The sequence below is a fragment of the Halomonas sp. IOP_6 genome (genome assembly GCF_021151565.1).
Classification (GTDB): domain Bacteria; phylum Pseudomonadota; class Gammaproteobacteria; order Pseudomonadales; family Halomonadaceae; genus Vreelandella; species Vreelandella alkaliphila.
Genome location: NZ_JAIRBO010000013.1, coordinates 1 through 57,671 on the forward strand (window position 1 = coordinate 1; position 57,671 = coordinate 57,671).

The following is a 57,671-nucleotide window of genomic DNA, read 5'->3' on the forward strand; positions in this document are numbered from 1 at the left end:
TGGGCGACACCCTGGTGGTCACCGACGGCAAGGGCAACACGCTACTGGATCGTGAAGTGACGCAGGACGACCTGGACAACGGTGTCACCGTCACCATCACTGATCTGGACGGCACAGACACTGCGCTGAGCGTCACCGCCACGGTCACCGACCCGGCGGGCAACAGCGATAGCGACACCGACACCGGTACCATCGACGCCACTGCGCCGACGGTCAGCGTTGCGCTCTTAGGAGCGGGCGATGACGATGTCTACAACATTAATGAGATTGCTGCTGGCGAGCCTGATAGCGTAGAAGCCTTAGTTACTTTCCAAGCAGGTACTAAGGTTGGCGATACGTTGGTTGTTAAAGATGCGGGCGGTAACACGCTGACCACCGTAGTGCTGGATCAGGAAGACATTAATAACGGTGTTACTGTTTGGGTAGCTGTGAGCGAAGGTGCGACTAACGTAAGTGTGAGTGCCACGGTCACGGATCCTGCGGGCAATAGCGCCAGTGACGACGACAGTAAAGACGTTGCCAATGTAGCTCCAGAAGCCACGATTACCATTGATCCAGCCTTCGGGGGAGATGACTTCCTGAGCAATAGCGAGGCCGAGGAAGCACAGCCGATTACCGGTAGCGTAGACGGCGATGCCAAGGCTGGCGACGCGATCGAGGTTACTATTGGAGGCGAGGTCTATACCACCACCGTCGATGGTGATGGCAGCTCCTGGTCTGTGAGTGTACCAGCGGATAAAGTCGCTGGCCTGAGCTCAGGCGAGATTACGGCTAATGTCATAGGGGTGGATCAATACGGTAATGCCTATGAGGCAGAGACTGATCGGCCATTTGAAGTTCAGCCACCTGCGTTGCTCAATGTGGGAGGAAACGGCGATGACACAATTGAAAGTGGTGGTGGTGACGATGTCATCTTAGGTGACCGTGGCGGGAAGGTCACGATTGTGGACCCTGCCACTAACTACAACATTTCCTTGATCGTTGATACGTCCGGTAGTATGGATAATGCATCTGGCACTCCAGGATTAGATAGAATGGAGCTGACAAAGCAAGCATTGACTCAATTGGCTCATCAGTTGAAAGATCATGAAGGAACTATCAATGTTCAGCTAGTGCCCTTTGCCAGAGATGCAGATAGTGGCGTCACTATCGAAAACCTGAATGCCAGTAATGTGCAGAGCCTTATTGATGCTATTGATGATCTTGACGCCGGTGGTGGAACCAACTATATGGCTGGTTTCCAGAAAGCTGCTGATTGGTTTAATCAGCAGAATGCTAAACCTGATGCGGCTGACTTCGAGAATCTGAGCTACTTCTTAACCGATGGTGACCCGACCTACTACTATAACTCCTGGGGTGGCGTGAGTGGTTCAGGTAGTTCAACCAGTTACGACGTGTTCAAAGCTTCTGTAGATGCCTTTGCTGAACTTTCTGGTTTGAGTTCTGTGAATGCCATTGGTGTTGGCACCGGGATATCGGAAGATTATCTCAAATTCTTTGATAATACCGATTTCGCTGGAACCGCTACGGAATGGTTTGGTAACAACTGGAGTGGCTGGCGAGGTGTTACTGGTCCAATAGGTGAAGTCGATATTGTTAATACTGCTGCTGATTTAGCTGCGGCCCTTAAGGGAGGTTCCGAGTTCGATGAGCTTGAATCTCTGGGCGATGACGTCATTACTGGAGGTCAGGGAGATGACATTATCTTCGGTGATGCTATCAATACTGACCACCTCCAATGGACGAACCAAGACACAGGCACTTTATTTGCTGCAGGTAGTCACGACGGTTTGGGTTATCAAGGGCTACGAGAGTTCCTGAAGTGGGAGGTTCATAATGGAACAATGCCTAATGATGACCAGATTCTTGACTATGTTCGGGAAAACTGGGAATCCTTAATCGATACTGTGCGTACTGATGGTGGTGGTAATACTATCGATGGTGGTGCTGGTAGCGATATCTTAATCGGCGGCGCTGGTAGCGACACTATTATTGGTGGCGAAGGTAACGATCTGCTCTTCGGTGGCCTAGGCGCTGACACCTTCAAGTGGGAGTTAAACGACCAGGGCACTGCGGATAACCCTGCCATTGATACAGTGATGGACTTCAACGCGGGTGAAGGCGATAAACTGGATATTGGTGAGTTATTGGATTATGAAAACGGTGACTCGCTAGATGCCTATATTGTCGCCGAAGAAGACAGCGGTGATACAGTGCTGTATGTCAACTCTGAAGGAAGCTTGGCAGGCGATAAAGAGAATGCTGATCAAGTTATTCGTTTAGAGGGTAAGAGCTTCTCTGACTTTGGTGGTGGCGGATCACAGGATGTCATCCTCCATATGATCCAAAATGGCAAGCTAGATATCGAATAACCTTTATCTACCCCAACAGGCCGCCCACTGGGCGGCCTCGTAGTTTTTAATGACGTGTTACGTTTAGCGACACTTAAGCGCTTTTACTTACAGAGGAAGCCGCTATGCTTTACATCAAACGCAATGCCCAAGGGGAGATCGTGATGCTCAGTAAGGAGCCATCGCCTGAGTGTAATGACACTATTAATGATGATTCGTCAGAAGTGTTTGCTTTTCTAGCTGAGCAAACGGGGCAGTCAGCACAATTTATTGCATCTGACTTAGCGTTTGTACGGGTAGTGGAAGATATGCTGGAAGTGCTGCTAGAGAAGGGCGTGCTTAGTTTTACTGACTTGCCTTCGGCGGCGCAGAGTAAAATCATGGAACGTAAATCGTTGCGTGCGAAGAATGATGTCAATTTGATTAGTGATGATGGCGGTATTATCTAACAAGGCGTTACTCTGTAACGCCTTGTTGTTCATGGCTTCCTTATCGAAGATGCTTATGCGCGTACGCCTGGGCCGGTAGCTCCGTCAACGCCTACGCTGAAGAGGCTTTCCAATTCAGCTTGTTCAGTCACCCCTTCTGCGATCACCTGAATGCCAAGGGAGTGGCATAGCGTGGCCATACCTCGCACGATGGTTTGCTGTTCGTGAGAGGTATGAATCCCTCCAATCAAGCTGCTGTCTATTTTTAGATAGGCCAGCCCGATGTCGTGTAAATCGGCAAGTTTGGTGAATTCTGCCCCGACATGTTCAATTCCAAACTGACAACCTAATGGCCTTAGCGCGGCACATAAGCCGCGAAGGCTACCAATAGCGTGGCTGTTCAACATAGCGGGCACTTCGAAGCACAGCTGTTTGGCAAGTTGAGGTTGTTTTTCGAGCAACATTCTTAGCTCAATAACAAACTCAGCATTAGTGATTGAGGCAATTGAAAGATTAATGCCAATGGCGTGCGCTGGATTGTAAGCGAGTTGCTCAAGGGCTTTCTTAACCACGGCAATATCGAGCTCGGGCTCTAAGTTAAAGCGCGAGATCCAGGGAATAAACGTGCCAGCTGTTTGCCAGTGATTGGCAAGCTCTAGGCGAGCAGGACATTCGTAATGTAGTACGTCGTGGTGGGCATCAATAACTGGGAAATAAGCGAGCTGGGGGCCCAGCGCAATCGCGGCATTTAGCGCCGAACGCCATTCGGCATGATTGCCAAAGAGAGAGTTATGCTGATGCTCTCGTATAGCAACTGTGGTGTGGGCGCTCGCACTTTCGGCTTCAGCAAGGGCGTCGTCTAACGTAGCCAATAAACCACCTCGATCATCATGAGGTGTGTAGGCAACCACAGCGGTTGGTAAACGCATGCCGATATTGGGCGCCGTGAGCGCGATGCTATCAAGTGCTTGACGAAGACGCGGTATGAGTGCGCTAGCCTCTGCTTCTAAAGGCAGCATGAGGATAAAATCACTACCGTTTAATCGCCCAACCAGTGCTTCTTCTGGCGTGGGGGCCAACTGAGAGAGTTGTGTCACTAACTCACTGAGTAACTGATCAGTAGCTTGGTGGCCTAGCTGTTCATTGAGGATTTCAAGCGACTCCACTCTGGTCATTATCATCAGCCCCGTGGCACGGGCATCTTCACTCCCCAGTAACGATGATAAACGGCTCATAAACACATCGCGATTGAGCGCCCCTGTGACACGATCGTGTTGCAGGTGGCGACGTAGCTCATCCAGTTTTTGGCTTTCCTGGCTGAGCATTTGGTGCACACTAGCAGACAGAACGTTCATTGCTTGGGCCACTTCGCGTAGCTCTAACGTGCGGGGTTCTTTAATGGTGGTAAAGCGTCGGGCGCTGATATCTTTTGCCTGGGCGACAACCCGTACCAGAGGATGCTTGATACCGCGCACCACAACGGTGGCAATGGCGAGACTGATAGCGCCGGCCAGCAAGAACCAGCCTGCAAGCTCAAGCATAATGCGCCACAAAGAGGTATAGGCGAAACTGTGCTGGCTTTCGAGTTCAAGCGTGCCGAATTGCCGCCAGCCGTCTTGAATCGTTGCCGTGCCAATCGGCACATCAAAGCGAATAACGTTGCGGAACCAGGCGGGTACATCGCCACTATATTCGTTGGCCGAACGCTCAATGAGCACCTGGCCTTCGGTGTCTCGCAGGGTAATGCGGCGATAATAGCCAGTATCAAACTGTGCGGAGATTAACAGTTCTAGTGTTACCACGTCCTTATCGAGCTGGCTCATGGAAAGTGCCAATGCCGTTGCATTGTCTTCGTTTTTAATGCGCACTTCCTGCTCGATATAGTCACGGCTCGAAGTGATGCTGATCGCAAGGCTGCCGATAAACGAAAGCAACAGTAGCGCAATAATGGCCAGCCAGAGCTGTTTAATCAGCGACATAGTGCTTAATCCTCTTAAATAAAACCTTGTGATTGCATCCGTTCAACGACATTGCGCCAGCGTGATAGTCGCGCTAACGGGTCGGCACGTGATTGCGTTGTGCTACCAGCCCATAACCCATCGCTATTAAAACTGAATACTGGGTCTAGGTCGGTGCGCTGAGAAGCAGGGGTAATAGAAGGCGCAATATTATCAAGTACTAACGGCTCGGCACTGGGCGTTGAGTAGTAGCCAAGTACCATATGTGCCTGGGTGATCTGGCTGCGGCCAATGCGTGCCCGAACATAAATCATGCGCAGGCGTTCACCGGGAACACCTAGTTGCTTCAGGGTGACGTACTTGGCAATGGAGTAATCTTCGCAGTCGCCTTGTGCTTTACCCATGGCCTCTAATGGCGTCGCCCAGTAGTCCTCTTGTCCCCATACGTGGATATCATCAATCCAACGTACTCGGCGATTAAAGAAGTCGTTGACCTCGCGAAGTTGCATTTGCACCTCTTGCTCACGCAAACGCTCCACCATGGCAAACCACTCTTCTAAAACAGCAAGACCGCTTTGGCCATACTGTTGTTGCATGCTCTGCCGTAATCGTTGGGGGTTGAAGGCTGTTGCAGGCGAGGCGTGAAAACCTAATCCTGCGCTCAGCACAACAGCGCCGACAGTAGCTAAAAACTGTCGACGCGTAAGTTGTTTAAGTTGGGAGCGAGAGGAGGCAGGCATAAACGCCATGAGTAATAGTTAATAAGCGTTAAGCCTACAAGCTACTGCGTTAAAGTGCACTATCTCCTCAGTAATATCTTCTCATTAGAAAGTACTAGCTTTAAACGCGGAGGGAGGACTGTCGTCACCTCATTTGGCGGATGCTTGAAACACGCTGTCGAGCAGTGGTTCCAGTGCTGGCCAGACGTTGTCTAAAATAATTGGCTGAGCCTCGGCGGTAGGGTGAATGCCGTCGTCTTGCATCAGTTGTTCGTTAAGTGCTACGTCTTCCAACAAGAAAGGGACGAGAGACACGTCATACTCATCAGCTAACGAATGGAAAACGCCTGTGAAGGCATCACGGTAGGCTTGGCCATAGTTGGGCGGAATATCAATGCCGAGAAGCAGTACGTCAGCACCTGCCTGTTGGCTTTGTTCAATCATACTAGCTAGATTGGAACGCATTTGAGTAGGCGGAAGGCCACGTAATCCATCGTTGCCACCGAGCTCTAACAGAACGATATCAGGCTGTCGCTGTCCGATGATGTTAGCCAATCGTTGTGCACCGCCGGACGTCGTTTCACCGCTGATACTGGCATTTATAACCTGGGCTTCACCTTCTAGCCGCTCAGCCAATAACGTGACCCAGCCCCGTTCTTGCTCTATACCATAGGCGGCACTAAGACTATCGCCCATGACTAAAAGTGTTGGGCGTTGGTCGGCGTTGAGTGCCGGCGCGCTAAAGATGACTATCAGTGCCAGCAACCCTCCGGTTACCATGCGGTTCAGTCTTTGCCACGCTACAGGGATGCCATGCTTCATGTCTTACTCCTCTGATCCACAAGCCAACTTGAATCCAAAAGCCAACTTGAACCCAACAACTAATTTGCCAACCGATATTGCCTCTTCGCATCAGCCCACCACCGACACCATCACCGCCAGCAAGGTTCCTCACAAGCAAGCTCACCAGCCAGTACTTCATGCTGAAAAACTTTCTAAACAGGTGAAAAGCGGTGAACGTTCGCTAACTATCTTACACGACCTTGCGCTTAGCGTGGCAGCGGGAGAAAGTGTTGCCATTCTTGGTAAAAGCGGTGCTGGTAAGTCGACCTTGCTAGGGCTGTTGGCAGGGTTGGATACGCCCAGTGATGGTGAGCTCACGCTATTTGGCCAGCCGCTGAGCCAAATGGATGAAGATGGGCGTGCTGCGTTGCGGGCTGGAAGAGTCGGTTTTGTATTTCAAAACTTTCAGCTGCTACCGACGTTAAGTGCATTGGAAAATGTGCTGTTGCCGTTAGAGCTGTCTCCCCGAGCAGGAGAAACTCAGGCCGCGGCTCAATGGCTTGAGCGAGTCGGGCTTGGTGAGCGCACAGAACATCTGCCTAAGCAGCTTTCGGGAGGTGAGCAGCAGCGCGTTGCCATTGCACGCGCATTCGTTACCGACCCTGAGCTAGTCTTTGCCGACGAACCAACCGGTAACCTTGACCCTGATACGGGGGCACAGATTATTGACTTGCTCTTCACGCTAAACCGTGAAGCAGGCACGACGCTAATTTTAGTGACCCACGACCACGCACTTGCACGCCGCTGCGACCGATGTTTACGCCTGGCTAACGGGCAGTTAATGCCGTTTGAACCAACCGCTGCTGTAAACGGGGGTGGCGATGAGTGATATAAACTGGCGGCTTGCGGCACGTAGTTTGAAACGTGACTTACGTGCCGCTGATGTTCGCGCACTGTTTGTCGCGCTGGTGTTGGCCGTTGCCGCTTCTACCATGATCGCCTTTTTTTTAGATCGCCTGGAGCGTGGGTTAGAGCGCCAAGCAGGTCAGATGCTGGGTGGCGACTTAGTTCTTGAGCAGCGCGAGCCATTCTCTGAGGAGCTACGCACCACGCTAGAGCAAGCGGGGTTTACGCTGAGTGATCAGGTTGATCTAGTGTCAATGATTAGTCGTGGTGAGCGCTTCCAGCCAGCTAGCTTGAAAGCGGTGGATGATGTCTATCCTCACTATGGCGTTTCTCATGTGGATCGTGGTAACGGGGTTGAGCAGATTGCATCAGGCCCACCGCCTGGGGAAGCCTGGGCAGACCCACGGTTAGCGCAGCTGATTGACATTGCGATAGGCGACCGTGTTCAAGTAGGCCAAGCAGAACTGCTTATTAGTGGGATTATCGAGCGCGAGGCGGATCAGTCGGCTGGTTTTAGTAATTTTAATCCTCGTTTAATGCTTAATACCGCCGACTTGGAAGCAACAGGATTGGTGCAGTTAGGGTCACGGCTCGAGTTTGAACTGCTTGCTGCTGGGCCTCCTACAGCACTGGAGCAAGTACAGGGCTTGCTGGCCGAACTAAAACGTAATGGGGTAGACGTACGTGATGTACGTGTTGACCGTCCTCAGTTAGGCAACGCGCTTCAACGCGCTGAGAGTTATCTTGGGCTTGCCGGATTGGCGGCGGTATTATTAGCGGGCGTCGCGGTGGCTATGTCGACTCGTCGTTACGTTGAACGCCATCTGGACACCGCGGCGTTGCTGCGCTGCTTCGGCGCTAGTCAATATCAACTGGTGACTATTTTTACCCTGCAACTAATGGGACTCGCACTGATGGCCGCAATTATTGGCGCGCTGTTAGGGCTTATTGGTCAGGCTGTGCTGCTTTGGCTGTTAACAAGTTTTCTGCCTATGACTTTACCACCCCCCGGCATTATGCCGCTTTGGCTGGGCATTTTTACTGCGCTTGCGGTGCTGGTTGGTTTTGCTGGCCCCACACTGTTACGCATTAAGCGTGTTAGTGCGCTGAAAGTGTTGCGTCGTGAGCTTGACCCACTACCGCCGTCTGCTTGGTTAGTAGTGGGAGTGGCGAGTCTAGTGTTTGGTGGCCTGTTGTGGCTTTACTCAGGCAGTTTTTCGCTTGCACTGGCGCTACTCATTGGCGGTGCGGCCTTGTTAGGGCTTCTATGGATGGCTAGCACGCTGTTGCTAAACGGGCTGTTGAAAGCTGTTCAACGGCTTTCCGGTGGAAGTGAGTGGGGCCAAGCGTTTCGGTTGGGCGGCAGGCAGCTGGCCCGTCGAAAGCAAGCAGGGCTTGGACAACTGCTGGCGTTTTCGGTCACGTTTTTTGCGATGGCGATGATCGTACTAGTGCGGGGGGATTTATTGTCCACCTGGCAAGATCAGTTGCCGGCGAATACCCCTAATTACTTTGCTATCAATATTCAGCCCAGTGAGCGAGATGCTTTCGAAGATGCGGTTGCTCCGCGGGTGGAGACTCAAAGCACTCTATACCCAATGGTGCGCGGAAGAATCAGTGCTATTAACGGTCAGCCGCCGATAGAAGCCGTTCCGCCTGATGCCAGAGGTGATAACTCGCTGCGCCGTGAACTGAATCTTACCTGGCAATCAGAGTTGCCCGAAGGTAATCAGGTCGTCGCCGGAGAGTGGTTTTCACAACCGCGTGAGCCTCAGGGATGGATGAGTGAGGTGGAGGCCACGCCTCAGGAAGCTGCTAACGTTGTGCCCATCTCCGTGGAAGATGGACTAGCAGAGCGCCTTGGCCTTGGGTTAGGCGACGAGCTAACGTTCTCTGTAGGCGGTGATACGATCACTACCCGTATTGAGAGCCTACGCAGCCTTAACTGGGATAGCTTTAACCCAAATTTCTTCGTTATTTTTCCACCGGGCGTACTTGAATCATTTGGCCATAGCTTTATCACCGCGTTTCACTTGCCAGAACAAGAGCAGAGCTTAATCCGACAATTAGTTAATGATTTTCCAGGCGTATCACTGCTCAACGTGGATGCCATCTTAGGCCAAGTGCGCGAGGTGCTTACCCAGGTCACCCGAGCGGTAGAGCTAGTGCTTATTCTGGTTCTGATGGCTGGCGTTAGCGTGCTTTATGCAGCACTGACGGCTAGTCGGCCGGTACGCGCCCATGAGAGCGGCTTGCTGCGTGTATTTGGTGCAGGTAACCGAATGATTTCACGGGTACAAGGTGCTGAATATGCGCTGCTCGGTTTTGCCAGCGGTTTGATGGGGGCCTTCCTTGCAGAGTTTGCCACTGCCGCGCTTTATCTCTATTGGCTTGATTTAACACCGCGCCTGCATGTGAGCTTATGGCTAGTTCTGCCCTTAGGGGGCGCATTACTGATTGGCATTATCGGACATGCCCTTTCTTATAGCCTGCGGCGTCAAGCGCCTGCGGCGAGCTTGGGGTTGCTTGGTGAGGCTTAACAAAACTTTACCAAGTGCTATGCTTAGCGCTTCTCACAAGGAGGTCATGACATGTCTGTGTCTGTAGGTCATCGCCAGCTTACTGCTGGGGTTTCGTTGCTGCTACTTTCCGGTGCGGTGAATGCTTCACCTCAGCAGCTTGAAGCAGAGCTTCGTGAGCGGCTAGGTAGTGAGTCGAGCGCATTCACAGTTGCCCAAGTGTATGAGCAGCCTGACGCTGTTGTCGCTGAGGATATTGCTATCACTTATGCGAATGGCGATGTGTTTACTATCGAACGTTACCTCGTTGAGGGTGACTATCATCGTCCAGACAATGTAGTCATTGACGGTATGGCCATTAGCGAGGCAGGTAACTCATTGCCTTTTCTCAGCGTTGCCTCCATTGAATTGCCTAACGCTGCGCAAGCAGTGCCGTCGATTGATGAAATGAGTGCGCCAGGCATGGTATGGAAGGCGCTGAATGCGCGTGACATCACGCTAAACCTACAGGGTGAGGCAGCGGATGAGTTTTTTAGTGAGCTAGATTCTCCCCCGCTTGAGGGGCACCTGCACATTGAGACGCTCACGCTTGAAGAGGTCAGCAGTAGCGCCATTGGCTTGTTCGATATGCAGGGCGTCAGTGCCGATTTTAATGACTTGGAAAGTGGGATTAGTTCGGTTCTTTCGCTCGCTAATTTGCGCATTGAGCAGCTAACCGGAATTGATACGCCTGGGGAAGAGAGCGTGGAACATGCCGCGTTGAATGGCATGGATCTGTCCGGGGATGGTTGGCGCGTAGCGTTGGATAGCGCCTGGGTAGAAGGCAATTCCTATGTGGGTGATGCAGGCTTCGAAGGCGCATTTTTTGATATTGGAGGGCTGCTGCCTTTATTGCCACTTGAGCAACGACAAGAGTTCGAAACCTTTAACAAAATACTCACAGGGGGAAGTGGTCAGTTACAGGCTGACGGGCGCAGTCACTCCCGCTGGGCGGAAGAGGGGGAAACCGACCGCTTGATCGCTGATGGCTATGTGCGCTTGAGTAGTGCTGCGGGAATTGAATACAGACTTGATTTGCCGATCAGTTTGCCAAAAAGCGTTTCCATTGAGCAGGCAATGCAAAACCCTGCGTTGTTTGAATCCGCCACGTTGCATGGTGGTGAGGTCGTTGTGGCTTATACCGATGAAGGGTTGCTGCCGCGATTAACTACCGAGATCGCCGCGCACGAGAATATTACCGAAGCGCAAGCAGTCTCTATGGCGCTGAGGCAGGCTCGTCAGCTTGAGCCCTTGTTAGGCTCGCAAATAACCAAATTAATGACCGGGATGGTCGACATTATGGCTGGCCATTCCCAAGCCTTAACGGTCAATGTCGCATTGCCCAATCCGTTTACTTTTAACCAATTCATGATGAACCCGATGGCGAGTACTGAGCAGTTTACGTTCACCTATGAGCTAAAGTAGCGCGGTTGACCAGTTAGTCAGTTTTTTGATGACGACATCAACATGAAATACGCTCATGCACGACCTGACGCGGATGCGATGAAAGTCGCGTCAGGCTGCGTTATGATAGCGCCCTAGTTTCCCCATGATGATCCTTTTGTAACGAGGTTCCCGCCGATGTTCAGCCGCGATATGACAATTGCCGGATTCGATGATGTGCTTTTTGATGCGATGCAAAAAGAAGTTGCACGCCAGGAAGCTCACATTGAATTGATTGCTTCTGAAAACTACGCCAGCCCCCGCGTACTGGAAGCGCAAGGCAGCCAGCTGACCAATAAATACGCCGAAGGCTATCCAGGTAAGCGCTACTATGGTGGCTGTGAATTTGTTGATATCGCTGAAAATCTTGCGATCGACTATGCCAAGCAGCTGTTCGGCGCGACCTACGTGAATGTTCAGCCTCACTCTGGTTCTCAGGCCAATAGCGCGGTTTTCCAAGCGCTGGTAAAGCCGGGTGACACCATCTTGGGGATGAGCCTGGATGCCGGTGGTCACTTAACCCATGGTGCCAAGCCTAACTTCTCTGGCAAGCACTATAATGCTATTCAGTATGGGCTGAACGAGCAGGGCTTGATTGATTATGATCAGGTGGCTGAGCTTGCTCGTGAGCACAAGCCCAAAATGATCATTGCTGGCTTCTCTGCTTACTCGCAAATTGTCGATTGGGCTAAGTTCCGTGAGATCGCTGATGAAGTAGGTGCCTACTTGCTGGTTGATATGGCGCACGTGTCTGGCTTGGTTGCTGCAGGCGTTTACCCGAGCCCGCTGCCCCATGCTCACGTCGTGACATCTACCACACACAAAACCCTGCGTGGCCCACGCAGCGGCGTTATTCTCTCCGCTGAAAACGATGCGGATATCGAGAAAAAGCTGCAGTCTGCTGTCTTCCCTGGTGGCCAGGGCGGCCCGTTGATGCATGTTATTGCCGCCAAGGCAGTCTGCTTCAAAGAAGCCATGGCGCCTGAATTCAAAGCTTACCAGCAGCAGGTGGTTAAAAACGCCCAGGCGATGGCCAAGGTGTTTATCGACCGCGGTTACGATATCGTGTCTGGTGGTACTGAAGATCACCTGTTCCTGCTGTCTTTGATCAAGCAGGGCGTGACCGGTAAAGATGCAGACGCTGCCCTGGGCCGCGCTCACATCACTGTGAACAAAAACGCGGTGCCTAACGATCCGCAAAGCCCATTCGTGACCTCTGGTTTGCGTATTGGTACGCCTGCCGTTACTACCCGTGGCTTCGGTGAAGATGAGTGCAGCCAGCTGGCTAGTTGGATTTGTGACATCTTAGATGTACTTGCTAAAGGTGAGGACACCAGCTCAATCGAAGCCCAAGTGCTCGATAAAGTGGCCCAAGTATGTGGCCGCTTCCCTGTTTACAAGTAACATTGGCTCGCTTTGCCAGGCCGAACAGTAGTGGCATGGTAAAGCAAACAGGGATAAAGCAAAAACGATAAAAAAAGCGCTAACCTATATGGTTAGCGCTTTTTTATTGGCATCAAGTCGATCTGAAGATCAAGGCTCTTCTTGGCGAATGATGCTGACTTTTTTCTGCTCTCTGGTCCATTTGCCCGCTTTTTTATCAATGTATTGGAAGTGCTCGTTCGTGAAATTACCTTGATTGCAGGCGTGGCGATACGACACCGTGGGTACGGTGCGTTGATCTAATAGCTGAATAAATACGCCAGGACCAGTGAGCTCAAACACGTTGGTGAGAGTGTTCTCTTCAATGTTTTGCTGCACTTGATCAATCAGTCTGCGTAGGTTGGGGTTGCCTGGTTTGCTGGCGATAAAGTAATTGCTCAGCTCACCTTTGCGGGTCGTAACGTAGAGCTCGTCAATATCGGTAGGCACAACGCGGGCAAGCGGCCAGATGGCATGTGCGTCAATATCGAGATAAACGCCGCCGTATTTGTAAAGCACCATTAGGCGCCAAAAGTCAGCCTGCGCCGCACCAATTTGTAACTTTGAATAGCTGGTGAATAGAGCGTCGTCGAAATTTTCTTTAATAAAGTCACTCCGCGCCTCGGTAATCATGAAACGATATTCGAAACGAGGGGCCATGAGACGATTAAACAAATAGTTCAGGTAAACCGGAAGGGTCACTCTATTAGTGAAGTTGGTCTGCCAAATAATCCGTGGAATAGTCGAATCATTTTTAGGTGCCAGCCAAGGCGCGGCATAGGCTGGCAGCGTGAAGCGCTTGTTCGGCAGCACGGCATGAAAAATATAGCTAAGCAGCTTGGTAATGTTTGCGCATAGCTTTATCAAGCGACTAGTGGCCACGATAAGTGGTTTGCTTGTGCGGGTGGGCATGTTCATCCTTTTCATTCGTGTCGCGGCAAGAGGTGAATCGATTACCAGCCGCCTTGGCCTTCCAATAAGCTTCGGGTGTTATTATCCAGCGGCAGCTTAAAGTCAGCGCTGCCAAGCACCATCGCATCACCAGCGCGAACTACCCGTGCACTCACATAGAGATAGTCCTGGCCTTGTGCATAAGTACCCATCAGTATTGAGCGTGCATTGTGCTGGGCGCTAAGACGTTGGACTTGGCGGGATAAAATTAATTCGCCAACGGTTTCTTCAATAAACATACTGTCACGCATTTTGACTTCGCGTACCTGCATGCCTTGCCTTGCGAGGGCGGACGCCATAATTTCAGAGCTAATACGGCCAAACGTAGACGACTGGCTTAAGTTATCAATACTTACAAAGGTAGCCGCAATCATCGGGCTATGGCGTGTAAGATCTGGATTGCTGGCCACCATTTGTGCGGCGGCTTCATGGGCTAGTTCGGAAAGGTCTGGCTGAGGCTCGGCATTTCGCATGCTATTGTTATTGCCAAGTGCAGTGCAGCCAGCCAAAAACAGCATAAACAACGCAACGATAAGCAGGCGTGCACCAACTGCTAAGCCGCGCAGTGGAGACAGAGAGTGGGAGAGTGAAAGCATGTAATTACCAAGTATCGGTGATAGAAACAGTTGGGGTTGCAGGCGCTTGAGGAACGCGATGTGGCGCATAGTGACGTCGGTCACCAGCATTTATGTAATAAATATTAGAAGAGGAGTAGAGAATGCGTTCACTATCAACGATCTGGGTAGTGATGATAACCTCCTCTTTGCCCTCATAAGTCCAACTGCCGCTGGTCGTATCTGCCACCATCGCAGCGGGAATTAATGCAAGCGCAGGCTCGCTCCAGTTTCCTAGTGCCATGCTAGCCACGGTCACGCCACCGGCAAGGGCGGTGTATGCACCAAACGGTGGGCGTATATAGCCGCGATCACGATGCTCAACAACTTCTACGTCCACTTGAACGGTGGCACCGCCAGTGTTGGGTTGCGTCATCACGCTTCCCCCGCGTGACACCAGTTCGCTTGTTAATAGCGTGCGAAAGCCACGTTCAAATTCGCCACCGTAATAGGCGCTAACTGACGTATGCTCTTGTGCTGGGATATGGAGATCCCTAAAGCGAACCCGTTCATTGCGAAGAATGCCTGCTGCTTCGTGTTGGGCTAGCACTTCCCAGTGCTGGGCTGCTTGCATGCGCTGCTGCTCACTATAAGGATAGGTAGTCGCAATGGGAGCCTGCGATGTATTGGCATAAAAGCAGCCGCTTAGCATCAGGCTCGCCAGTCCAATGCCGACAGGGCGAAATAGTCGGCCAATGGACGATTGGGTCGATGATGGCTCAGTGCTTAATGAATGAGCTCTTGATGACATAGGTCGGGTGCGCACCTGATTGTTCCTTCTCGCTACGAAACGGCTTTTGATAGACTAGTTTGCCACGCTTACCCTAGATCGGCCACGAGGTTAAAAACTTGAATGAGTGAACCCCCCCATGCTTGAAGACCATCGCGCTGGTCCGCGTCATGATTCATTGCTAACCGCTTATCCAGAAGATGAAAGTAATAGCGGTTGGATGATTAGCTATATTGACATTATGACGCTACTGGTAGCCCTGTTCGTTATTATTATTGCTGCGGCTAATGTGACAAGCCCATCATTGTTTCAGCAAGAAACAGCCGATGAGTACGGCTATGAGTCGTCACCTGCTAGAGAAATACCCCTGCCGGATGCGCTTGCTGAAGCCCGTCAGCAGCGCACAGTACTCGGCGTATCACCTAGCAGTGATACGCTCAGCCCGTTTGCGATTAGCGCTGCGTTGGGTGTGGCAGGGTTGCCTAAAGCTCGCACTGCTGTTGTGGAGGTGCCTCCTTTATTGGCGCGGATTGAAGAAGTATCGATAGATACCCAGCCATCGACTGCCAATAGTAGGCTTCCGCAGTTGCTACTGCCCACCGATGAGCGTCAGTCTGTTTCGCCGTTGGCCGATTACATGGTAGTGCTCACCGACCGTCCACCTATCAATGTACAAAAAGTATCTGACGTGGCGATTAATAGCGCATTAGCACTTGATGAGAGATTGTCTGAGCGTGTGGAGGCTTCGACGTACCTACCTAACCTGGAAGGCGTTGAAGTTTCCCGAGTCGCTGAAGGTATCAGCCTGCGTGTACAAGATCGGTTGCTATTTCCCTCTGCCGATGCTCAGTTGACAGAAGGTGGCTCATCGTTAGTAGGATCATTGATGGATACCATCCAGCGCTTCGAGGGGGAAGTGTGGGTAGAGGGACACTCCGATAGCCAATCTATCAATACCCCAGAGTTTTCGTCCAACTGGGCGCTTTCAAGTGCGCGGGCGATTGCGATCGTTGAGGCACTTGAAGCCGCAGGGGTTGCTCCAGAGCGTTTGCGAGCCGTTGGACTAGCCGCAACTCAGCCGCTAGAAGATAACGATACTGTCGAAGGGCGAGCGCGAAATCGTCGCGTTGAGGTGGTTATTCATGTGGACTAGGGGGTAAGTCAAAAAAAACCCGCCGGGGGAGGCGGGCATGAAAGGGCTTGGCTCACTGCAGCCCACTGGCATCAGGTGAGGGGTGTACAAGGTTGCCAGTGGGTACAATTTCAGTATAGCTATTTATGAGCTTTTGCCAAGGGCTTGTCGAATTTTTTTCAATTTATTCGCGCACTATTTTAGTGCGCCGAAGTTGCGTTGTTTTGGGGCTCATAAGAAAGTGGCTGCTTTTTATGAGTTAAATTTTTGATTATTAAAAATAAAATTGTATTGGCATACAAACTGCTTTGTTGCTCATCTAAAAGTGGACGTGTGTAACGACTTTTAAGATTGCAAAAGGGTGGTGCTATGACCGAATACAAGCGTACTGCGTTGCCCAGTGATGCTCAGTCACCAAGCGACTTAGACCCAGCGCTTCAACCGCGTTTGGTAGTCACCGACTTGGACGGTTCATTACTAGATCACCACAGTTATGATTTCTCACCTGCCAAGCCCTGGCTTGCCCGCCTTAAACAGCTAGGGGTTCCGGTCATTCCGGTTACCAGTAAAACTCGCGCTGAACTCATTCCCCTACGAGAAGCCCTTGGGCTAACGGCGACCCCCTTTATTGCCGAGAATGGTGCTGTTATTGGTCTGCCGCCAGGTTGGTGTCATGCGCGTTTAGATCGCCCTGGTAATGGCCGAGATGGCGTCGTTATTAAACACACCGGAGTTGATAGTGGTTTCATTAAAGCGCGACTAAACGTTTGGCGTAAGCGTCTGGGGGTTCGGTTTACTCGAATGGGCGACTTAAGTCTTCAACAGGTAATGGCGTTAACTGGGCTTGATGAAACCCGTGCGAAAGCAGCGCGGCAGCGGGAGGGGAGTGAGCCACTTATTTGGGAAGATAATGCAGCCGCACTTGAAACGTTCCGCATTGCGCTTGAAGGCGATGGCCTTGAGCTCACGCAAGGGGGCCGCTTTTGGCATGTGATTGGGCGCTTGTCTGATAAAGGGGGTGCCGTAGAGTGGCTAATTAAACGATTTACTGCATTACGAGGCAGTTCGCCACTTTCATTGGGCTTGGGCGATGGCCCAAACGATATCACTATGCTGGAAACTGTCGATCAAGCTGTAGTGATTCGAGGTTGCCACGCTCTTAACGTTGAGCCGCACAACAGCGCGTTATATCGAACAAATGCAACTGGGCCAACTGGCTGGGCTGAGGGGGTAGCCCACTGGTGGGGGCGAGATGACGGGCGTCTAGAAATGGCGCCAGTGAATGACGCCGCTGCATCAGATTACAAGCCACGGGAGGCTAGCGTATGAGTGATTTCCATCAAAATGGTGTGATAACCGATTTTCACAACTTAACGCGCCGGCCAGTTGAAGCCCTTGAACAAGAGCTTTGCCAGTTTGCCAAACGTCGCCCAATGGGACTAATTTTACCCTCGCTTTTTTCTGAACTGGAAGGGCCTGCGCTGTCGGCAATTGTTGATGAGCTGGTGAAAGTGCCTTACCTCAATGAAATTGTCGTTGGTTTGGACAGAGCAGACCGCGATCAATTTTTATATGCACGGGAATTCTTTTCACGCTTGCCCCAGCACACTCGAATTCTATGGAATGACGGCCCGCGTTTACGTGCTATCGACCAAGAATTAGAAAGTCATGGTTTAGGGGCTTTAGAGCCAGGAAAAGGAAGAAACGTATGGTATTGCGCTGGCTATGTGCTTAGTTCAGGTCGCTCCACCACCGTTGGTCTTCACGATTGCGATATTCTTACCTACGACCGTGGCCTTCTAGCGCGCCTTATGTATCCTGTCGCGAATCCCCGTTTTAATTACAGTTTTTGTAAAGGCTATTACCCGCGTATCGCCGAAGGAAAGCTCAATGGGCGTGTTTCTCGGTTGATGGTGACGCCGCTGCTACGTGCCTTGAAAACTGTCTGTGGTCCGTTACCTTATTTGGATTATCTAGACAGCTTCCGTTACCCGTTATCTGGTGAATTTGCCATGCGCAGTGATGTGCTAGAGGGCATTCGAATTCCCGCTGATTGGGGGTTGGAAATCGGCGTACTGTCCGAGTTGCAGCGCAACTACTCACACCGTCAGCTATGTCAGGTCGATATTGCCGACGCCTATGACCATAAGCATCAGCCCGTTAGTGAAGAGGATGCGACCAGTGGCTTGAACCGAATGAGTCTGGATATCGCAAAAGCGCTTTATCGTAAGCTGGCTACCCAAGGGGTTAGCTTTAGCAGCGAAGATTTCCGGACGCTCAAAGCAACCTACTACCGTTTAGCCTTAGACCTCATTGAAGCCTATGATCACGACGCGACGATGAATGGACTAAGTTTAGATCGCCACTGTGAAGAACAGGCAGTTGAGCTATTTGCCAGCAATTTGCTAGAAGCTGGCAATCTGTTTTTAGATAACCCTCGTGAACGCCCCTTTATTCCCAGTTGGAACCGTGTACAAGCGGCGATGCCTGATGTGCTAGCCCGTATGCATGAAGCGGTAGAGCTTGATAATCAGGGTAAGGTTTAACGCTCAATGCTTGTTTGTTTCTATAAATTTTAAGTTTATCAGTGCTTTAAGTTTATAAGTGCTTTGAGTTTATCGGGCCTTTAAGCGTATCAAGTCTCAAAGTGTATAAGGCTTTAAGTCGATAGACGCTGATGAATTTCGCTTAACCGACCATGTCATTCTCTTCACAGCACCTCGTTGGCAGCGAGGTGCTTTTTTGTTTCGCGGCTATTGGCCGACGAGCAATATTGATCATGCTCAAGAAATCGTTTTAAATTCCAAATAAGTATAAACATATAACATTTTATGGTCTATGATGGTTGCATAGCAACATCATTACTTGCCATTAGCGGGAGGCACAGAATGCAACACCCGATTGTCACTCACTTCTTTGATGAGCCCACTAACACCTTTAGCTATGTGGTGCAGGACCCAGATAGTAATGCCTGCGCTATTCTAGATTCGGTACTGGATTTTGATTATGCCGCGGGGCATACGGATGTACGTTCTGCTGACGAGATCATTGAATTCATTCGCGATAACCGCCTTGAAGTAACGTGGATTTTAGAAACCCATGTACATGCTGATCACCTCTCTGCGGCGCCTTATTTACACCAAATGCTAGGTGGAAAAACCGGGATTGGCGCGCACATTGTCGACGTACAGGAAATTTTTGGTAAAGCATTCAATGCAGGGACTGAGTTTGCTCGGGACGGTAGCCAATTTGATGCTCTGTTTAATGAAGGCGATACGTTCACCATTGGCAGTCTTCAAGCGCGCGTGCTTCATACGCCAGGCCATACGCCTGCCTGCCTTACTTATGTGATAGGCGACGCGGCCTTCGTTGGCGACACACTGTTTATGCCAGATTACGGCACCGCACGCTGTGACTTCCCCGGTGGCGATGCACGTACGCTGTACCGCTCTATCCAAAAGGTGTTGGCACTGCCGACGCAAACGCGGCTGTTTTTGTGTCATGACTATAAAGCGCCAGGCCGAGACGTTTATCAGCACGAGACCAGTGTGGCAGAGCAGCGTGATGCGAACGTCCATGTGCATGAAGGCATTTCAGAAGATGAGTTCGTGAAAATGCGCACGGAGCGTGATGCCACGCTAGGCATGCCTAAGCTCATTATTCCCTCTGTACAGGTCAACATGCGCGCGGGCGAGATGCCGCCTGCCGACGACAATGGCGTTGTCTATCTAAAAGTCCCTATCAACCGTTTTTAACTGATATTGATTATCGAGGAGCAGAAAATGAAAGCAAACGTCGGCGGTATCGACAAAGTAGCACGAATCGTAGTTGGTCTTATTCTGATCATACTGGCGCTTACCGGCACCATTGGCGCATGGGGATGGATTGGCGTCGTACCACTCGCCACTGGGCTGTTTAATTTTTGCCCATTGTATCCTCTGCTGGGCATCTCAACCTGTAAAAACAAGCATTAACACAGCAAGGAGACACCTGTGGACTGGATAGCAAGCCTGCAAGGGCTCGTTGGTGGTGTATTGATAGGCTTATCCGCTGTGTGGTTGATGGGAGCCTTGGGGCGCATCGCCGGTATTAGCGGCATTATTGGGAACTTAATAACCCAGCGACCTAAAGGCGACAGTGCTTGGCGCATAGCCTTTTTGTTCGGGCTGGTGAGTGGCCCGTTATTGGTCATGGCAATGGGAGGCGGGCTAGGCAACGTTGCCGATGCTCCCGGTGCGGTGATCGGTGCGCCAGCTGGCGGTGTGCCGCTAATGTTGATAGCCGGTCTGTTAGTCGGGTTAGGCACTGGGCTTGGCAGCGGCTGTACCAGCGGCCATGGCGTTTGCGGTTTGGCACGCTTATCCCCCCGCTCTATGGCCGCCACTGGGGTGTTTCTACTCACAGCGGTGGCCACGGTCTATGTGATGCGTCATATGATTGGAGGTGGTGTATGAGGCGCGTGATATGAATAGTGCAACAGTAAAAACCGCTGCTGGCTATATCGCTGGTTTGCTATTCGGGCTTGGGTTAGCTATCTCGGGTATGACTGATCCTGCCCGTGTACTTGGCTTCCTTGATGTAGCCGGCGCTTGGGATCCAACGCTGATGTTCGTGCTAGGCAGTGCGGTAGGCACAACGTTTGTGGGCTATCGGTTGGTATTTGCACGTGGCGAGCCGCTGTTTAGCGCTAATTTTCAGCTTCCAACTAAGCAAGCGTTAGACGGTAAGCTGCTGGGGGGGGCAGCGCTATTTGGCATTGGATGGGGGCTTTCTGGCTACTGTCCTGGCCCTGCCATCGCCTCCATCGGTGGGATCTCATTGCCGTTATTGGCGTTGTTGGCCGCGATGGTGGCAGGCTGGTTTATCGCAAAACGTATTAGCCAGTAGCGTTAATGTATAAACCACTGTTATCGCCCTTGTCTCTTTAGGCAAGGGCGTTTTTGTAAATGAGCTTTTGTAAATAAGCTTTGGTAAATGAGCTTTGGTAAATGAGTTTATGGCACAGCCCGCTAGCTTAATGTTGGGTTAATGTGCGTTTGCCATGCTGGTAGCAATAAAAGGAAAACCGTCATGCACGTCTTGCTCATTGAAGATGATCCATTGGTCGCATCAGGAATACGCTCCGGTTTAATGATGTACGACTTTGTCGTCGATCATGTGTCCACGATTCAAGCAGCGGGACAAATCATGCAGTCAGTGGTAAGTGACGTTGTGATACTTGATCGCGGTCTTCCCGATGGCGACGGCTTGCAACTGCTGCAATCGTGGCGTGACCAAGGTAACGCTACCCCAGTGTTAATGCTAACAGCGCGGGATGCGGTACGAGACCGTGTTGACGGCCTGCAGTGCGGAGCCGACGACTATCTGGTGAAACCCTTTGACCTTGACGAGTTAGTGGCCCGTCTTCATGCACTGCTTCGGCGAGTATCGGGCCGTAGCCAGGGTATGACGGTACATGGGGCGCTAACGCTGGATCCTCATGCGCGTGAAGTGAGAGTCTCCGGTCAGTTGGTAACGCTATCGCGCCGAGAACTGGTGCTTTTAGAGGCCTTTCTGCATTCGCCGCGCAGCGTGCTTTCTGCCGACCAGCTAAAAGATAGCCTCTATGGTTTGAGTGACGATGTAGAGAGCAATGCACTGAATGTGCATATCCACCATCTACGTCGAAAACTAGGCAGTGGCATCATTGAGACGGTTCGTGGGTTGGGATATCGGTTAGGCAAGCCTGAGGCTGTCCACATTCCAGGCACGCCTCATAAGGGGCAGCAATGAGTTTACGAGCCCGCCTATTGCTTACCCTGGGGGTGACATTGGCATTGCTATGGGGTGTTGCTGCGGCTTGGTTGCTCAATGATTTAGAAAAAAAATTCGTAGAAACACTCGATCAGCGCCTTGCTCAGTCGGCACGCATGGTCGCCGGGCTCGTGCTTCAACTGCCTGAAGATGTCTGGGAACAGAGCCAAGCTCGCGCTTTGTCTATCCCGCCCATCGAGGGGTTGGCCTGCCAGGTGCACTCCCCGCGTGGCGATATCATTGCCCGTACTCATGCCAACATGGAAACCATACTGGCACCGGGTGAGCGTGGTCATGCTTACCGGCAGGAAGGCGATACTACCTGGCGTGTCTTTACCTATGAACGTGGCAATCTGGTCATTACTACCGCCGACCGGATGGATGAGCGGGACATATTGCTTAGCGATGTGTTTCGCGTCGCTGTCGTGCCGTTTGTGGTGGCATTAACGGGCAGTTTAATTGCGCTCTGGGTGGTTGTTTGGCTTGGTTTTGCGCCGCTAACCAGGCTGCGCGCGTCGCTTGCCAGTCGTCATCCGGAAGCGCTGGCACCCGTATCTACCTATGGGGTGCCGAAAGAGATTAAACCGTTGATTGAGACGCTCAATGGGTTACTCGTAAGAATCCAACAAACCATTGTCCGTGAACAGCGTTTTACCAACGATGCCGCTCATGAGTTACGCACTCCCTTAACGGCGATTAAAACCCATCTTCAAGTAGCGCAGCGAGCCGACGGCGAAACGGCGAAAGAATCACTCAGATACGCAGAGGCGGGGGTGGTTCGACTAGCGCATACGCTAGACCAGTTACTGACGTTAGCAAGAGTTGAAGGGCGCATGCGCTTTGATGATGGCGAGCTAAGTCAGGTAGGTGAGATTGTTGATGTTGCGATCGCCGATAGCATGGCAACTGCAGGGCAGTGCCAGCTTCCCTCTCAATTACCCCAAGTGTGCGTTGCCATGCCTAGAGAGCTGGCAATAACCGCACTACGTAATTTACTGGATAACGCATTGCATCATGGGGCGAGTGAGCAGCCTGTCGCGCTAAGCGTGCAGTGTACCCCTGATCAGCGTCACGTAACGTTCACAGTGCATGACCAGGGTAGCGGCGTCGATGACGCTACACTAAAGCAGTTAACTCAGCGTTTCTGGCGCGTGAGCAAGCAGCAAGGTAGCGGTTTGGGCTTAGCGATTGTGGCGGCAATTGTTGAGCGTTTTGGGGGCTGGGTAAATTTTGAAAATGTCCAGGCCGGCGGGTTTAGCGCCCATTTAACCATTCCTACGGTAGGGGATGAGCAACGAGAAAGACCTGAGGCTATTCGATAGCTCTCGCTGCATCATCGCAGTAAATGGGCTACGACTAGTAAATAACGGGCAGGTAAGTAAATAACGAACAGCAGTCAGGGGGATATATGAATAAAAAACAATGGAGCAAGTTCAGCTTGTTGATGGGCGCCAGCCTTATAGGGGCCAGCACGCTCGCAGGCACGGCCTTTGCCGAAACAGGCGATGCCGAGCGTGGCCAGGCCGCCGCGGCAACCTGTACAGCGTGTCATCAAGCTAACGGCAGTGGGATGAACATACCTGGAGGCGAATCGTGGCCGCGTTTGGCTGGGCTTAATGCCGATTATATCGTTAAGCAGCTACACGATTTTAAAGAGGGACGTCGCCAAAACGCCACCATGATGCCCTTTGCTAATATGCTTAATGACCAGCAAATAGTGGACGTTGCCGCCTATTATAGCGAAATGCCTATCACCCCTGGCCAAGGTGGCGATGACGTGGACGAGGCGCTATTAGCCCGTGGCGAACAGTTGGCTGAGCGCGGAGATTGGGATGCCTACATTGTGTCATGCAAGAGCTGTCATGGCCCGGGCGGCACTGGCGTTGGGGAGACGTTCCCTGGTATTGCAAGCCAGCACGCAGGTTATATAAGCAACCAGTTGCATGCTTGGCAAAATGATCAGCGCAGTAATGATCCCCAAAATTTGATGGGGGCTATTGCTAAGCGTATGAGCGATGAGGATATCCAGGCGGTGTCAGCATGGTATGCCGGCCAGGACGTTAGCGCCCAAACCGGCAGTGAAGAAGAGGAGGCAGCGCAATGATTATGCATAAAAAACGTCTCGTGCTAGCACTAACAGGCTGTTCATTAGCTACCGGACTAGCCGTCAGCGCTTTTGCTGACAATGCTGCTGATCCCTCTAACGAAGCGCCCTATCAGCAGTTAGTGGAACTTGGTTTTCCTGCACCGCAAGAGGGCGAGCTAGTTCATGTTCCACCGACCATGGCAGACCTGGAAGACGCTGATATCCATCCAGAGCTAAAAAAGGTCATTCGGTATGGCTACGACCTATTTACCAACACGCAGCAGCTACGTGGTGAAAACGTTTTCAATGACATGAACTGCTCAAGCTGCCACTTAGGCGAAGGGCGTCAACCGTTTAGTGCACCGGTCTGGGCAGCGGCGGTCACGCTTCCTGACTTCAGGGGTAAAAATCAGCACGTTAACAATCTTGAAGAGCGCATTGCTGGCTGCTTTGCTTACTCGATGAATGGAACGCCGCCTGCCTATGGCAGTGATGAGATGCTCGCACTCAGCGCTTACCACCAATGGCTGGCTACCGGTGCGCCAATGTACCCCAGTCAGCCTATTTATGGCCGCGGTTTTCCTGCGCCAGACGAGCCAGATGAATCCCCCGATTACGCCCGTGGTGAAGCGGCGTACCAAGAAAACTGCGCTATTTGTCATCAAGACAACGGCGCTGGGCACTATGAGAACGGCGAGTATGTGTTCCCCGCCCCTTGGGGGGATGGCTCTAATAACTGGGGCGCAGGCATTGTCAGAGTCGATACCGCCGCAGGGTTTATTTACAACAATATGCCGCTAGGACAGCCGCGCTCGTTAAGTGACCAGGATGCCTGGGACATTGCCTATTACATGAGTAGCCAAGAGCGACCGCAAGACCCTCGTTACACGGGTGACGTTGCTGAGACACTAGAGCGCTTTGGCCCTACTTTCCATAAACGTTCGCTTTATGGGCAGGTCCGTGAGCATGACGGCCATGTGCTTGGTGACCATGCGAACTTTGGCGAAAAAGGCGATATCGAACCATGGAACGTCGGCATGCCTCGTTTTGAAAATCTGACAGACGAGTAACTAGCTAAGGAGCAGCGATACAAGCATCGCAACCAACGTATCCGGAAAAAATAGTAGCCCGTGGTGGTATAACCCCACGGGCTACTGATTGGTTTGAGGATGCTGGATGGGCGCTTTAAAACTTGCTTATATTGTCTGCTTTAAGGCGCTTCACCGCCCATCATTTCAATTAAACGCTCCTCGCTCGGTAAGCCTTGAATCCGGTCGATACGTAAATTGCCACTGTCTGTCTCGCGCTGGAAGGCGCTGGTGGGCGTAGCGTACAGGCCTAGCTCCTCAAAAAGCTGATTGTTGGCATATACCTGTTCTTCAATATCTCTAGGCTGGGCGCTTGCTGAAAGCGAATCGCCGTTGCTGTGGTCATGTAGCGCGGCAGCAGGGTCGTCTGCTCCCAGCAGGGTGGCCGCCAGGGCGGGACTGTTCGGTGCCAAGATGCCCACCATAATATGGCGCAGCTGTACCTCTCCAGCCTCTACCCAAGGGCGACTTTGTTGCCACAGTTGGCGACAGTAGGGGCAGTTAGCATCGGTAAAGGTATAGATAACCCGCGGCGCGTTTTCATCGCCATCTTGAATCCAGTGGCTCTCTTCCAGTAACGCCCAGGTTTGCGCTTCAAGCGGAACCCGAACATGCTCCTCTATCTGTGCTTCGGTGAGGTCGTTGCCTTGATCATCCATTAGCGTGCCGATAATAGTGTGTTGGCCATCAGGAGTTAAATAAATCGCCAACTCTTGGCCCTGTACGCTAGCACCGTAACCACGCATGCCCCCTGGCGCCTCAAACTGACCGTGAATCGTTATCCCCTGGTTGGTGAGCGCTTGAACCGGTGCAGGCAGTTCTTCGGCATAACTCAACGACACGCTACTCATCGCTACAGTAAGCGCTAAGGTGCGCAATCCCGGCAAAAAAATGTGAGGCATAACACGTCCTTATACATGCGAAAAGTCGGCATCAACGCTATCGCCATTGATGATGATCGCGACAGTATCTCAGTCATCGATTATTTGGCGATTATATTGCCTAATTACTGAGACATTATGCCGCAATGCACCTTTCACGTGTCTGCCACCATCCATCTTATTGCATAGGGAGGAAGCGCGGTTTCCTCCAGGGCGTTTTGCAGATCTAAAGCACGCCAAGCATGTTGGCTAAGTGCCTGCTCAAGTGCTTCTCCTACATTATCTAATGGCAGTAGCGTATCGGTGACATTAAACAGGGCAAGCAGGCGGCGGCCGTCGCTTAGCGGGCCTCGCTCAATGGCTAACACGTCAGGCGGCGTGGTCAGTACGCGTTGTGTGGCGTTGGGGTGGAAGCAGGGCTCTGTGCGCCGAAGTTCCAGCAAGCGGCTAAGCGCATGAAACACATCGTGAGTCGGCGTTGAGGGGCTTTCGAGTAACAGTGCTAGCTCATCACGCTGCCAGCGGCGTCGATTAATTGAGCGCAATCGGCCGCTGCGCTCCACTCCTTCGACATCGTTAAGCGTGCCGGTCAATGTATGAATATAGAGGGCGGGAATGCCCTGGAGCGTCAGCATAATAGCTTGGCTGCACAGGAAGCGGGCAATTTGCCAGGGGTCTGGTCCTCTGCGCGTGCCGCGCATGGCCTCAAACCAAGTAATATTGATTTCGTAGGGCGAGTCACTGCCATCGGGATTGCTCCGCATGCTGACAAAGCCACCAAAGCGATGCATCAGTTCTAGCAGTGCATCTCGCTCATGATCGGGTAGCACCCCTTCTAAAGGGCGCACGCCAATACCATCATGGCTCGCGGTGAAGTTTAAATAGGTGCAGTGTCTGGGCAATATCGGCAGGCTGGAAAGCCATGTTTGAAGGGTAGTGGCTTCACCGCGGGTGAGCGTGTGCAATAACAAAGGGGGCAGGGCGAATTGATAGACCATATGAGCTTCGTCTGGTGCCCCGTTGGCTAACCGCTCTAGGCCAAAGTAACTGATATTTTCTGCGTGAGGGACATTGGTCTCGGTAATTATCAGCGTGCCCGGCGCTATTTCATCCACAATGGCGCGCAGTAAACGGACCACCGTATGGGTTTCGGGAAGGTGGATGCATGGCGTTCCCAGACGCTTCCATAAAAATGCCACTGCATCCAGGCGAATGATACGCACGCCCTGTTGGAGGTAAAACAGCAGGATGCCAACAAACTCGAGCAATACGTCAGGATTTTCAAAGTTTAAATCGATCTGATCTTCTGAGAAGGTTGCCCATACATGGCGCGTGCCCCGGCGCGTGGAAATGGGCACTAGCAATGGGCTGCTACGTGGTCGAACCACGTCAGAAACATCGGTTTCTGGGTCTATTTCTATAAAGTAATCACGACCCGGCAAACTTCCGGTTAAATAATCCACAAACCACAGGGATTCGCGAGACACGTGGTTTAGCACTAAATCGCCCATCACGTCATAGTGGCTTGCTAGCTCACGGATGTGCTGCCAATCACCTAGCTCTGGATTAACCTCGCGGTAATGAATGACTGAAAAGCCATCATCGCTACTCCAAGGAAAAAAAGGTAGCACATGCACGCCGCTAATACGCTCCCCCAAATAGCGTTGAAGAAACTCATTCAGCACAGCAAGAGGAGGCGTTTCCTCTGCCACAATGGAATCACCGTAGCTAATGACCCATTGATCTTTTTCGCTCCACGTTGGTGCATTATCGCCTTCAGCCGCGGTATTTTCTGTTATGGCTGGCGCCTGTGATGCACTGCGAAAGTGGTCAATGTGTTGTCCAAGACGGCGCTGTACCTCGCTGGCGCGGGGGCCGTAGAGGTGCGAAAGGAAATGGTGGACTGTCTGCTCAAATGGGGTCATAGGGGTTTCCTCTTAAACAACCTACGACAAACGCTGCAGCTTGTGTGCCAAATCGTTACAATGCTAGGTTAACGCCGCGTTTAAAGAAGCGACTATTTTTGCTTGCAAGCGCCCTTAAACTGCATGTCGTTGTAGCGCGTGGCTACTCCGCTGCTAATAAAAGTTCACAATATGCTTATATGTGCCGTTATCCGCACAAGCTGACACGCTGCACGTACTGACAACAGGTTGACTGCCATGCATTGCCCTTTTTGTGGTGCTAATGATACTCGAGTGACCGACTCGCGGCTGGTAGCCGACGGTGACCAGGTGCGCCGTCGTCGCCAATGCGCTAGCTGCCAAGAGCGCTTCACCACGTATGAAACCGCAGAACTGATTATGCCGAGGGTCGTAAAATCCGACGGCTCACGCGAAACCTTTAACGAGAGCAAGCTGCGTGCAGGCATGTTGCGAGCGCTGGAGAAGCGTCCGGTAAGTGCCGAGGCAATAGAAGCCGCCGTTGAGCGTATTCGCCAATCGCTTCGTGCCCGCGGGGACCGCGAAGTAAATGCGCGGGATATCGGTGAGGCCGTTATGAAGGCATTAAGCAACCTGGATCAGGTGGCGTATATTCGCTTTGCATCGGTATATCGTAAGTTTCAGGATTTAGACGAATTTCGCGCTGAGATAGACCGTCTTTCTCAAGATCCTGGCGATCACCCTGCATCAGCCCACAGCGATCCACATCGCGGAGAGGCTTGATGAACGAGTTGATGGAGAGAGGCTTTACCAGCGCTGATCATCAATTTATGGCGCGTGCTCTGCAATTGGCGGCGAAAGGGCTGTATACAACAGACCCCAACCCCCGGGTAGGCTGTGTTATTGTCCGCTACGATCAACACGCGGAAGGGCAAGTGGTTGGCGATGGCTTTCACCTCCGTGCTGGCGAACCTCATGCAGAAATCCACGCGCTTAACGCCGCTGGTGCAAAGGCAGAAGGCGCAACGGCTTATGTCACGCTGGAACCTTGTTCCCATACAGGACGCACTGGCCCTTGTGCCGTTGCGTTAGCGGATGCCAACGTTGCCCGCGTGGTGGTCGCAATGGTTGACCCTAACCCTTGCGTGAGTGGACGCGGTATCAAGCGGCTTCGGGAATCAGGAATTCAGGTAGATGTTGGGCTGTTGGAACAGGATGCCCGTGCGTTAAATCCTGGCTTTATTTCCCGTATGCAGCACAAACGTCCCTTTGTACGCTTAAAAATGGCCATGAGCCTGGATGGCCGCACTGCCATGGGCTCTGGAGAGTCGCAATGGATTACTGGCCCAGAAGCTCGCAGTCAAGTGCAGCGTCTGCGAGCTCGTTCAAGCGCTATTTTGAGCGGCGTTGAGTCCGTCATTATGGATGATTCACGGCTAACAGTGCGCGCAGACCAGTTGGGGCTCGATAACGCGGATACAATTAGTCAGCGGCAGCCACTACGCGTTATTTTGGATTCGCGTCTGCGGTTACCGTTAGCGGCCGCTTGTCTTCGTGAACCAGGCCGCACATTGATTATTACCACTGAACACCACAGTGAAGAAAAACGCCAAAAGCTGGAAGCTGCAGGCGCTGACATTAAGGTACTGCCCGCGGCTCAAGAAGGCCGAATCGACCTCGCAGAGATGCTGAGCTGGTTGGCTGAGCATGAGCTGGTAAATGAGCTGCTGGTTGAAACCGGCGCTACGCTGGCAGGCGCGCTGCTAGATGCAAATGCGGTGGATGAACTGCAGTTATTTGTTGCTCCCACGCTTTTGGGTGGCGAGGCTCGACCACTATTTGCGTTGCCCGGGATGACCCGCATGGCCGACCAAAAGCGTTTAACTATTAAAGAAATTCGAGCCGTTGGGAGTGACTGGCGCATCATCGCTAAACCGTGCACTGACTAGCGCGCCGGGCCAGAGCAAGGTACCCTGACGCGCGAAATCGCATGTGTTGCGACCACTTATTTTGGAGATTCCATGGCGCATTCCTCTTCAGAGGGTTTGTCCCCTATCGCTGAGCTGGTGGAAGATATCCGCCAGGGCAAAATGGTGATTCTCATGGATGATGAGGATCGCGAAAACGAAGGTGATATCATCATGGCGGCCGAAAAAGTTCAGGCCGAGCATATCAACTTCATGGCGCGTTATGCCTGTGGGCTTATTTGTATGCCCATGACTCGCGAGCGTTGCGAGCAGCTAAACCTACCGCTGATGGTGCGTGATAACGGCTCTGGGTTTGGCACTAAGTTTACGCTCTCCATTGAAGCGACCGAAGGTGTGACCACCGGCATCTCAGCAGCTGATCGTGCGCGTACTGTTCAAGCAGCAGTGGCGGCGAATGCCAAGCCGACGGATATCGTACAGCCAGGGCATATATTTCCGCTAATGGCTGAACCTGGTGGTGTTCTACGTCGTGCTGGGCATACTGAAGCAGCCTGTGATTTAGCCTCTTTAGCGGGCTGCGACCCCAGCGGCGTCATCTGTGAAATCATGAATGATGATGGCAGTATGGCGCGTCGGCCTGAGCTTGAAGTGTTTGCTAAAAAGCATGGTATTAAAATTGGCACGATTGCCGACTTGATTCACTACCGTATCGTCAATGAACAAACGGTTGATGCGGTTGAAACGACCAGTGTGATGACGGCCCATGGGGAACTGGCGCTGCATGTGTTCCGGGACCGTATACAAGGTGCTCATCATTTGGCGTTAGTTAAGGGGCAACCGACGCCAGAGCAGGCGACAACGGTGCGTGTTCACTTGGCGGATACGCTGCGTGATATCGTAGGGTTAATGAAAGATGAGCAGTGCCGTTGGGATGCCCATCGTGCGCTGAAAGAGATCGCTAATGCGTCTGCGGGGGTCTTTGTGCTGATTGACGATGGTCGTCCTCACCAAGACTTGAAAGATCAGCTCGATATTTTTCTGGATCGCGTGCGTCAACCGCGCACCAGCGATTCGGACGGTTCAGGTAACTACTTAACGATTGGTACTGGCTCGCAAATCCTACGCCATTTAGGGGTGGGCAAAATGCGGCTACTCAGCTCACCGTGGAAATTCTCGGCGCTCTCCGGTTTTGATCTCGAAGTTGTCGAGCGTCTAGGGCCAAATGACACGGCGTATGAGCCAACTTCTCAGCAGGAATAAATTGATGCAATCCCTTTCGCAAGTTGAAGGCACTTTTGTGGATGTCGATGGCCGTTATGTCATCGTTGTAGGCCGTTTTAACCACCATGTAGTGGATAGCCTAGTGGAAGGTGCTATTGATAGCCTGACACGCCACGGCGTTGATGCGGACAATATTCATCTTGTCCATGTACCTGGTGCTTGGGAGCTACCGCTGGCAGTAAAGCGTGTACTTAACGTCATGAAGCCCGACGCTGTTATCGCGCTGGGCGCTGTTATTCGTGGTGGCACGCCGCATTTTGAATATGTAGCTGGCGGCTGCAACACCGCCATCAACCACCTCCAGCTTGAGTTCGATACGCCGGTCGCAAACGGCGTGTTGACCGTTGAGTCTATCGAACAGGCGATTGAGCGGGCGGGCACCAAAGCGGGTAATAAAGGTACGGAAGCCGCAATGGCAGCGATGGAGATGGTCTCATTACTGCGAGCATTGCCGCTAGGAGACAACCAATGAGCGAACGTCGTGAGCGTAAGCCCTCTGCCGCGCAGCTAGGGCGCCACGCCGCGCGTGAGTTAGCGGTTCAGGGGATTTACCAGTGGCAAATGACAGGGAAATCGATCACCACTATCGAAGCTGAGTTTCGTAGCCAGGTGGCAGATGATGACCTGGAAGATTACGAAAATTGGGTGAAAGTAATGGAAATCGCTGATAAGGCGCTTTTCCATGAACTGCTGCATAACACGGTCCGGTTCAAAGCGGAGTTAGATCGTGAAATTGCGCCGCTGCTCGACCGACGCCTCGAAGATCTTGATGCTGTTGAGCTAGCCATCCTGCGCTTGGGTGCCTATGAGCTTTCTCGGCGGATGGAAGTACCCTACCGAGTAGTGATTAACGAAGGCGTTGAGCTGGCCAAATCATTTGGTGCCACCGACGGCCATAAATACGTGAACGGCATTCTCGATAAGTTAGCAAATCGCTTACGAAGTGCTGAGGTCAGCGCTCGCCGTCTGTAAGGCGAGCCTCCTGATAATGCGTTTAAGGGGCCTTTGTGCTTGGCGAATTTGAACTGATTAAGCGCTACTTCATGTCGCCGCAGGAGGCGCACGCGACAGCTGGCATAGCGCTTGAAAATGGCGACGATGCAGCGCTTTTGGTGCCCCGGGCAGGTCAGCAGCTTGTGGTCAGCGTTGATACGTCGGTGAGTAACGTGCATTTTCCTCACGATGCCCCAGCGCACGCGGTAGGACATCGTGCGCTGGCGGTGGCGCTCAGCGACTTAGCAGCCATGGGTGCTAAGTCTCGTTGGTGCCTGATGGCAATGACGCTGGATAAGAGCATCTTTAATGACCGCGAAGCTGCTGAACACTGGTTAGCAGGATACGCTGAAGGGTTTCACGCGCTTTGCCAGCAGCACTCCACTGCGCTGGTTGGTGGCGATGTCACCTCTGGGATGCTGACCATCGGTGTTACGGTGATGGGCGAAGTGCCATCTGGCCAAGCGCTAACTCGCTCAGGTGCGCAGGTCGGCGATGTTATCGCCGTGACCGGTGCCTTGGGTGGTGGTGCCGGTGGCCTAGCACTTTGGCGCCAGGGCGAACGCGAATTGTCGCACCCTCTGCTGGCTCGCTATTTGTTGCCGCAACCTCGCTTAGCCGCGGGTGTTGCACTGCGCGGCATTGCAACGGCGGCATTAGATATTTCAGATGGCTTGCTGGCAGATTTGTCGCACTTGCGTAAGGCATCTGGTATAGGCTGTGCACTAGACGTCGACGCGCTACCGTTGGCTATAGGATTGCAAGAAACGTTAGGCCACGATGACGCGATTAAAGCCGCGCTATCGGGTGGTGATGACTATGAGCTGCTGGTGACACTATCACCCAAAAGTCTCGCTATTGCCCAACAGCGGCTCGCCGATCTCGGTCTCTCGCTGACGGTGATAGGTCACTGTACCGAAACGCTAGGTGTCACTGGCGTTGCCGCCAGTGACTACGAAGGGTGGCAGCATTTTAGCGGGGAAGCGCCATGAACCGAGCACCAGCGAGCGTTTGGCGTCGGCCAACCCATTTTTTTGCCTTTGGCCTAGGCAGTGGTGCGGTGCCCTGGGCGCCTGGCACCTTCGGGACGCTAGCAGCAATCCCATTCTACTGGATGATGGCCGACCTCCCTTTGGCCTGGTATCTCAGCATTGTTTTTGTGGCGTTTGTGGTTGGGGTGTGGTTGTGTGACAAAACTTCCCATGACTTAGGCGTGCATGATCACTCCGGTATTGTTTGGGATGAGTTTGTTGGCTACTGGATAACCATGGCGGCAGTGCCCTTCTCGTGGGAGGCCGCTCTCTGGGGATTCATTGTTTTTCGTATTTTCGATGTCTTCAAACCGTGGCCTATCCGGTGGGCAGACCGGCGTGTTGCCGGGGGATTTGGCATTATGATTGATGACGTTATGGCGGGCATCTACGCGTGGAGTACGATGCATTTATGGTTTTGGCTACACTAATAACCTATCTGCACAAATCGGCAGGTGGGTCACCTATATAATAAATGGACTTAGCTAATTACTGGGAACTGATCACGCAATGTCGTTGGCGAATGGCTCCAATCGTGGGGGTGTTCAAGGAGATCGCATGCGCAAGGAACGACTAATCGTGCCTATTCTCGCGGCCTTAGTGGTGGCGTGGGTGGCGGCACAACTGCTATCAAGCATTTTGTTTGAACGCAGCCTTCGTCAAGCATTAGAAGATTTGGAAGCGCGAGGGGAGTGGCGGGTTAGTCGGACGGAGAGCCGCCAAGGGTGGTTGACGTCTCAGGGAAAACTGCTTTTATCGCCCTTATTAGGGCGGCCATGGCGGTTAGAGCTTACTTACCGTGCTCGTCATGGTGCGTTAAGTACTGACGTTGAAGGAACGCTACTGCCCCGCTTAGATAGCGTTTTGCAAAAAGCCGTGGGAGAGGTCTCTGCCCCGTCTATACCGCGCTGGCAAGGACGCTACCATACGCTAAGTGGGCACAGTGAACTGCGTCTGGCACTTGCCCCTTTTGTGATCCAGCAAAATGGTCGTGAGCTATCGGTTCGTGGTGCCCGTATGCGCTTAGAAGGCGTATTTGGTGATTGGCGGTTGCGTGCGCTGCTCGACCAGCTCACGCTAACAGATGGTCCCGCTCAATTAACGATGGGGCCATCGTCTCTTGAAAGCCGTTATACCTACATTGACGATGCCTATCATTTTGCTCAGCGTGACCATCTGCATGTTGAGTCGTTATCGCTTCACTATCCTGCCTATGATATTCGTGTGTCGCCGCTTGATGTTCACAGCCACATGGTACTCGACGAGCAAGAGCTTCGCTTGAATGGCGAACTGATCATTGGCGAGGTGAGCGTCCCAAGCGAAGCGCCCGATACACCTTTGTTAAGTGGTCGGATTGAGGCCGAGCTTTCACGCTTAAATGCGGATGCTGTTCGCGCAACAATCTTGCGTTTGCGGCAAGAAGCCTCATGGGGCGACGCTAGCCTACCAATGGCAGAAGGGCTGCTGGTGCGTTTAGCCCCTGATTTAAAAGGTGTGTTGAGTGACTCACCTCGTTTAGACATTACAACGATCGCGATTGAAAGTCCGCTGCTAGGTATCAATGTTAATGCAGATGGTGCGCTGTTTTTTGATGCGCGTGGGCTTGATGAGCTTATGATGACGAGGCTGGATAAGCCAGAAGAGCGCGCTCGCTGGTTGGATCGAGTTGATGGTGATTTCACTTGGTACGATGCACCAACCGTGGCAGCGCTTTGGCTAGGCCTCCCTCTTGGTACGCGAGAGTTGGAGTTTGATGTTGTTCGTGGCGAGTTGCGTGTTAATGGACGCCCGATGCCCCAGCTTTGGCCATAAGTGTTTTGAGCATTATCGTTTTGAGTATCACTGTTTTGAGCATCAATGCTTTCTACTAAACAGCGACGAGCTCTGAAGCTGTTACCACTCTTCGAATACACTGCTACAAATGGTGCCAAGGGTTGAAGTTCACCCCCTGTGCCCACATTCCTTAGACATTGCTAAGCGGATCAATCCGCTAGTCACTGTTATGGGAGGGCGCATGAGCGACCAGGATTACGACCGCGATCACGAACACCTCGATTGGCAGACGGACGATGAGTCCGATGCACCGCAAGACGATACCTCGAACAGTGAAGAGCACCGTTCAGACGGTGAGAAAGTTAATTCGTTAGTGCCTGCTAGCGATATGCTCCCAGAGCGCATCTATCTATTGCCGATTCATAATCGGCCATTCTTTCCCGCTCAGGTACAGCCGCTGGTCATCAACCGCGAGCGCTGGGAAGAAACTATGCGTCGGGTAGGTAATACCCCTCACCACACCATAGGCGTTGCCTTTGTTGGCGAGCAAGGTGTTGAGTCGTTGGATCACAACGATTTTCCTGAGATTGGCACGGCGGTCAAAGTACATAAACTCCAGAGTGAAGATCAACAGATCCAGTTTATCGCTCAGGGGGTTAAGCGTTTTAAAATTCAGCGCTGGTTGTCTAAAGAGCCGCCTTATCTGGTGGAAGTAAGTTATCCCAAAGAACCAGTCGACGCTGAAAACGAAGAAACACGCGCTTATGCGATGGCCATTATTAACGGCATCAAAGAGTTGCTGCCGATTAACCCACTTTATGGCGAAGAGCTTAAACATTACCTCAATCGCTTTAGTCCTCATGAGCCCGGTCCGCTAACTGACTTTGCAGCCGCTATCACATCTGCCAAAGGCCCTGAGCTGCAGGATGTACTCGCCACGCTGTCGGTGGCTGAGCGTATGCATAAAGTTCTCCCTCTGCTACGCAAAGAAATCGATGTTGCACAGTTGCAAAGCGAGATCAGTGAGCAGGTAAATGCTCAGATGCAGGAGCGGCAGCGAGAATTTTTCTTGCGTGAGCAGCTTAAGGTTATTCAGCGTGAACTGGGTATTTCCAAAGACGACCGTGAAAACGACGTCGATACGTTTAGGAACCGCCTAGAGTCACTGGTGGTGCCAGAACGCGTCCAAGCGCGTATTGATGATGAACTCAATAAGCTCAGCGTGCTAGAAACCGGCTCGCCAGAGTACGGCACTACTCGTAACTATCTTGATTGGCTCACCTCGTTGCCTTGGGGCGTTACCAGCCAGGACAAGCTTGACTTGGCTCATGCCAGGGAAGTTCTCAACCGCGATCACGACGGCTTACAAGATGTGAAAGAGCGGATTATTGAGTTTCTTGCCGAAGGTACTTTCAAAGGCGATGTAGGTGGCTCGATTGTGCTGCTGGTCGGCCCTCCCGGGGTCGGTAAAACGTCGATTGGGCGCTCTATTGCTGAAGCACTGGGCCGTGAGTTTTATCGTTTTTCTGTGGGCGGGATGCGCGATGAGGCTGAAATTAAAGGTCATCGTCGTACTTACGTTGGCGCAATGCCCGGCAAACTAATCCAGGCCTTTAAAGAAGTCGAAGTCGAGAACCCTGTGATTATGCTCGATGAGATTGATAAGCTGGGCCAATCATTCCAGGGCGACCCCGCGTCAGCGCTGCTTGAAGTGTTAGACCCAGAGCAAAACGTCGATTTCCTGGATCACTATCTCGATGTGCGCATGGACCTATCCAAAGTGCTGTTCTTGTGCACCGCGAATACTCTGGACTCTATCCCAGGGCCGTTGCTTGACCGTATGGAGCAGATTCGCCTTTCTGGGTATATCGCGGAAGAGAAGCTACAGATCGCTAAGCACCACCTATGGCCGAAGCTGTTGAAACGCGACAACCTGCCTAAGAAGCGTATCAACTTAACGGATGCCGCGCTCAAGCAGGTTATTGACGGCTATGCCCGTGAGGCAGGTGTTCGTCAGCTTGAAAAACAGCTGCATCGTATTGTTCGCAAGGCAGCCGTAAAGCTGCTGGAAGAGCAGGTGGAAACGGTAAAAATATCGGTTAAAAACCTGGAAGAGTTTCTGGGAGCACCGCTATTCCGCAAAGAGAAAGTGCTGAAAGGCGAAGGCGTTGTTACCGGGCTTGCCTGGACATCCATGGGCGGCGCAACACTGCCTATCGAGGCGGGCAAAGTTCATGCCCTGGATCGCGGTTTTAAACTCACCGGCAAGCTTGGCGATGTGATGAAGGAGTCCGCCAATATTGCCTATAGCTACACGCTGGGTCACTTGCAAGAGTATGGTGCCGATGCCGACTTCTTTGATTCAGCATTTGTGCATCTGCACGTGCCCGAAGGGGCGACACCCAAAGACGGCCCGTCGGCAGGGGTCACAATGACTACGGCGTTGCTTTCGCTGGCCAAGCATCAGGCGATTAACCGACCCTTGGCAATGACCGGTGAATTGACCTTAACCGGGCAAGTCTTACCGGTGGGGGGAATTCGAGAGAAAATTATTGCCGCACGCCGCAGCGATATTTTTGAGGTGATACTACCAGAAGCTAATAAGCGTGATTACGAAGAGCTTCCCGATTACTTGAAAGAGGGAATGACGGTGCATTTTGCAAACCGCTATCGTGATGTGGCCAATGTGGTCTTCACGTAGGCGCTTCAATCGATCGTTAAACAACCGTTTAGTTAAGCCGCCGCACCAAAGAGTGCGGCGTTTTTTTAGGGTTATTCAGAGGTTAAATTCCCTTGCAGCAAGTGATAATAGAGGCAAATCAAAATTAAAAGTCCCCTAGGGAGCCTCTGCATGCGCAACAACCAACCCGTCACTCAGCGTGAGTACACGCTTGACGATGAGACTGTGCTGATTTCACGTTCCGATTTGAAGGGCAATGTGACCTACGCTAACGCAGCGTTTGTCGAGGTCAGCGGCTATACCCGTGATGAATTGATGGGAAGCCCTCACAATCTAATTCGCCACCCGGATATGCCGGAAGCAGCTTATGCAGATTTCTGGAAGACGATTAAGTCAGGTGCGAGCTGGCAGGGTACGGTCAAAAATCGTCGTAAAAATGGTGATCATTATTGGGTCACTGCTAGCGTAGCACCGCTCAGGGATGGCGATCGCATCGTAGGGTATACCTCGTTGCGGCGCAAAGCCCCAGCTCAAAGTATTGCGCTGGCAGAAACCGTCTATAAAGAAATACGCGAAAAAGGTAAATCTCGCCGCTACACGCTGGCGCAAGGGGCGCTAAGGCGCCGTGGTGTGGGAGGCTTTTTTGCTCGCTTTCAGTTTAATAGCCTAAAAGCTAAGTTAACGGGTATGGTCGTAGCGTCCATTATTCTAATGGGATTGGCAGGCGGCCTAGGGATGTACGGCTTAATGGTTTCTGGTGAGCGTCTCGATACGTTAAATCGCTCAGGGCTAGAAGCCGTCGCCAATCTTCAGCGAATAGACCGCCAAATCGGACAGGTTGTAACTCAGTTGGAACCTGCTGTTCGTAACCCTCGGCGGGTTGATGTTGATGCAGTTGCCGCATCAATTAGCGAATATTCTCAATCAATACAAACGCTTTGGAACGAGTATCTTACTGACAGCAATGCCGATTCTGAGCGTCTGCAAGCTTTTAGTGCAAGATTAGCGACCTGGGTAAACAGTGTCGATACCACGATGACGGCGGTCAGTGACGCAAATGGCTTTGCCGCTTTCGAAGCCTTTAACGACGGTGTACAACCTACCACAGAGCAGCTAAGAGAGAGCAGTAGCCAGTTAGTTAGCGATGAGCGAGCAAATGCTGAAGCGCTTGTTGGTCAGGCTCAGCAGGGACGCCAGCAAATGTTGATTGCTCAAGTGGTGTTGATGGTCATTGGTTTGCTGTTGATGGTAGGTCTCAGTGCCGTAATTCTAAGGTCAGTGTTGCGCAGCGTAGAAGGGGCGCGACATATTACTTTTCAGATTGCAGCAGGTAATTTGGCTGCTCGCGAACGTCGTGAAACGAAAGACGAGCTGGGCGAGTTGCTCTATTCGTTGGATACCATGCGCTTTAGCTTGGCGAGTATTGTCGGTGATGTAGAACATCGAGTGTCGGTTGTCACGCCTGCTGTTCAGCAAATTGCCGCTGAAAATGAAGAGCTTGCTTCTCGCACCGAGCAGCAGGCGTCATCACTGCAGCAAACGGCCTCTAGTATGGAAGAAATGACGTCCACGGTGCAGCAAAATACTGAGAATGCTCGCCAAGCGACGGAGCTGGCGGTGCAGAATGCCTCAAGCACCCGCGATACCCGAGAGCAAATGCAGCAGTTGGTCGCAAGAATGCAGCGTATTGCCCAAAGTGCTGAAAAAATGGCGGAGATGATTGGCGTCATTGACGGAATCGCGTTCCAAACGAATATCCTGGCACTCAATGCATCGGTCGAAGCTGCACGTGCTGGAGAGCATGGTCGAGGCTTTGCGGTAGTAGCTAGTGAAGTGCGTAACTTGGCGAGCCGTAGTGCTGATGCGGCCCAAGAAATTCGCAAGATGATTGAAAGTACGACGCAAGAGGTCAGTGGCGGCCGTGGCGCGGTCGAGCAAGCTGAGCGAGCCATCGATAATGTGATGCAGCAGGTCAGCCGTGTCAGTGAGCTGATGGAGTCGATTAGCACCGCCTCAAGCGAGCAAAGCAGCGGTATTGGCCAAATTAATTCCGCGATTGCTGAAATGGATAATGTGACTCAGCAAAACGCCACCAAAGTACAAACCATCGCGGCCTCGGCGGATAATCTAGCGCTAGAGACGTTTGAGCTAGCGAATGTAGTGGATGCCTTCCGTCTGGAAGGCGCCCAGGAAGAAAATATTCACTCTGCCCGGGAAAAGCTACAGCAGGTTAATCAAGCGCAGCGTAAAGCGTCACTGAAACTGCCTTCAGGCGCTGCGGCAAGAGAATTGGCTAGTCAAGAGTCCTCTGCACAGTGGGAGACGTTTTAACTGCGACAAATTGGGAAGGGAGGTTGCTCTCAGCATCTAGTCTCCACGGTGCGCTCATGCCACAATCTAAGGCCGCTGGATTCACTTGCCTGTCGCCAAGAATGCGGCAGGCCACGATAAAGATGTAGAAGAGGACACCATGCCCGAGTATCGCTCCCGTACGACCACCGCCGGCCGTAATATGGCCGGCGCCCGCGCCCTTTGGCGCGCCACCGGCATGAAAGACGACGACTTCCATAAGCCCATTATTGCGGTTGCGAACTCGTTTACCCAGTTTGTGCCGGGCCATGTTCACTTAAAAGACATGGGCCAATTGGTCGCACGTGAAATTGAAAAAGCCGGCGGTGTGGCTAAAGAGTTCAACACCATAGCGGTAGACGATGGCATCGCGATGGGGCACGACGGCATGCTCTATTCGCTGCCCAGCCGCGATATTATCGCCGATAGCGTTGAGTACATGTGTAATGCCCACTGTGCCGACGCGCTAGTGTGTATTTCCAACTGCGACAAAATTACCCCTGGGATGTTGATGGCTGCTATGCGCCTCAATATTCCGGTCATTTTTGTTTCGGGTGGGCCCATGGAAGCGGGCAAAACCAAGCTGCTAGATCACGGCCTAGATCTGGTCGACGCCATGGTTATGGCGGCTGACGATAGCGTTGATGATGAAACTCTGGCTGAAGTCGAGCGCAGTGCTTGCCCCACCTGCGGCAGTTGCTCGGGTATGTTTACCGCTAACTCGATGAACTGTCTAATGGAAGCATTAGGCTTAGCACTACCTGGTAATGGTACCGTGCTGGCGACCCATTCAGACCGTCGGCGCCTGTTTGAAACCGCTGGCCATCGCATTGTAGAGCTGGCCAAGCGCTACTATGAAGGCGAAGAAGCCCACCTGCTGCCCCGTGCGATTGGTAACAAAGCAGCGTTCAAAAATGCCATGACGTTAGATATCGCCATGGGCGGATCTACGAATACAATTTTGCATTTGCTGGCGGCGGCCCAAGAAGCGGAAGTCGACTTCTCCATGGCGGATATTGATCGGCTCTCTAGGGAAGTGCCGCAGCTATGTAAGGTGGCACCCAATACCCAGAAATACCATATCGAAGATGTTCACCGTGCGGGTGGCATTATGGCTATTCTGGGCGAACTGGATCGTGCGGGAGTGCTGGACACGTCAGTGCCAACTGTTTACGGCGATAGCCTAAAAGCGGCGCTGGAAGAGTGGGATATTATGCGCTCGCCAAACGCTGAGGTGGTCGAGTTCTTTAAAGCAGGCCCTGGTGGTATTCCAACCCAAACCGCTTTCTCACAAAGCGCCCGCTGGCCAAGCCTAGATGGCGATCGTGCTACCGGTTGTATTCGCGACCTAGCGCATGCGTTCTCAACAGAAGGCGGTTTGGCTGTGCTTTACGGCAACATCGCCCTCGATGGTTGCGTGGTTAAAACGGCAGGCGTTGACGATTCGATTCTCGTGTTCGAAGGCAAAGCCCACGTCGTTGAGTCCCAAGATCAAGCAGTGGCCAATGTATTGGACGGTAAGGTCAAAGAGGGCGATGTAGTGGTCATTCGCTACGAAGGCCCTAAAGGCGGTCCTGGCATGCAGGAAATGCTCTATCCGACCTCGTACTTAAAATCCAAAGGACTGGGTAAGGCCTGTGCATTGTTGACGGATGGCCGCTTCTCGGGCGGGACGTCTGGGCTTTCCATTGGTCATGTTTCCCCCGAAGCGGCGGCAGGTGGCGCGATTGGTTTGGTTGAGCAGGGCGATACCATTCTGATTGATATTCCCAACCGTACGATTAACGTGCAACTACCTGATTCAGTATTAGCGAAGCGTCGCGAGGCAATGGAAGCTAAAGGCAAAGACGCCTGGAAGCCCGTCGAGCAGCGGCCTCGTAAGGTAACTCCCGCACTGAAAGCCTACGCATTGCTGGCCACGTCAGCAGACAAAGGTGCGGTTCGCGACCTTTCCAAGCTCGACTAGGTGTAGGTACTATGTAAAACAGCCCGTGCAAAGCGGGCTGTTTTATGTGGATTGCTTTATGTGAGCTGCTTTATGCCCAATGCAAACCGTCAAAACGACTAAGGAATGTAATGAAGGCGATTATCAACGTTGGCCTCGTTGGCTATGGATTTGCGAGTAAAACGTTTCATGCGCCACTCATTCAGGCAACGGAAGGCTTGGATTTAGTCGCAGTATCCTCTAGCGATGCCGCCAAAGTGCATGCTGACTTGGATGTTGAGGTTGAGCGCCAAGCACTGGCGTTATGTCAGCGTAGCGATATTGATCTAATTGTTATCCCTACACCTAATGACACGCATTTTCCGCTCGCCAAAGCAGCGTTGATGGCGGGTAAACACGTAGTCGTCGATAAGCCGTTTACCGTCACACTTTCAGAAGCCAAGCAGCTAAAAGCGCTGGCGATTGATAAAGAGCGTTTGGTGTCGGTATTTCATAACCGCCGTTGGGATAGTGACTTCCTTACTATTAAAGCGCTGCTTGAAGCCGGCACGTTAGGCCGTGTCACTGGGCTTGAGTCGCGTTTTGATCGTTTTCGTCCTGAGGTTCGTGACCGCTGGCGCGAAAAAGCCACACCAGGTGGGGGAATTTGGTATGACCTAGGCCCTCACTTGCTTGACCAAGCCTGTGAGCTGTTTGGGATGCCAAATGCCATCATGCTAGATCTGGGTGTGCGCAGAGATGACGCTAAAGCCGATGATGACTTTTTAGCGCTGCTGGAGTACGACGGCTGTCGCGTTAGCCTCAGCGCTGGCACGCTGGTTGCCGAATCAACACCGCGCTTCCGCATTAATGGAACGAAAGGTAGCTACCTTAAATACGGTCTAGACCCTCAAGAGGATCGCTTAAAAGCGGGAGAGGTGCCAACGCCTGCCTGGGGTGCTGACTCCCCTGGTACGCTGACCCTTCGCGAGGGCGACGGAGAAGAGGCACCGCTAGTGCGTCACGAGCATGCTACCCAGGCGGGTGACTACTTGGCTTATTATCAAGGCGTGGCCGTCGCGATCCGCGATAAAACGCCACTGCCTGTTGATATTGACGATGCGCTACGCAACATGACGCTCTTGGAAGCAGGCCTAGACAGCCATCGCCAACGCCGCTGGATACCGCTAAAACACCATTTGTAAGCATTGGATGAAAAGCCTTTTGGCAGTGGCCAGGCACCCCTGGGGTCATCATTGTAGGAGGCCGATTTATCGGGCGATGGCGGCGCAGCCGCCCATAGCTGGCACAGGCAGAAAAGCCTGGGTCATCGCGAGCTGAAGCTCCCTCCCACAAGGTACCGTGCCACTGATCTATTTTAGGAGGCCAAACCATCGCGAGCTGAAGCTCCCTCCCACAAGGTACCGTGCCACTGATCTATTTTAGGAGGCCAAACCATCGCGAGCTGAAGCTCCCTTCTAGACTATTTGCCCGCGTTGATCATTAACGCTTTACAACAAATCCATTGCGTTATTACGTTTCTCTTCGCGTAGCTTATCCCTTGCGATATAGAGCGCGGCTATGGCGCGGGCTTCGTGGAAGTCGTCACGTAATAGCAGTGCCGGCAGTTCTTCAATGGCATGGGTTTCGACAATCAACGGCTCTGGCTCGTCGCCCGGCAGGCGCTTGGGATAAAGATCGGTGGCGATGAGTACCTGCATGCGGTGGCGCATATAGTTAGGCGCAAGCGATAACTCCACCAGCGGTTCAATGCGATGCGCGCCAAAGCCGCACTCTTCCATTAGCTCGCGGTTGGCTGCAGTGACAATATCTTCGCCGGGATCAACTAGCCCCTTTGGCAGCGTCAGCACATAATCTTCAAAGCCCGCCGCATATTCACGAATAAGCAGTACATGCTCTGGATCGGGCATGGCAATAATCATTACCGCGCCTCGGTCTGCGCCGGTTAAACGTTCAAACTGGCGCTCTTCACCATTAGAAAAGCGCAAGTCAAGCGACTCAATCTGGAATAAACGGCTTTTGGCGACGTTGGTTCGCGCCAAGATTTGCGGCTTTTTCAGGTAGTCATGTGGGGTATTGCCTGTTGAAGCGTCGTGGAGTGACATCATGCCTCCGTGGCTGCAAAAAACGGGTTACGCTACAATAGCATGCTTACTCTTTCATACTGGAGCGGCAATGATTGATTGGCGCGAGATTGATACTGTCCTACTCGATATGGATGGCACGCTGCTGGATCTGCACTTCGATAGCCATTTCTGGCTAGAGCACCTGCCAAAACGCTATGTTGAGCTTCATCAGCTAGACGCAGCGAGCCAAGAAGCGCTGCGTGCGCGCATTATCGGTGAACAGGGCACGCTGAACTGGTACAGCCTTGCGTACTGGAGCCGCGAGCTCGGTGTGGATATCGTGGCGCTGAAACGCGAAGTACAACACTTGATAGGCCTGCGTAGCGACGCGTTAGACTTTTTAACCTGGCTTAAGCAAGGCCACCCCCGTGTCATTCTAGCGACCAACGCAGACCGTGCCAGCCTCGCGCTAAAATTACCGCTGACAGGGTTGGAAAACTACCTCGACGCCATCATCTCATCAGAAGATGTGGGGGCTGCTAAAGAGGAGCAGGCTTTCTGGTTTGCGCTTCAAGAGCGAGAACCGTTTGATTCAGCGCGTACGCTGTTTATCGATGATAACGCACGCGTACTCGAAAGTGCCCGTGAGTTTGGTATTAAACACTTACTGGGTATTAAGCAGCCAAATAGCCAGCGGCCTGAAAAAGAACTGCAGGAGTTTATTGCCCTAGACCGGTTTGCCCAACTGCTGCCAGATAACCTGCCAGGGCAGCGAGGAGAGCGTTAATGAGCGACAGCGTTCGCTTGGATAAGTGGCTATGGGCCGCACGGTTTTTCAAAACCCGTGCCCTGGCTAAAAAAGCGATAGAAGGCGGTAAGGTCCACTATGACGGTGGCCGCGTAAAAACCAGCAAAAATGTCGAGCTGGGGGCGCTTATTCGCGTTCCCCAAGGGTGGGATATTTTTGAGGTGGAAGTGATTTCGCTTTCCGACCAGCGTCGCGGCGCGCCAGAAGCGCGTAAGCTCTACGCTGAAACCGAGGAAAGCGTGCAACGTCGAGCCAAAGAAGCTGAAGCTCGTCGTCTCACCAATGAAGCCATGCAGCACCCACTCAAACGCCCTGATAAAAAACAGCGGCGTGATATCCAGCGCTTCCAGCGCCAACAGGGCGATTAAATACGCATTTATTCGTCATGGCGGTAAGCCTTCTCTCTACTTCTCCGGCGGTTTCCTTATGTCTGATCAAATCCAACGTTTTATGTTTGACCAAACCAACGTGCGTGGTGAAATCGTCACGCTCAGCACTGCCTATCATGAAGTGTTAGACCGTCACGCCTATCCACCAGCGGTTAATGAACTGCTGGGTGAGCTGCTGGCGGCGGTCGCTTTGCTAACGGACACGGTAAAACTAGACGGCACCTTAAGCATTGAAGTGCGTGGACGAGGCTCGCTTGCACTCTTAATGGCCGAGTCCAACCCCGGTGGTGAGCTGCGTGCGATCGCGCGAATCGCGGAAGACGCTGTGCTGCCCAGCGAACATGCCAGTTTCCGAGAGCTGGTGGGTGAAGGCCAAATTGTGATTACCCTCGATCCCAGGGAAGGGCATCGATATCAAGGTATTGTTGCGCTTGATCACGCTACCTTGGGGGGCTGCCTAGAAGCATACTTTGGCCAATCAGAACAGTTGCCAACACGCCTTTGGCTCGCGGCTGATGGCGAGCGTGCAGGTGGGCTGCTGCTTCAGCGCCTGCCTGACGCCTCACAAAATCAAGATGTTGATGCTTGGGAGCGCAGCGTTCATCTCGCTGAAACCATTAAGGCTGAAGAGCTGCTGGGGCTGGAGCAGCGCGAAGTGCTGTATCGGCTCTATCACGAAGAGACGGTTAGAGTGTTCGAGCCGAAAGCACTACGCTTTGGTTGCACCTGCTCGCGGGAGCGAATGAGTCATGCGTTATACACGCTTGGCGAACAGGAACTGCGCGATATTTTGCGTGAAGAAGGCGCAATCGATACGCAATGCCACTTTTGCCACACGAAATATCACTACACAGCCGCAGATATTGAAATTTTATTAGAAAATCCGGACGCGCCACCCCCGGTGATTCATTGATTGTGTAGTCGCAGATGATGGCATGAGTATTGAAGTCGTATAGGTACCGCGCTAGTCATAGCAAAGCCTATAGGATGCCTGCCGAACGGTTGTTTGAAAATATACTGCGCTGCAACACAAAATGTAGTGTCATTGTAGTAGTTTAACTACAAGATATTTGATGAAAGCCCCCGTTTCCTGGGGGCTTTCTTTTTGCCATAATGCGCCGGACTTCAGCGCACTCAGCCCATGGTATTGGAAACAATAAGCGGCTGAGATGATTTCTCAAGGCGTCGTTGACGCCCGGTAAATTCGAGACCCAGGAATCGACATGACCACGACTCAAGCCGCTCCCCAAGCCCACGTTAATCTTAGCAGCGCCGAACTGATCGAGCGCGCCGTGGCCCGTGGTGAAGGCCGCCTGTCGGCTAACGGTGCGCTGGTGGTAAACACCGGTCTGCGCACAGGGCGTTCACCGAAAGATCGCTATATCGTCGACGAGCCCTCTACTCGCGATAGCATCGACTGGGGAAGCGTGAACCGCCCGTTTGATGCTGAGAAATTTTCAGCGCTGTGGGCACGTGTAGAAGACTATCTGGGTAGCGGTGAGCACTTCGTAGCCGAACTGCATGTCGGCAGTGATAACACACACTACTTGCCCGTTCGTGTTACCACAGAAACGGCTTGGCAAAACCTGTTTGGCCGCACCATGTTTGTGCGCCCGCAGGCATACAACACAGCAGTTAAAGATGAGTGGACGATTCTAAACGCCGCGGGCTTTGAGTGTGACCCCAGCCGCGACGGCACCAACTCTGATGGCTGTGTCATTATTAACTTTGCCGAGCGCAAAGTATTGATTGCTGGTATGCGCTATGCCGGTGAAATGAAGAAAGCAATGTTCTCTGTGCAGAACTACTTGTTGCCAGAAGCTGACGTTCTGCCGATGCACTGTTCTGCAAACGTTGGTGAAGACGGCGAAACCTGCCTGTTCTTCGGTCTTTCAGGTACGGGTAAAACCACGCTTTCCGCTGACCAAGCGCGCTACCTGATTGGCGATGATGAGCACGCGTGGGGCGACGGTATCGTCTTCAACATGGAAGGTGGCTGCTACGCTAAGTGTATCGACCTTTCTGAGAAGAACGAGCCAGTTATCTGGAACGCGATTAAGTTTGGTACCGTACTGGAGAACGTTGTTCTTGACGATCGTCGCGAGCCGGATTATGCCGACGATAGCCTGACCCAGAACTCTCGTGCCGCCTATCCGCTAGAGCACGTTGAAAAGCGTGTACCGGAGAACCTGGCTGGTGAGCCTAACGCTATCGTCTTCCTGACCTGCGATATGTCTGGCGTATTGCCGCCCGTATCGATTCTTTCCAAAGAAGCCGCCGCGTACCATTTCTTGTCAGGCTACACTGCGAAAGTGGGCTCTACCGAAATGGGTTCATCTGAAGGCTTGGCTGCTACATTCTCTACCTGCTTCGGTGCGCCATTCTTCCCGCGTCCTGCGCGTGAATACGCCGATCTGTTGATCAAGCGGGTAGACAAAAAAGATGCTCAGGTTTATCTCGTCAACACCGGTTGGACAGGTGGTGCCTACGGCGAAGGTGGCTCACGTTTCTCTATCCCGACTACTCGCGCCATCATCAGTGCTATTCAGTCTGGCGTGCTGCGTGATGTTGAAACCCAGCACATCGATGGCCTTAACCTTCAAGTGCCTGTAGCGGTGCCGGGTGTCGACTCTAGCCTGCTCAATCCTCGCGAAACGTGGGCTGACCAAGATGCCTACGATCGTCACCTGCAAGACCTTGCCACCAAATTCGTTGATAACTTCAAGAAGTTTGAAGGTGTTAACGAGGCAATTATCAAGGCGGGTCCGCAGTTAACCTGACATGTACGATAGGGTAAAGGTTGTCGAATGTTTGGATAACTAATCGAACGTTTGGACAGTCAAGTAGTCAAAACGGGACGGTGCTAAGGCGCCGTCCCGTTTTTGTGTCTATGTCCTTGACGTGTTAAGGGGGAATGCGCAAATGAAGCGTCGTCACTTTTTGGGGCTTGCTGGACTAACCGGATTGGCAGGTGTTCTTCCTGGCGTCTCGTTTGGCTTTCCGCGATTAGACCTTAAAGCAGCCCCTGGCCTTGAAAAGCTTGAATTAAGCGAAGATGAATGGCGTGAACGCCTTACTGATGAAGCATTTTATGTGCTCCGCGAAGAGGGAACTGAGCGCGCCTTTTCAAGCCCTCTGGACGGAGAGGTTGGGGAAGGTGAGTACCGCTGTGCTGGGTGCGATCTTGTACTTTTCACCAGCGCAATGAAGTATGACTCTGGCACCGGTTGGCCCAGTTTTTTCGAACATGTTGAGGGCCACTTGTTAAGCAAGTTGGATTTCAAACTGGTGTGGCCACGCACAGAGTATCACTGTGCGCGCTGCGGCGGTCATCAAGGCCATGTCTTTGGTGATGGCCCAGAGCCTACCGGCTTGCGTTGGTGCAACAACGGTGTAGCACTGCGTTTTGTGCCTGCATAAAACACTATCCGCGGGTGCCTCGTTTGCTCGTCCCTCGCAAGACTCGTTACACCGCGCTACAGGGATGCAACCATTGAGCTCAGTGGGATTGTAGCGCGTGGTAAGCGAAGCGCACCCGCGAGGGCAGCTTCCCCATCGTAGCCAATTCATGCCAGTATCGTGCGATTGTGGTACCTTGTCGGCACCTCGAATGCTGCATGAGTTAGTTGCACGTTATGGATGTCAAACAACGCATTATTTCACGCTTAGCCACTGAGCTAAACGTACGGCCTGAACAGGTCTCCGCAACGGTAGAGCTTCTGGATGGTGGCGCTACCGTGCCGTTTATTGCACGTTATCGTAAAGAGGTAACGGGTGCCCTCGATGATATTCAGCTGCGCCAACTGGATGAGCGCCTGCGCTATTTGCGCGAGCTGGAAGAGCGCCGTGAAGCCGTACTAGCGGCTATCGATGAGCAAGGCAAGCTGGATGCCACGCTAAAAGCAACGATTCAGGCAGCTGAGACGAAGCAGCGCCTAGAAGACTTATACCTACCGTTTAAGAAAAAACGCCGCACGAAAGCTCAAATTGCCCGTGAAGCGGGCCTAGAGCCACTGGCTGATGCCCTGTTGGCCAATCCGCAGCTTAATCCCGAAAGCGAAGCAGCGCAGTACCTGCGCCCTGCAGAAGGCGATATTCCAGCCATTGAAGATGCCAAAGCCGCCCTTGATGGTGCTAAGCAAATTCTCATGGAACGCTTCGCCGAAGACCCTGAACTTATTGGCCGATTGCGTGAACGGTTATGGCAAGAGGGCGAATTAAGTGCCCGCGTGCTAGATGGCAAGCAGCAGGAGGGCGCAAAGTTTTCTGACTACTTCGAACATGACGAGAAACTGGCCAAGGTGCCATCTCACCGTGCGCTGGCTATGTTCCGCGGTCGCAACGAAGGTATTCTAAGTCTGGCGATTCGTCTGCCTGGCGAAGAGGGCGCGCCAATTCATCCGGCCCAGGTCGCTATTGCCAAACAAGTGGGTATTAGCGATGAAGGCCGCCCCGCCGACAAATGGTTGAGCGAAGTAGTGCGCTGGACGTGGCGTGTGAAGCTTTATACCGCGCTTGAAACCGAGTTGTTGGGTCGCCTGCGCGAGCAGGCAGAGTTGACTGCTATCGAGGTGTTTGCCGCCAACCTGAAAGACCTTTTGCTGGCAGCGCCTGCAGGGCAAAAAGTGACTCTCGCGATTGACCCGGGTCTAAGAACCGGCTGCAAGGTTGCGGTGGTGGATGCTACCGGTCAATTTATCGACCAAGCGACGATTTACCCCCATGCGCCGCAGAATCGCTGGGACGAATCGCTCAATGTGCTCGCTAAGCTGGTTAAACAGCACGGCGTTCAACTCGTTGCCGTTGGCAATGGCACCGCCAGTCGTGAAACCGACAAGCTGGCAGGTGATCTGCTGAAGGCGTTAGCACCCGAACATCGTTTAAGTAAAGTCATGGTGTCTGAGGCTGGTGCGTCGGTTTACTCCGCGTCGGAATACGCTTCCCGCGAGCTGCCTGATCTTGATGTCACTGTGCGCGGTGCTGTCTCTATTGCTCGCCGCCTGCAAGACCCGCTTGCAGAGCTGGTGAAAATCGAGCCGAAATCTATCGGTGTTGGTCAGTATCAGCACGATGTCTCCCAGGTGCAGCTGTCACGTAGCCTAGAAGTCGTGATAGAAGACTGCGTTAACGCTGTCGGTGTGGATCTCAATACGGCATCTAGCGCATTGCTTTCACGTGTTGCCGGGCTAAGTGCTGCCATTGCTGAAAATATTGTTGCTCAACGCAACGTTAAAGGTGCCTTCACAAGCCGTAAAGAGCTGTTGGAAGTTAGTCGCCTTGGGCCAAAGACGTTTGAGCAGTGTGCAGGTTTTTTGCGCATTAGCAACGCCGAAAATCCGCTGGACGCCAGCGCTGTTCACCCAGAGGCTTATACGCTGGTAGAGCGTATTGCCAAGCAGAATAGTCGAGATATAAAAGGCCTGATTGGTGATAGTGCGACGCTAAAAGCACTGAAGCCCGCTGACTTCGCTGATGAGCGTTTTGGTGTTCCTACCGTCAGCGATATTCTCAAAGAGCTGGATAAGCCAGGACGCGATCCGCGCCCTGAGTTTAAGGCGGCTGAATTCCGTGAAGGCGTCGAAACACTCAAAGACCTGAAGCTGGGCATGGTGCTGGAAGGTACCGTCACCAACGTGACTCACTTCGGTGCCTTTGTAGATATTGGCGTTCATCAAGACGGGCTCGTGCATATTTCAGCGCTCTCTGACCGCTTTATCGATGATCCCCGCAGTGTAGTAAAAGCAGGCGATATCGTTACCGTTAAGGTGATGAGCGTGGATATCCCCCGCAAGCGGGTAGGGCTTTCAATGCGTTTGGATGATGAGCCAGAGCAGGCGCAAGCAGCTGCAAATTCCACTAACGACGAGCCTCGTAAGCCTGCACGTAGCCAGCGGTCGGCTAGTTCTGGACAGAATGGTCGTGGTCAACGCCAGGGAGGAAAGTCCAGCGAAGCAGCGGCACCAATGGGCGCGCTCGGCGCAGCACTGCTTAAAGCAAAGCAGGGCAAATAGTCGCGCGTCTTGAATATTTAATGGTTGCCGCCATATCCTGCTGTCTATTCTCGGTAAAAAAACGTGATAAACCGCATGGCGATGCCAGCTGATTTCAACAAGGCCTGCTTTAAGCAGGCCTTACTAACAAGGAGTGTTCACCTTGTCTGAACCTCTCACTGTGCCATCCACACTGACCGCCCAGGTTGAGCGTTTGCTCCCTAGCGCGCGTTTAGGGCGCCTAGGTCGCCTGCGTCGCGGGGTGGAAAAAGAGGGCCTGCGCGTTGACGCCAACGGCCATATTGCTCAAACGCCGCACCCTTACGCGCTGGGTTCAAAGCTAACCCACCCGCATATCACCACTGACTACTCCGAAGCGCTATTGGAGTACATCACACCGGTGTATTCAGAGCCAAAAGAGGCGTTGGCATTTTTATCAGACCTGCACACGTTTACCTATCACCACTTGGAAAATGAGTGGATTTGGCCAGGCAGCATGCCGTCTCGGCTTTCCGGTAACGATAGTGTACCGATTGCCGACTACGGCAGCTCCAATGTGGGCACCATGAAGCATGTTTATCGTAAAGGGTTGGATGTGCGCTACGGGCGTATTATGCAGGCTATCGCCGGGGTGCATTACAACGTATCGCTACCCGATGATATGTGGCATGCCCTGCGTGAGCTTGAAAAAGCCACCAATATTCCTTTTAACGATTATCGCTCTACGCGTTATTTCGGCATGATTCGGCATTTTCGTCGTCATAGCTGGCTGCTGCTCTACCTATTTGGCGCATCACCCGCCATCGACAAAAGCTTCCTGCCAACTGGCTCAGTGCCTGAAAAACTGCAGTCGTTGAGCGACGACACCTATTACGCCCCCTATGCGACCACGCTACGTATGTCGGATTTGGGCTATCAGAATAAAGTGCAGTCGCAGCTTAAAATCTGCTTTAACTCGTTGTCCAACTACGTCAACACGCTACGGCACGCTATTTCCACTCCGTGGCCAGACTACGAAAAGCTGGGCGTGAAGAACGGCGACGAGTGGCAGCAGTTAAACGCCAATATTTTGCAGATTGAAAACGAATACTACAGCGATATTCGCCCTAAACGAGTCGCCAAGCACAACGAAACGCCCAGTCAAGCCCTGGAAGCGCGTGGGGTGGAGTACATCGAAGTACGCTGTTTGGATCTTAATCCATTCGACCCGCTAGGTGTCACCGAGGCTCAGATGCGTTTTGTTGATACCTTCTTAATGTGGTGTCTATTAAGCGATAGCCCGTGGATTTCAGACGAAGAGTGCGACCGCTTAGACGACAATCGCCGTTTCGTCGTTGAGCGTGGGCGTGACCCAGCGCTGAAGCTGATCCATAACGGCAAAACGACGACTGTGAAGGAGTGGGGCGAGCAGATTTTTGCGGAAATGGCCGAAGTGGCACGCCTATTGGATGCTGTAGAAGAGAGTACTCCTCATGCGTCGGCACTCGCTGAGCTAGCGCCGCGGCTGAAAGATCCCTCTCTAACTCCTTCAGCGCAACTACTGGAGCGCCTGGAAGCTGGTAATGGCTCGCTCAGCGATACGCTGTTGCAATTGGCTCAAGAGCAGGCCGACAAGCTTAAATCCACGCCCATGCTACGTTCTCGTGAAGCACTGCTTGCTCAGTTGATCGAGACCTCGCACCAACAACAGCACGATATTGAAGAAGCCGATCAAGAGAGCTTTAGTGAGTTCCTAAGCACTTACTTTGCCAAAGCGCGTGAGTCCAGAGCGCTGTCTGCTATTTCACCAGAGGATGGTCAATGACATCATTAGCAGTTCGCCCTATCGCGTTAGCGGGCTTCGCCTTTTGTGTTCTGATGATGGCGGTAGCCTTGGGGCTTGAGCATATTATGGGATTGGAACCCTGCCCGTTGTGTATTTTTCAGCGGGTCGCGGTGATTGCCGCAGGGCTGGTGCTAGGTATCGCTGCACTTCATAACCCAAGTGGCAAAGTAGGCAAAGCTATCTACGGTTTGCTGAGCTTAGCCGCAGTAGGTACCGGTGCTTTTGTTGCCGGAAGGCATGTATGGCTTCAAGGCTTGCCCGCTGACGAAGTGCCAACCTGTGGCCCAGGCCTTGAGTACATGATGGATATCTTGCCGATGCAAGAAGTGGTTGCCATGGTGCTTACCGGCTCTGGTGAGTGTGCTGACATCGATTTCATGTTCTTAGGCCTGTCGCTGCCTGCATGGACCTTGATCGGCTTTTTATTGCTCGCGATTGCGCCTCTGCGTATTCTGTGGTCTTTAAAAACATGGTCTGTAAAAAAGAGTTAAATAAGTGGTATGGTTTACATTAATTGATTGGCCTCATTGAATTAAGTAAACCGTACCCGCTAGGATTGACAGGTGTCCACGGACGCGCGAGTCTAGCTCAGTTGAAGACGGCTATCTGTAAGGAGAAAGCCCCATGCTCGAAGATTGCAAAAATGCCCTGGAGCGCTGGGGGGGCGTGCACAGTTTGATTGATCGCTGGCTTGATCAGCGCCGCTCGCTGTTAGTCAGCTTCATTGAGCTGAAAGAAGCTTGTGACGCCGAGTTAGAGGCGATTAGCAAAGCGCGCATTGACACCTTTAGTGAGTTGTTGATGGACTACATCAGCGCTGGGCACTTCGAGATTTACCCCCAGCTTGCTGAGGAAGCGAAGGCATTCGACGATGAGAGTGCATTACAAATCGCGGCAAAGCTTCTTGAGCGCTTAGAATTGTCAACGGCCATGGTGCTGGAATTCGATGAAGACTTCGCCTCACCGGTACGCTGTCAGCAGAATCTAGTGCGTTTGCCCGCCTGGATTGACCGCTTAGCGAAAGGGTTGGCAGAGCGCTTCGCCCTTGAAGACCAGCTAATCGCCCGCCTGCACGCCGCCCACAGCCCACAGCAGATAAAGTCACCAGCTTAATTTTCCCCATTTTCCATAGCATGGTGTGTTGTAGGAGGGAGCTTCAGCTCGCGATGGTGTTCGGACTTTGTTGCTGCTAACTAAGGGCGGTGGCTACTCCGCCTCGCTGAGGTGCCGGATCACCGATAAATCGGCCTCCTACAGTGGCACGGTGTCTTGTAGGAGGGAGCTTCAGCTCGCGATGGTGTTTAGGTAAATAGCCTGGATATTGTAGGGGGAGCTTTAGCTTTGGTTCGACACTTCGACGATGATCCAAGCTAATGCGCCTGGCTATGTCAGGGGCGGCTGCGCCGCCATCGCCCGATAAATCGGCCTCCTGGTATGGATTGACCTGTCAAGGGCACGGTTATCTTTCGTTCATTCGGTTGTCCTCAATGCCTAGGGGTCAGGAAGCGAAGGGCTATCTGCGACGGTGGATCTCTCTGGTATTCGTGGGTTGGTTACCGACCTGTCATCACTTCGTCGCGGAGCTACCCTGCTCTACAAGCGAGGGTCACCCAGCCCCAGAGGGCGGGGCCTCATAGGAGGGCCAGGGGTTCTCCCACCGGCCCGACGCTCCCTGACACCTAGACACTGGAACGTGATAGTCATGCGGTTGCCCGGCTTCCGTGCGGTTTGCCCATAGCCTCACAGGCAATCGCCCACATAAACCCCGTCAATTCGCGCGCGACGGCGGTGATAACCTGCTGCTTCATCTTGCCCGTGGCCGCCAATCGACGGTAACGTCCGCAGAGTCGTTTCTGTGCTTCCCAGGCGATTGCCTGCACCGTCGGCGTGGTCTGCTCGGCTCGCTTCTCAATAATGCGCGTCTTGCGCGCGGGGAAGCGATAGCTCCAGGCGGCCTCCACCAACACACGACGCACATGACCATTCCCCGTTTTAGTGATGCCTCCCTGTCGGCGACTACCGCCACTGGAGTGCTCGCTGGGCACTAGTCCCAGGTAGGCCATCAGTTGCCGCGGTGAGTCGAACCGGCTGATATCACCCAGCTCGGCCAGCACTGTCATGGCGGTAATCAGGCTGATCCCACGCATCGCCATTAGCGACCGAACCACCGAGGCCAGTGACCACTCCATTAACGCCGCTTCCATTTGCTTCTCTAACCCTGCAACGCGTCGTTGAGCCTCTCTCACGGCCTCAATGTACTCCTGTAGCACGATCTGCTGAATCCGATTATCGAAGCGGACGGTCTCGAGCCAGCGAAAATGAACCGGTATCCACTTACTTTTGCCAGTGTAGACCTTGCCGTGGCGTAGCAAGAATGCGCTCAGACGTTGACGTGCTTTAAGCTCAATGGCCTTCATATCCTCACGGGCACGTGTCAGATCACGAATGGCTTCCTGCTCAGGCGTGGGCACCCAGACCGGCGTGAGTTCGCCAGCACGTGAGAGACGGGCCAGCATGACGGCGTCTCGTCGGTCGGTCTTGACGCGATCTCCCGCACGACGAGGAATCAGTGATGGGGCAACCACTTCGCCATCATGGCCGCTGGCCTGAATCTGGTGATAGAGGCCGTAACCACAAGGGCCAGCCTCATAACTGAACAACAGAGGCTGCCCGTTGAACCGCTGGCTGAGCTGGCGAATCATCTTGTCAATGGCCTTGGATTCGTTAGGAATCTCGCCACGAAACTCGGGCTCGAGCCGCCCCGCCTCGGCGATAGAGACGGCAATGGTGGCCTTGTGCACATCCAGGCCGATATAAGCGGCATGGACGTTGCCAGCGCCGCTACGGCGTTCACCAAAGGACGGTTGATTTACGCTAGACTGTTTCATGACCTGCCTCCCTTAATAGTGGCTCTGCGTTGTTGCCTCAACCTCAACATAACCCACGAAGTTGAGGAGGGGCAGGTCAATCCATCATGTCTACAGTAGAACAGTGGCACGGTATCTTGTAGGAGGGAGCTTTAGCTCGCGATGATCTGAGTCTCACTCCCAGCGCCTATGCTGCGAACAGTTAAACCCAAGTGTCTACAAAAATGGGGGCATACCAACTTCTCACTTCTCACGCCTCACCTTGCCGCCTATTACTAACATGCAAGGCGTTAGCAAGAGCGTTAGGGCAGTGGCAAAGGTTAAGCCACCGGCAATCGCGCTGGACATTTGTGTCCACCACTGGGCCGAGGGGGCGTTAAACCCTAGCGCGGGTGCAAAAAGATTAACGTTGATTCCCAGCACCATCGGCATTAACCCCAGCACGGTGGTAATGGCGGTGAGAAGCACTGGGCGTAAGCGCAGGGTGCCTGCTTCTAGTGCCGCTTCGGTTGGGGGCATGCCTTGGCCGCGCAACTCGTTGTAAGTGTCGATCAAGACGATATTGTTGTTAACGACAATACCTGCCAGGGCGATAATGCCCATGCCCACCATGACAATACCAAACGCTTGGCCAGTAATGAGCAGCCCCATCAAAACGCCCGCAGTGGAGAACACAATGGCCGATAGCACTAGCGCTGCTTGATAGTAGCTATTGAACTGTGTCACCAGAATCAGCGCCATTAGCCCAATCGCGATCAAGAAAGCGCTGATCAAGAACTGCATGGATTCCTGCTGATCTTCTTGTTCACCCGCCACATTAACCATCAAACTATCGTCAAGTTGGCTTTGGCCTGCATCTAGTAGCGCTCGCAACCGCTCGTCCGCTAAATAGCCTGGTGCTAAATCTGCCTCAACGGTAATCGCACGGCGTCCATCAATACGATTCAGGGTGCCAACTTTGGGGGCGGGCGTAATGTCTACAAAGTGAGCAATAGGCACTTGGCCTCGTGGGGTGTTGATCGTCAGTCGTTCAAGTTGGTTGAGCGTGCGCCAGTGTTCCGGTAAGCGCACGCGAATATCCACCTCATCAGTAACGGTGGGGGGACGGTAGTTGGCCACTTGAAGGCCAGTGGTCAGTAGCTGTACAGCACTACCAATGGTGGTGATATCGGTGCCCATGCGGGCAGCGGCTTCACGATTAACTTTTACCTGCCATTCGACCCCGGGCAGGCTGCGATTATCCTGGATGTCGGTAAAGCCGCCTAGCTCGTGCATTAGTGCCGTAATCTGGTCAACGCCGGCGTTTGCGATGTCTGGATCAGTGGCGCTTACTTCGAGCACAATAGGTTTGCCGCCACCAGGTCCCATCTCCTGCTCGCGAAACTCTAGCGTTATCCCCGGTAGATCTTGAGTGCGCTCGGCCATGTCAGCCAAAATCGTGCGGGCAGGGCGGCGCTGGTACCAGTCGACAAACTGAAACTGCAACATCCCGATCACATCATTGCCCATTTGCTGGTTAGGCACCGCAAAAGAGCGTGCATAAAGGGCTTCGACTTCTCCCATGCTGCCCAGCCGGCTTTCCACCCGCTTCAGTATGGTGTCGGTTTCTTCAGCGGAAAAATCGCCTCGGGCACGTACCAGCACCTGCGCGCTGTCCGGCTCTACGCTGGGGAAGAAATCAACGCCATGATTAAAACGAGCATAGCCGGTATAAATCAACCCAATTAACAGCACCGCAAACACGAGCACCCAGGCGGGATGCTGCAGCAAACGCCCGAGCACGCGGCGGTAGCCGCGTCCAAGTGACGTGCTTTCGTCGACCGGGCCTGCCCCTGCAGTAGCCGTATGGGATGTACGGGTAAACAATCGCCCCAGGGTAGGCAAAAACACCAGTGCCATGGCTAGCGACGCAAGAAGGCACAAGATGACGGTGGCAGGCAGGTACTTCATAAACTGGCCTACCACGCCTGGCCAAAATAGCAGCGGTATAAATACCGCAAGCGTTGTCGCGGTAGAGGCA

General features: G+C 52.8%; 49 protein-coding genes (1 of these 49 running past the window's edge). 38 read left to right on the forward strand and 11 right to left on the reverse strand.

Going from position 1 to position 57,671, the window contains the following annotated elements; genetic code table 11:
* Positions 1-2,372 (forward strand): Ig-like domain-containing protein (locus K7H08_RS17035; protein ID WP_231658597.1); only part of this gene is annotated, 2,372 nt, incomplete at its 5' end.
* Between the two features lie 104 nt (positions 2,373-2,476).
* A complete protein-coding gene (locus K7H08_RS17040; RefSeq protein WP_089037379.1) occupies positions 2,477-2,800 on the forward strand; it encodes a tryptophan synthase subunit beta like protein in 324 nt (107 codons plus the stop codon).
* 53 nt (positions 2,801-2,853) lie between these two features.
* Here K7H08_RS17040 and K7H08_RS17045 read toward each other — a convergent pair whose 3' ends face one another.
* The 3 genes from K7H08_RS17045 to K7H08_RS17055 form a co-directional block, all read right to left on the reverse strand.
* The gene (locus K7H08_RS17045; RefSeq protein WP_231658598.1) at positions 2,854-4,758 is read right to left on the reverse strand and encodes an EAL domain-containing protein; all 1,905 of its coding nucleotides are present in this window, start codon (positions 4,756-4,758) and stop codon (positions 2,854-2,856) included.
* Positions 4,759-4,772: 14 nt separating this feature from the next.
* Positions 4,773-5,486, reverse strand: a complete 714-nt coding sequence (locus tag K7H08_RS17050; RefSeq protein WP_231658599.1) for a transglutaminase-like cysteine peptidase — start codon at positions 5,484-5,486, stop codon at positions 4,773-4,775.
* A gap of 120 nt (positions 5,487-5,606) precedes the next feature.
* Complete coding sequence (locus K7H08_RS17055) at positions 5,607-6,278, reverse strand: arylesterase (RefSeq protein WP_231658600.1); 672 nt, start codon at positions 6,276-6,278, stop codon at positions 5,607-5,609.
* On the opposite strand from K7H08_RS17055, the gene K7H08_RS17060 reads away from it, so the two are divergent.
* The 4 genes from K7H08_RS17060 (at position 6,277) to glyA (ending at position 12,550) form a co-directional block, all read left to right on the forward strand.
* Complete coding sequence (locus K7H08_RS17060) at positions 6,277-7,128, forward strand: ABC transporter ATP-binding protein (protein WP_231658601.1); 852 nt, start codon at positions 6,277-6,279, stop codon at positions 7,126-7,128. The two genes, K7H08_RS17055 and K7H08_RS17060, sit on opposite strands and share 2 nt — an antisense overlap.
* Positions 7,121-9,685, forward strand: a complete 2,565-nt coding sequence (locus tag K7H08_RS17065) for an ABC transporter permease (protein ID WP_231658602.1) — start codon at positions 7,121-7,123, stop codon at positions 9,683-9,685. Before K7H08_RS17060 ends, K7H08_RS17065 begins: the two co-directional genes overlap by 8 nt.
* Positions 9,686-9,736: 51 nt before the next feature.
* A complete protein-coding gene (locus K7H08_RS17070; RefSeq protein ID WP_231658603.1) occupies positions 9,737-11,128 on the forward strand; it encodes a hypothetical protein in 1,392 nt (463 codons plus the stop codon).
* A gap of 156 nt (positions 11,129-11,284) precedes the next feature.
* A complete protein-coding gene (gene glyA, locus K7H08_RS17075) occupies positions 11,285-12,550 on the forward strand; it encodes a serine hydroxymethyltransferase (protein ID WP_120386629.1) in 1,266 nt (421 codons plus the stop codon).
* 129 nt (positions 12,551-12,679) lie between these two features.
* Here the strand turns inward: glyA and K7H08_RS17080 are convergent, their stop codons facing one another.
* Genes K7H08_RS17080 through K7H08_RS17090 form a run of 3 tightly spaced genes read right to left on the reverse strand, consistent with a single transcriptional unit; the run spans position 12,680 to position 14,785 of the window.
* Entirely contained in the window at positions 12,680-13,480 is an 801-nt protein-coding gene (locus K7H08_RS17080; protein ID WP_120386630.1) for a glycosyltransferase family 32 protein, read from the reverse strand.
* Between the two features lie 41 nt (positions 13,481-13,521).
* The gene (locus K7H08_RS17085) at positions 13,522-14,115 is read right to left on the reverse strand and encodes a FlgO family outer membrane protein (RefSeq protein ID WP_038486114.1); all 594 of its coding nucleotides are present in this window, start codon (positions 14,113-14,115) and stop codon (positions 13,522-13,524) included.
* 4 nt (positions 14,116-14,119) lie between these two features.
* The gene (locus K7H08_RS17090) at positions 14,120-14,785 is read right to left on the reverse strand and encodes a hypothetical protein (protein ID WP_051626520.1); all 666 of its coding nucleotides are present in this window, start codon (positions 14,783-14,785) and stop codon (positions 14,120-14,122) included.
* Between the two features lie 217 nt (positions 14,786-15,002).
* On the opposite strand from K7H08_RS17090, the gene K7H08_RS17095 reads away from it, so the two are divergent.
* The 11 genes from K7H08_RS17095 to K7H08_RS17145 all read left to right on the forward strand — a co-directional run bounded on the left by K7H08_RS17095 (position 15,003) and on the right by K7H08_RS17145 (position 24,944).
* A complete protein-coding gene (locus K7H08_RS17095; RefSeq protein WP_120386632.1) occupies positions 15,003-16,016 on the forward strand; it encodes an OmpA family protein in 1,014 nt (337 codons plus the stop codon).
* A 348-nt stretch (positions 16,017-16,364) separates the two neighbouring features.
* Positions 16,365-17,324 carry an HAD-IIB family hydrolase gene (locus K7H08_RS17100; protein ID WP_038486107.1) on the forward strand — a complete coding sequence of 320 codons (960 nt, stop codon included), beginning with the start codon at positions 16,365-16,367 and terminating at the stop codon, positions 17,322-17,324.
* Entirely contained in the window at positions 17,321-18,541 is a 1,221-nt protein-coding gene (locus K7H08_RS17105) for a glycosyl transferase (protein ID WP_038486105.1), read from the forward strand. Before K7H08_RS17100 ends, K7H08_RS17105 begins: the two co-directional genes overlap by 4 nt.
* A gap of 342 nt (positions 18,542-18,883) precedes the next feature.
* Positions 18,884-19,750: an MBL fold metallo-hydrolase gene (locus tag K7H08_RS17110; RefSeq protein ID WP_038486102.1), complete on the forward strand. Its 867-nt coding sequence runs from the start codon at positions 18,884-18,886 to the stop codon at positions 19,748-19,750.
* A gap of 27 nt (positions 19,751-19,777) precedes the next feature.
* On the forward strand, positions 19,778-19,969 hold the full coding sequence (locus K7H08_RS17115; RefSeq protein ID WP_038486099.1) for a YgaP family membrane protein: 192 nt from the start codon (positions 19,778-19,780) through the stop codon (positions 19,967-19,969).
* An 18-nt stretch (positions 19,970-19,987) separates the two neighbouring features.
* Complete coding sequence (locus K7H08_RS17120) at positions 19,988-20,449, forward strand: YeeE/YedE family protein (protein ID WP_038486097.1); 462 nt, start codon at positions 19,988-19,990, stop codon at positions 20,447-20,449.
* Between the two features lie 10 nt (positions 20,450-20,459).
* Positions 20,460-20,882, forward strand: coding sequence for a DUF6691 family protein (locus K7H08_RS17125; protein WP_038486986.1), 423 nt, complete (start codon positions 20,460-20,462; stop codon positions 20,880-20,882).
* Between the two features lie 183 nt (positions 20,883-21,065).
* The gene (locus K7H08_RS17130) at positions 21,066-21,767 is read left to right on the forward strand and encodes a response regulator (protein WP_038486094.1); all 702 of its coding nucleotides are present in this window, start codon (positions 21,066-21,068) and stop codon (positions 21,765-21,767) included.
* On the forward strand, positions 21,764-23,110 hold the full coding sequence (locus K7H08_RS17135) for an ATP-binding protein (RefSeq protein WP_038486091.1): 1,347 nt from the start codon (positions 21,764-21,766) through the stop codon (positions 23,108-23,110). The genes K7H08_RS17130 and K7H08_RS17135 overlap by 4 nt, the downstream gene beginning before the upstream one ends.
* A gap of 86 nt (positions 23,111-23,196) precedes the next feature.
* Positions 23,197-23,892, forward strand: a complete 696-nt coding sequence (locus tag K7H08_RS17140) for a c-type cytochrome (protein WP_038486088.1) — start codon at positions 23,197-23,199, stop codon at positions 23,890-23,892.
* Positions 23,889-24,944 carry a c-type cytochrome gene (locus K7H08_RS17145; RefSeq protein ID WP_176472129.1) on the forward strand — a complete coding sequence of 352 codons (1,056 nt, stop codon included), beginning with the start codon at positions 23,889-23,891 and terminating at the stop codon, positions 24,942-24,944. The genes K7H08_RS17140 and K7H08_RS17145 overlap by 4 nt, the downstream gene beginning before the upstream one ends.
* A gap of 140 nt (positions 24,945-25,084) precedes the next feature.
* Here the strand turns inward: K7H08_RS17145 and dsbG are convergent, their stop codons facing one another.
* Positions 25,085-25,864, reverse strand: a complete 780-nt coding sequence (gene dsbG, locus K7H08_RS17150) for a thiol:disulfide interchange protein DsbG (RefSeq protein ID WP_120386635.1) — start codon at positions 25,862-25,864, stop codon at positions 25,085-25,087.
* Positions 25,865-25,998: 134 nt separating this feature from the next.
* A complete protein-coding gene (locus tag K7H08_RS17155; protein ID WP_120386636.1) occupies positions 25,999-27,768 on the reverse strand; it encodes a sugar phosphorylase in 1,770 nt (589 codons plus the stop codon).
* A gap of 237 nt (positions 27,769-28,005) precedes the next feature.
* Here K7H08_RS17155 and nrdR point away from each other — a divergent pair, with 237 nt between their 5' ends.
* From nrdR to K7H08_RS17215, 12 genes are all read left to right on the forward strand, one after another.
* The gene (nrdR, locus tag K7H08_RS17160; RefSeq protein WP_038486078.1) at positions 28,006-28,509 is read left to right on the forward strand and encodes a transcriptional regulator NrdR; all 504 of its coding nucleotides are present in this window, start codon (positions 28,006-28,008) and stop codon (positions 28,507-28,509) included.
* Complete coding sequence (gene ribD / locus K7H08_RS17165; protein ID WP_231658604.1) at positions 28,509-29,675, forward strand: bifunctional diaminohydroxyphosphoribosylaminopyrimidine deaminase/5-amino-6-(5-phosphoribosylamino)uracil reductase RibD; 1,167 nt, start codon at positions 28,509-28,511, stop codon at positions 29,673-29,675. Before nrdR ends, ribD begins: the two co-directional genes overlap by 1 nt.
* Positions 29,676-29,747: 72 nt before the next feature.
* Entirely contained in the window at positions 29,748-30,914 is a 1,167-nt protein-coding gene (ribBA, locus tag K7H08_RS17170; protein WP_038486076.1) for a bifunctional 3,4-dihydroxy-2-butanone-4-phosphate synthase/GTP cyclohydrolase II, read from the forward strand.
* A gap of 4 nt (positions 30,915-30,918) precedes the next feature.
* Complete coding sequence (gene ribH, locus K7H08_RS17175) at positions 30,919-31,407, forward strand: 6,7-dimethyl-8-ribityllumazine synthase (protein WP_009721753.1); 489 nt, start codon at positions 30,919-30,921, stop codon at positions 31,405-31,407.
* Positions 31,404-31,907, forward strand: coding sequence for a transcription antitermination factor NusB (gene nusB, locus K7H08_RS17180; RefSeq protein WP_009721754.1), 504 nt, complete (start codon positions 31,404-31,406; stop codon positions 31,905-31,907). Before ribH ends, nusB begins: the two co-directional genes overlap by 4 nt.
* A gap of 35 nt (positions 31,908-31,942) precedes the next feature.
* On the forward strand, positions 31,943-32,920 hold the full coding sequence (thiL, locus tag K7H08_RS17185; RefSeq protein WP_231658605.1) for a thiamine-phosphate kinase: 978 nt from the start codon (positions 31,943-31,945) through the stop codon (positions 32,918-32,920).
* Positions 32,917-33,390, forward strand: coding sequence for a phosphatidylglycerophosphatase A family protein (locus K7H08_RS17190; protein WP_083006254.1), 474 nt, complete (start codon positions 32,917-32,919; stop codon positions 33,388-33,390). The genes thiL and K7H08_RS17190 overlap by 4 nt, the downstream gene beginning before the upstream one ends.
* A 127-nt stretch (positions 33,391-33,517) precedes the next feature.
* Positions 33,518-34,771, forward strand: a complete 1,254-nt coding sequence (locus K7H08_RS17195) for a DUF945 family protein (protein WP_038486070.1) — start codon at positions 33,518-33,520, stop codon at positions 34,769-34,771.
* A 202-nt stretch (positions 34,772-34,973) separates the two neighbouring features.
* The gene (lon, locus tag K7H08_RS17200; protein ID WP_231658606.1) at positions 34,974-37,433 is read left to right on the forward strand and encodes an endopeptidase La; all 2,460 of its coding nucleotides are present in this window, start codon (positions 34,974-34,976) and stop codon (positions 37,431-37,433) included.
* Between the two features lie 150 nt (positions 37,434-37,583).
* Positions 37,584-39,743, forward strand: coding sequence for a methyl-accepting chemotaxis protein (locus K7H08_RS17205; protein ID WP_231658607.1), 2,160 nt, complete (start codon positions 37,584-37,586; stop codon positions 39,741-39,743).
* 139 nt (positions 39,744-39,882) lie between these two features.
* A complete protein-coding gene (gene ilvD, locus K7H08_RS17210) occupies positions 39,883-41,727 on the forward strand; it encodes a dihydroxy-acid dehydratase (RefSeq protein ID WP_038486064.1) in 1,845 nt (614 codons plus the stop codon).
* Positions 41,728-41,837: 110 nt separating this feature from the next.
* Entirely contained in the window at positions 41,838-42,890 is a 1,053-nt protein-coding gene (locus K7H08_RS17215) for an oxidoreductase (RefSeq protein ID WP_198350153.1), read from the forward strand.
* 306 nt (positions 42,891-43,196) lie between these two features.
* On the opposite strand, the gene nudE is transcribed toward K7H08_RS17215, so the two are convergent.
* Entirely contained in the window at positions 43,197-43,811 is a 615-nt protein-coding gene (gene nudE / locus K7H08_RS17220) for an ADP compounds hydrolase NudE (RefSeq protein ID WP_193060828.1), read from the reverse strand.
* 70 nt (positions 43,812-43,881) lie between these two features.
* Between nudE and yrfG the strand changes: the two genes are divergently transcribed.
* The 9 genes from yrfG to rsd all read left to right on the forward strand — a co-directional run bounded on the left by yrfG (position 43,882) and on the right by rsd (position 53,897).
* Entirely contained in the window at positions 43,882-44,559 is a 678-nt protein-coding gene (gene yrfG / locus K7H08_RS17225; RefSeq protein WP_231658608.1) for a GMP/IMP nucleotidase, read from the forward strand.
* Entirely contained in the window at positions 44,559-44,948 is a 390-nt protein-coding gene (hslR, locus tag K7H08_RS17230) for a ribosome-associated heat shock protein Hsp15 (protein ID WP_038486056.1), read from the forward strand. Before yrfG ends, hslR begins: the two co-directional genes overlap by 1 nt.
* A 58-nt stretch (positions 44,949-45,006) precedes the next feature.
* The gene (gene hslO / locus K7H08_RS17235) at positions 45,007-45,882 is read left to right on the forward strand and encodes an Hsp33 family molecular chaperone HslO (protein WP_038486054.1); all 876 of its coding nucleotides are present in this window, start codon (positions 45,007-45,009) and stop codon (positions 45,880-45,882) included.
* A gap of 310 nt (positions 45,883-46,192) precedes the next feature.
* Entirely contained in the window at positions 46,193-47,749 is a 1,557-nt protein-coding gene (locus K7H08_RS17240) for a phosphoenolpyruvate carboxykinase (RefSeq protein WP_038486052.1), read from the forward strand.
* A 142-nt stretch (positions 47,750-47,891) separates the two neighbouring features.
* Positions 47,892-48,389, forward strand: a complete 498-nt coding sequence (msrB, locus tag K7H08_RS17245; protein ID WP_038486050.1) for a peptide-methionine (R)-S-oxide reductase MsrB — start codon at positions 47,892-47,894, stop codon at positions 48,387-48,389.
* 215 nt (positions 48,390-48,604) lie between these two features.
* A complete protein-coding gene (locus K7H08_RS17250; RefSeq protein WP_231658609.1) occupies positions 48,605-50,980 on the forward strand; it encodes a Tex family protein in 2,376 nt (791 codons plus the stop codon).
* 142 nt (positions 50,981-51,122) lie between these two features.
* Positions 51,123-52,763, forward strand: a complete 1,641-nt coding sequence (gene gshA / locus K7H08_RS17255) for a glutamate--cysteine ligase (protein ID WP_231658610.1) — start codon at positions 51,123-51,125, stop codon at positions 52,761-52,763.
* Positions 52,760-53,275, forward strand: coding sequence for a disulfide bond formation protein B (locus K7H08_RS17260; RefSeq protein WP_095604560.1), 516 nt, complete (start codon positions 52,760-52,762; stop codon positions 53,273-53,275). Before gshA ends, K7H08_RS17260 begins: the two co-directional genes overlap by 4 nt.
* A 133-nt stretch (positions 53,276-53,408) precedes the next feature.
* Positions 53,409-53,897 carry a sigma D regulator gene (rsd, locus tag K7H08_RS17265; protein ID WP_095604561.1) on the forward strand — a complete coding sequence of 163 codons (489 nt, stop codon included), beginning with the start codon at positions 53,409-53,411 and terminating at the stop codon, positions 53,895-53,897.
* A gap of 587 nt (positions 53,898-54,484) precedes the next feature.
* On the opposite strand, the gene K7H08_RS17270 is transcribed toward rsd, so the two are convergent.
* The gene (locus K7H08_RS17270) at positions 54,485-55,672 is read right to left on the reverse strand and encodes an IS110 family transposase (RefSeq protein ID WP_231658611.1); all 1,188 of its coding nucleotides are present in this window, start codon (positions 55,670-55,672) and stop codon (positions 54,485-54,487) included.
* Positions 55,673-55,894: 222 nt separating this feature from the next.
* Positions 55,895-57,671, reverse strand: the 3' portion of a protein-coding gene (locus K7H08_RS17275) for an efflux RND transporter permease subunit (protein ID WP_231658612.1). Its footprint extends 1,298 nt past the window's final position; 1,777 of the gene's 3,075 nt are visible here — the last part of the coding sequence; the start codon falls outside the window, past its right edge; it ends in the stop codon at positions 55,895-55,897.

What these genes read in the sequence shown, in the direction of transcription:
- K7H08_RS17040 (WP_089037379.1), top strand. Translation starts at nt 2,477, where the DNA reads ATGCTTTACATCAAACGCAATGCCCAAGGGGAGATCGTGATGCTCAGT.
- K7H08_RS17045 (WP_231658598.1), bottom strand. Translation starts at nt 4,758, where the DNA reads ATGTCGCTGATTAAACAGCTCTGGCTGGCCATTATTGCGCTACTGTTG.
- K7H08_RS17050 (WP_231658599.1), bottom strand. Translation starts at nt 5,486, where the DNA reads ATGGCGTTTATGCCTGCCTCCTCTCGCTCCCAACTTAAACAACTTACG.
- K7H08_RS17060 (WP_231658601.1), top strand. Translation starts at nt 6,277, where the DNA reads ATGTCTTACTCCTCTGATCCACAAGCCAACTTGAATCCAAAAGCCAAC.
- K7H08_RS17055 (WP_231658600.1), bottom strand. Translation starts at nt 6,278, where the DNA reads ATGAAGCATGGCATCCCTGTAGCGTGGCAAAGACTGAACCGCATGGTA.
- K7H08_RS17065 (WP_231658602.1), top strand. Translation starts at nt 7,121, where the DNA reads ATGAGTGATATAAACTGGCGGCTTGCGGCACGTAGTTTGAAACGTGAC.
- K7H08_RS17070 (WP_231658603.1), top strand. Translation starts at nt 9,737, where the DNA reads ATGTCTGTGTCTGTAGGTCATCGCCAGCTTACTGCTGGGGTTTCGTTG.
- glyA (WP_120386629.1), top strand. Translation starts at nt 11,285, where the DNA reads ATGTTCAGCCGCGATATGACAATTGCCGGATTCGATGATGTGCTTTTT.
- K7H08_RS17080 (WP_120386630.1), bottom strand. Translation starts at nt 13,480, where the DNA reads ATGCCCACCCGCACAAGCAAACCACTTATCGTGGCCACTAGTCGCTTG.
- K7H08_RS17085 (WP_038486114.1), bottom strand. Translation starts at nt 14,115, where the DNA reads ATGCTTTCACTCTCCCACTCTCTGTCTCCACTGCGCGGCTTAGCAGTT.
- K7H08_RS17090 (WP_051626520.1), bottom strand. Translation starts at nt 14,785, where the DNA reads ATGCTAAGCGGCTGCTTTTATGCCAATACATCGCAGGCTCCCATTGCG.
- K7H08_RS17095 (WP_120386632.1), top strand. Translation starts at nt 15,003, where the DNA reads ATGCTTGAAGACCATCGCGCTGGTCCGCGTCATGATTCATTGCTAACC.
- K7H08_RS17100 (WP_038486107.1), top strand. Translation starts at nt 16,365, where the DNA reads ATGACCGAATACAAGCGTACTGCGTTGCCCAGTGATGCTCAGTCACCA.
- K7H08_RS17105 (WP_038486105.1), top strand. Translation starts at nt 17,321, where the DNA reads ATGAGTGATTTCCATCAAAATGGTGTGATAACCGATTTTCACAACTTA.
- K7H08_RS17110 (WP_038486102.1), top strand. Translation starts at nt 18,884, where the DNA reads ATGCAACACCCGATTGTCACTCACTTCTTTGATGAGCCCACTAACACC.
- K7H08_RS17115 (WP_038486099.1), top strand. Translation starts at nt 19,778, where the DNA reads ATGAAAGCAAACGTCGGCGGTATCGACAAAGTAGCACGAATCGTAGTT.
- K7H08_RS17125 (WP_038486986.1), top strand. Translation starts at nt 20,460, where the DNA reads ATGAATAGTGCAACAGTAAAAACCGCTGCTGGCTATATCGCTGGTTTG.
- K7H08_RS17130 (WP_038486094.1), top strand. Translation starts at nt 21,066, where the DNA reads ATGCACGTCTTGCTCATTGAAGATGATCCATTGGTCGCATCAGGAATA.
- K7H08_RS17135 (WP_038486091.1), top strand. Translation starts at nt 21,764, where the DNA reads ATGAGTTTACGAGCCCGCCTATTGCTTACCCTGGGGGTGACATTGGCA.
- K7H08_RS17140 (WP_038486088.1), top strand. Translation starts at nt 23,197, where the DNA reads ATGAATAAAAAACAATGGAGCAAGTTCAGCTTGTTGATGGGCGCCAGC.
- K7H08_RS17145 (WP_176472129.1), top strand. Translation starts at nt 23,889, where the DNA reads ATGATTATGCATAAAAAACGTCTCGTGCTAGCACTAACAGGCTGTTCA.
- dsbG (WP_120386635.1), bottom strand. Translation starts at nt 25,864, where the DNA reads ATGCCTCACATTTTTTTGCCGGGATTGCGCACCTTAGCGCTTACTGTA.
- K7H08_RS17155 (WP_120386636.1), bottom strand. Translation starts at nt 27,768, where the DNA reads ATGACCCCATTTGAGCAGACAGTCCACCATTTCCTTTCGCACCTCTAC.
- nrdR (WP_038486078.1), top strand. Translation starts at nt 28,006, where the DNA reads ATGCATTGCCCTTTTTGTGGTGCTAATGATACTCGAGTGACCGACTCG.
- ribD (WP_231658604.1), top strand. Translation starts at nt 28,509, where the DNA reads ATGAACGAGTTGATGGAGAGAGGCTTTACCAGCGCTGATCATCAATTT.
- ribBA (WP_038486076.1), top strand. Translation starts at nt 29,748, where the DNA reads ATGGCGCATTCCTCTTCAGAGGGTTTGTCCCCTATCGCTGAGCTGGTG.
- ribH (WP_009721753.1), top strand. Translation starts at nt 30,919, where the DNA reads ATGCAATCCCTTTCGCAAGTTGAAGGCACTTTTGTGGATGTCGATGGC.
- nusB (WP_009721754.1), top strand. Translation starts at nt 31,404, where the DNA reads ATGAGCGAACGTCGTGAGCGTAAGCCCTCTGCCGCGCAGCTAGGGCGC.
- K7H08_RS17190 (WP_083006254.1), top strand. Translation starts at nt 32,917, where the DNA reads ATGAACCGAGCACCAGCGAGCGTTTGGCGTCGGCCAACCCATTTTTTT.
- K7H08_RS17195 (WP_038486070.1), top strand. Translation starts at nt 33,518, where the DNA reads ATGCGCAAGGAACGACTAATCGTGCCTATTCTCGCGGCCTTAGTGGTG.
- lon (WP_231658606.1), top strand. Translation starts at nt 34,974, where the DNA reads ATGAGCGACCAGGATTACGACCGCGATCACGAACACCTCGATTGGCAG.
- K7H08_RS17205 (WP_231658607.1), top strand. Translation starts at nt 37,584, where the DNA reads ATGCGCAACAACCAACCCGTCACTCAGCGTGAGTACACGCTTGACGAT.
- ilvD (WP_038486064.1), top strand. Translation starts at nt 39,883, where the DNA reads ATGCCCGAGTATCGCTCCCGTACGACCACCGCCGGCCGTAATATGGCC.
- K7H08_RS17215 (WP_198350153.1), top strand. Translation starts at nt 41,838, where the DNA reads ATGAAGGCGATTATCAACGTTGGCCTCGTTGGCTATGGATTTGCGAGT.
- nudE (WP_193060828.1), bottom strand. Translation starts at nt 43,811, where the DNA reads ATGTCACTCCACGACGCTTCAACAGGCAATACCCCACATGACTACCTG.
- yrfG (WP_231658608.1), top strand. Translation starts at nt 43,882, where the DNA reads ATGATTGATTGGCGCGAGATTGATACTGTCCTACTCGATATGGATGGC.
- hslR (WP_038486056.1), top strand. Translation starts at nt 44,559, where the DNA reads ATGAGCGACAGCGTTCGCTTGGATAAGTGGCTATGGGCCGCACGGTTT.
- hslO (WP_038486054.1), top strand. Translation starts at nt 45,007, where the DNA reads ATGTCTGATCAAATCCAACGTTTTATGTTTGACCAAACCAACGTGCGT.
- K7H08_RS17240 (WP_038486052.1), top strand. Translation starts at nt 46,193, where the DNA reads ATGACCACGACTCAAGCCGCTCCCCAAGCCCACGTTAATCTTAGCAGC.
- msrB (WP_038486050.1), top strand. Translation starts at nt 47,892, where the DNA reads ATGAAGCGTCGTCACTTTTTGGGGCTTGCTGGACTAACCGGATTGGCA.
- K7H08_RS17250 (WP_231658609.1), top strand. Translation starts at nt 48,605, where the DNA reads ATGGATGTCAAACAACGCATTATTTCACGCTTAGCCACTGAGCTAAAC.
- K7H08_RS17260 (WP_095604560.1), top strand. Translation starts at nt 52,760, where the DNA reads ATGACATCATTAGCAGTTCGCCCTATCGCGTTAGCGGGCTTCGCCTTT.
- rsd (WP_095604561.1), top strand. Translation starts at nt 53,409, where the DNA reads ATGCTCGAAGATTGCAAAAATGCCCTGGAGCGCTGGGGGGGCGTGCAC.
- K7H08_RS17270 (WP_231658611.1), bottom strand. Translation starts at nt 55,672, where the DNA reads ATGAAACAGTCTAGCGTAAATCAACCGTCCTTTGGTGAACGCCGTAGC.